Source organism: Pseudoalteromonas sp. 5Ae-yellow (assembly GCF_014077565.1).
GTDB lineage: Bacteria > Pseudomonadota > Gammaproteobacteria > Enterobacterales > Alteromonadaceae > Pseudoalteromonas.
On sequence record NZ_JACGWD010000001.1, the window covers coordinates 1 to 57671 of the forward strand.

The window sequence follows — 57671 nt, forward strand, 5'->3', positions numbered from 1 at the left end:
GATAGCCACGCGGTATGAAAAGCTTGAACGAAATTATCATTCAATGCTCGCTTTAGCATTTACTATGATGTGGCTACCAATGTGGGCTGATTGATATATGTACTACAAAGATCAACAGCCCCTAATAATTTAATCGGTTAGATACACCTACAATCCAAAGATATTGATTATTTCCCTATGGTTTTATAAACGTCACTTAACAAGCTTGAAGCGCCAAACCTAAATGTATTTGCTTGCAAATAATCATCACCCATTATTGCGCGCGTAAGCGCTAAATAATCACTAGCATCGGCCACTGTTTTAACACCGCCAGCCGCTTTAAAGCCCACACGTTTATTTGAGTTTTTAATGGCTGTTAGCATAGTTTTTGTTGATTCAAGCGTGGCATTTACAGCTACTTTACCCGTACTGGTTTTTACAAAATCAGCACCGCCTTCAATTGCAAGCTCCGTGGCTTGAGTAATAAGCGCGTCGGTTTTTAGCTCGCCGCTTTCTATTATTACTTTAAGTTGCGCGCGCGACCCACATGCTTTTTTACTTTCGCTAACATAGTTAACTACAGTTTGAGCATCGCCCGCGATTAACTTTTTATAAGGAATAACCAAATCAATTTCGTCAGCGCCGCGCTCTATTGCAATAAGTGTTTCGTTAATTACATCACTCAGTGGTGCATCACCTGTTGGAAAGTTAGTAACTGTTGCAACTTTAACATGGTTAAGCTCACGCGCTGCGAGTGCTATTTTTGCATCATCAACAAAGTCGCTATAAACACATACAGCGGCAGGCGTGCCTAAGGTAGGATTTATGCTATCAACAAGTGCTTGAATGCTTTTGGTGGTATCGCTGGTGTTTAAGCTTGTTAAATCCATCAGTGCGACTGCTAATGCGGCATCTTTTTGGTGTTGTGTCATTAGAGCTCCGTTGCTTATGTAATACCAATTTTATTAAAAAAATAATCATTTTAGCGTATTAAATAACTCACTAACTACGTTAAAAATTATTTATATAGAACAACTATGTATCATAATTTTAGCCTTGTTATTGAGCTATTTTCTTGTCGCTATAATAGATCACTAATTTAATGCAATTGGTATAAGTACAAAATAGAATATGTCTCCATATTAACAAATTAAACCAAACTCGCTATAGCTCATAACCAAACACTATAAGCTGGTTATTTTACTTGTAACTCGGCGCAATCCCTTGTTAACTAGCTCTTAGGCCTAAAAAGCCCACCTATTATAACTTTTGGTTATATCAACTTGGTTTTAATTATTTTTTACTTATTAATAGCCGCTATATTCTGCATATCAGAATAAAGCGTTTTCTTATATTTGAATTTGTTTAGGGGTCTTATTGACGTGCAGTATTTACCTATCTTTACCAAACTCGACAACAAACCAGTATTGGTTGTTGGCGGTGGAGAGGTCGCTTTACGCAAATGTCGCGCGTTTTTAAAAGCGAGAGCAAGCGTTACTTTAGTAGCACCTTGGTTTTGCGACGAACTAAAAGAGCATGCACATAATAATGAAGTAACGCTTATTGATGCTTATTTTGATGAATCGCACCTTGATGGCAAAATGCTTGTTATTGCAGCAACCGACCGCGATGAAGTAAACAACAACGTATTTGAACTTGCCAATGCTCGCAATGTGTTTGTAAACGTGGTTGATGACCAACCTAAATGTACGTTTATATTCCCATCCATTGTAGACCGTGACCCAATTACGATTGCTATATCAAGTGCTGGCACAGCGCCCGTACTTGCACGTCGCTTACGCGAAAAGCTCGAAACTCTTATTCCACATCATATTGGCCCACTTGCAACACTTGTCGGTGGCTTTAGAGACAAAGTAAAAAAACGCTTTAAGCATTTTTCAGACCGCCGCCAATTTTGGGAAGGCGTGTTCGACTCATCTGTTGTGAGTAAAGTACAAACCGGCGATACCCAAGCCGCACAGCAGCAACTAGAGCAAATGCTAGATGCAAAAGCAGAACCTGAAGGCGAAGTATATGTAGTAGGTGCAGGCCCTGGCGATCCAGAGCTTTTAACACTTAAAGCACTGCAACTTATGCAACAAGCCGACGTCGTCGTTTACGACTTTTTAGTCTCTGACGAAATTATGGAACTAGTGCGCCGCGATGCTGACCTTATTTGTGTAGGTAAACGTTTGGGCGATCATAGTGTTGTTCAAGAAGATACCAACCAAATGCTGGTCGACCTTGCTAAACAAGGCAAAAAAGTATGCCGCATTAAAGGTGGTGACCCGTTTATTTATGGCCGTGGTGGCGAAGAAGTACAAGTACTTGCTGCTAACAACGTAAATTATCAAATTGTACCGGGTATTACAGCCGCTGCAGGTTGTAGTGCTTACGCGGGTATTCCGCTAACGCATCGTGACCATGCACAAGCCATTCAATTTGTAACTGGCCACTGTAAAAAAGACGGTCAAGAACTTGATTGGCAATCGCTGGCAAAAGCAAATCAAACGCTGGCTATTTACATGGGCGTAATTAAATCGCCGCACATACAAAGCGAGCTTTTAAAACATGGCCGCAAAGCCGACACCCCTGTTGCCATTATCGAAAACGGTACACGTAAAAATCAGCGTGTAGTAACAGGCCAATTAGGCGAACTTGCCGACTTAATTGAACGCAACAGCATTATATCGCCTGCGCTACTCATTATTGGCGAAGTAGCCGCCCTGCACTCGCAACTAGCGTGGTTTGGGAAAAACGAGCAAACAAGCAGCTTTGCACAGCCGCTAACAGATGTATCAAATACATAACCGAATTTTAAATTTGTAACTTTTAATCATTTTAGTAGGACGACTAACAATGGCTTTAACTCACCTTCAGCAACTTGAAGCTGAAAGTATCAAAATCATGCGCGAAGTCGCCGCTGAGTTTGAGAACCCAGTAATGCTTTACTCTATTGGTAAAGATTCGTCGGTACTTTTGCACTTAGCGCGTAAAGCATTTTACCCTGCAAAAATTCCGTTTCCGTTATTACACGTAGACACCAACTGGAAGTTTCGTGAAATGATCGAGTTTCGCGACCGTATAGCTAAAGAATACGGCTTTGATCTACTGGTACACAAAAATCCAGAAGGCATTGAAATGGGTGTAGGCCCGTTTACGCATGGCTCGGGTAAACATACCGACATAATGAAAACCCAAGGCTTAAAACAAGCGCTAGATAAATACGGCTTTGATGCTGCATTTGGTGGCGCACGCCGCGACGAAGAAAAGTCACGCGCAAAGGAGCGTGTTTATTCGTTCCGCGACAAACACCACCGTTGGGACCCTAAAAACCAACGCCCAGAGCTTTGGAATACCTACAACAGCCAAGTTAATCCGGGTGAGAGCATTCGTGTTTTCCCATTATCTAACTGGACTGAGCTTGATATTTGGCAATACATTTATCAAGAAAACATCGAAATGGTACCGCTTTACCTAGCAAAAGAGCGCCCTGTTGTTGATCGCGACGGTACTTTGATTATGGTTGACGATGAGCGTATGCCTCTTAATGAAGGTGAAGTACCGCAAATGAAATCTGTACGTTTTCGTACATTAGGCTGCTACCCACTTACCGGTGCAGTTGAATCAACAGCCAGTACTTTAACCGAAATCATTGAAGAAATGCTGCTATCTACGTCATCTGAACGTGAAGGTCGTGTTATTGACCATGATTCAGCCGGCTCAATGGAGAAGAAAAAACGTGAGGGGTATTTTTAATGTCTAGCCAAAATAACGATACATTTAACGAAGTAAAAGAAATAGGCATAGACGCCTACCTAGCACGCCAACAAGACAAAAGCTTATTACGCATGCTTACTTGTGGCAGCGTAGATGACGGTAAATCAACATTGATTGGCCGCCTACTGCACGACAGCCACCAAATTTATGAAGATCAGCTAGCAGCTCTTCATAAAGATAACGAAAAAGTAGGTAACGCAGGTGAAGATCTTGACCTTGCTTTATTAGTTGATGGCCTACAAGCTGAGCGTGAGCAAGGTATTACCATTGACGTAGCGTACCGTTACTTTTCAACGGCTAAGCGTAAATTTATTATTGCCGACACACCTGGGCACGAGCAATACACCCGCAACATGGTAACGGGTGCATCAACAAGCGATGTAGCCATTATTTTGGTTGATGCGCGTTACGGCGTACAAGTACAAACTAAGCGCCATAGCTTTATTTGTGACTCGCTGGGCATTAAGCAGTTTGTTGTTGCCGTTAATAAAATGGATATCGTTGATTTTGACGAAACCGTGTATGAAAAAATTAAGGCCGATTACCTTAAATTTGCTGAGCAACTTAACGTATCAAACATTAAGTTTGTGCCTATGTCAGCGCTTAAAGGCGACAACGTAGTAACACGCTCTGCACATACACCGTATTACACCGACAAGCCGCTACTAGAGTTACTAGAAGATTCGCCAGCAGCCGAAACAGATACAGGCTTTGAAGCGCGCCTACCGGTGCAATATGTCGTGCGTCCTAACTTAAACTTCCGTGGTTTTCAGGGCACACTTACATCGGGCAAGATGCACGTAGGCGATGCTATAAAAGTATTACCGTCGGGTAAAACATCAAGCATTAAAGAAATTGTTACCTTTGATGGCAACTTGGACAGCGCCGAAGCAGGCCAAGCAATTACCGTTACCCTAAATAACGAGATTGATATTAGCCGAGGTGATGTAATCGTGCCTGCAAACTCAACGGCCGCTGTTACTAACCAGCTGCAAGCTAAAATTGTGTGGATGCATGAATCGCCATTAGTGTTAGGTAAAAGCTATAACCTAAAACTAGGTAGCAAAAACACCTCAGCTATTGTTAAAAAGATTGACTACACAATTGATGTAAACACGCTTGAGCACGGTACTAGCGACTCATTACAGCTAAACGAAATTGCGATTGTAACGCTTGAACTAACCGAAACTATTTTGGCAGACGAGTACCACAGCAATCACGAAACAGGCTCGTTTATCCTAATCGATCGCTTATCAAACCTAACTGTTGCTGCCGGTATGATTGAGCAAGTACTGCAAAGCCAAACAAAGCAAAGTAACTTTAGCGAATTTGAAGTTGAATTTAACAGCTTAGTACGCAAGCACTTCCCGCATTGGCAAGCGCTTGATATTTCTAAGTTATAAGTTAACTTTAGCCTGTTAGGAATTTAAAAGCATGGTAGAACAGCTCGTTTTAACAGGCATTATGCTTACCTTAGTCGGGTGCCTTTTTGGCACCCGTATTAATCCAGCATGGTTATTTGTAAGCGCTATTGGCACCAGCTACTTAGCAGGGCTAATCGATCTTGAAAGTATGTTGATTAATTATGCTAACCCGTCGCTTATCACCTTAGTACTATTGGTGTTAGTATCGACCGCAATAGAAAAAACCACCCTAATTCAAAAGTTAGCGCAATCGCTATCTAAAGGTAGTTTAGTAAAATCGGTAACAAAATTGGGGTTATCAACCGCCTTTTTATCGTCGTTTACTAACAATACCGCCGTTGTTGCATCGCTTATTACCGCGATAAAAGACAACCCTAATCACTCCCCTTCAAAGCTATTATTACCGCTGTCGTACACTGCTATTTTGGGCGGCACCATTACGCTTATTGGTACATCAACCAACTTAATCGTTAATGGCTTTGCAGTAGATGCGGGAATGGAACCGCTGGGCTTTTTTGACTTTACCTTAGTGGGTTTAGGCGCGCTAAGCGTAGGCCTAATTACCATTTTAGTAATGCTTAAATACTTACCCGACAACGGTAAAAGCGACCAAGAAGTCGTGCCTTTTTACCTAGAAGGTAAAGTACAAGCAAACTCAAAATTAATAGGCCAAACCGTTGAAGAAAACGGCCTGCGTGATTTAAAAGACTTATTCCTTGCTGAAATTATTCGCGACGAGAGCCGCATTTGCGCAGTCACTCCGCAGCAAATTATTCAAAAAGACGACGTGCTGCTGTTTGTAGGTGACATAAAATCGGTGCCATTACTTACCCGTTTTGACGGTTTAAAAGTAGTGCACGAGAATCATCAAAAAGACATAGAACACTTAGTAGAAGTAGTCGTAAGTCAATCTTCAAAATTTATTGGTAAAACCGTAAAAGAAGCCCGCTTTAGAGAGCAGTTTCATGCTGCTGTTATTGCCATTCGCCGTGGACATGACCGCTTACAAGGCGGCCTTGGGCAAGTGCAATTACAAGCTGGCGACTCACTTATACTCGCACCAGGCAAAAACTTTTACACTTTGCCTAATTTAAAGCGCGAATTTGTGTATATTTCAGGGTTTGACTTACAAGCCCACCTTGCACCTAAGCAATCAAATATTGTGCTACTAAGCTTTGCCGCAGTACTGGGTTTAAGCATTATTGGCATAGTGCCGCTGGTTAAAGGCTTATTAGTATTACTGATTGGCTTAATGCTCAGCGGCACCATAAAACTTAACGAAGTAAAACGCCGTTTCCCTATCGAGTTATTGGTGGTTGTAGGTAGCGCCATTGGCCTTGCTAAATTAATGATAGGCACCGGACTTGCCGGGCAAATATCCGACGCCATGTTTATGGTACTTGGCGACTTTGGCCCGTACGGCGCGTTTATAGCTATATTTTTAATGACCGTATTATTTACCGAGCTTATAACTAACAACGCAGCTGCTGCCTTGTCGTTCCCTGTTGCTTACTCGCTCGCGGTTGGTTTTAATGTAGACCCACTACCGTTTATTATGGCGGTTGTCTTTGGCGCATCAGCTAGCTTTATATCGCCATTTGGGTATCAAACTAACCTAATGGTTTATAGCGCGGGTAACTATCGCTTAAAAGATTACATAGTGATGGGCTTACCCCTTTCTATTATTTATTCAATCACGGTATTAACCTTGATCCCGCTGGTATTTCCGTTTTAATACCTGCGCTCACAGCATAAGAGACTCTCACTATGGATGAAAATATAGTTTGGCATAACTACGCAACTACAAAAGCACAGCGTAGTGAGCAAAAAAAACATAAGCCCGCTATTTTATGGTTTACCGGCTTTTCAGGCTCTGGCAAAAGCACCGTAGCAAACGCACTAGAAGCGGCGCTTAATCAGCAAGGTACGCACACTTACCTGCTCGATGGCGACAACGTACGCCACGGTTTGTGTAAAGATCTAGGCTTTAGCGACGAAGACCGCATTGAAAACATACGCCGCGTAGGCGAAACCGCAAAACTAATGACCGACGCTGGCTTGTTAGTACTTACTGCGTTTATATCGCCTTTTAGAGCAGAACGCGACATGGTGCGTAACTTAGTAGACGAAGGCGAATTTATCGAAGTATTTATCGATACCCCACTGGATGTATGCGAAAGCCGCGATCCAAAAGGCTTATACAAAAAAGCCCGCGCTGGAGAGATAAAACACTTCACTGGTATCGACTCAAGCTACGAAGTGCCAAACAATCCAGAAATAATTTTAGATACAAGTAAAAACACCCTAGACCAATCGGTTACACAACTGATAACGTATCTAAAACAAAAGCACATAATATAGGTTAACCCCATGAATCAAACCGAACTGCTAGAAGAAACCCTCATCCTTGCCCGCAAAGCAGGCCAAGCGATAATGGGAATTTACGAAAAGGATTTTAACGTTGAGTACAAAGCCGATGAAAGCCCCGTAACCGACGCCGATTTAGCAGCTCATAAACTGATTGTGGCAGGGCTTCAACAGCTCACACCTGATATTCCAATACTTAGTGAAGAAAACGCCGACATAAGCTGGGATGTACGCCAAACGTGGAAAAGCTACTGGTTAGTTGACCCAATCGACGGCACTAAAGAATTTATTAAAAAGAACGGTGAATTTACCGTAAACATCGCCCTAATTAAAAACGGCATTCCTATTTTAGCCGTAGTAGATGCACCTGCCCTTGGCGTATCGTACTTAGCCGCCGAAGCCATTGGCGCATTTAAAGATAAAGGCGATGAGCGAATTGAGCTTAAGGTAACTACCAAACCTAACAAAGGGTTAATTCGAGTTGTAGGCAGCCGCTCGCACCCATCACCCGATTTAGCCGAGTTTGTGAAACGCTTTGACGAGGTTGAAATGGTGTCTAAAGGCAGCTCACTAAAACTCTGTTTAGTCGCTGAGGGCAGCGCCGATATTTACCCGCGCTTAGGTCCAACTTGCGAATGGGATACAGGCGCAGGCCATGCAATCGCCGAAATAGCCGGTGCTAAAGTGACTAAGCTTGATGGCAGCCCGCTTATTTATAACACTAAAGATGAGTATTTGAATCCGTACTTTGTAGTGAGTGCGGTGGAAGAGTAAGAGCTTCGAGCTGTTAGCCACGAGCAGCTCGGTGTAAACCTAAACACCTTAGGTTGGGTTGGGTTGAGTGGAACGAAACCCAACTTATATACATTCTCATCATTTTAATACGTAAACATAGACATTTAGCATTACCATAAGCAAAAATAATAGCCCATCTGTTTATAAACTAATCTAAAGTTTGCTACTTAAAATATTTATTGCTTTATCTCTTTTATCCTCATCAAAACCTGTATTTATCAATCCCTTCAACCTACCAATAAATATTAACTTCGTCTCTTTATCTAATGAGCTTACCGCTGTAAATATGTTGGACATATCTACATTCAAATCTGTAGACAATACTTCTATTAATATCTTTAGCGATTTTTCGTCTTTCTTATCTTTTAAAAGATCTAAAATAAACTCATATTTTGGGCCTCGAAAATATCTCTTACCTGGTTCACCTGCAGCTCCATTTTCTATTTGGGATATAATACATAGCATTTCATAAGTGACTTCATATTCTAGCAAGTCCAAAGCGATAGATGAAAAATCTTGTTTCTCTAAAACTTCTATAAACTCAGAAGAATTATTACTCTCTGCTTCTCTTTTTATTTCTATAAATATAGCTGAAAGTAAATAAATATCGTTAATCGTAGCGACATCTTTAATCACGCTCTGAAAGTTATCTATATTCAATATTTTTATCACTAGCCTTGTAAAAATCTCTTTAAAGTTCTCAGCATTTTGATATTTATTTTTTTTTACTTCAGTCGAAACATAGTCAAAAAGTACTTTATTAAGGCTTCTATCTGTAAATGACGATGACCTTTTAAATAAAACATCTTTAAAGCGCAGCAAAACTAATTGATAGCGTTCATCACAACACAACTCTTTAGCTAATGCTTCGAGTTCGCTCCCATCACGAATTCTTGAAAATATAGTTTGTTCATTCACCTCTTTTTTTGAAGGGGACTCTTTTATAATTTTTTGCAGGTAGTTAGCATTAGGATCACTAACACCTAAGCTCTGGGTGGGTATCAAAGCCTTATTAAAGCTTAAATGGAATTTATTTAACTCATCTCTATCTTCAAAATTACTGGCATCTTGACTCAATGCCTCTTTATCATTAGTTGATTCTTTATAATCTCTAGTAATTAGCCCTAACATTGTTGCAAAAAACTTAAAGTAAATTGGATCCTCGATCTTCATTACATCTTTAATTATAGGTGTAACATTGCCTGAACCTACTTTCACAAGATAATCATAGCTATTCTCAAATGCACTAAAATAAGTAGGCTTTACTTCCCTTAAAGAACAAGCCATTAAAAAGGATAAAAAGTTCACTTCACCCATCAAATTACCAGGGACCCACGCTTGATCAACTCGTCTTAATATTTTTTTAAGCTGCCTAATTGAAACAATTACTGCTTTTAGAGCATTAACTTCCTTAATAAATAAGTTATTTCTCTTTATCAAAGCTTCTATAAATTCCGAGCGCTTGCAAAATACATGTACCGAATGGCTATCTTCTATTCTATTAGGGTTCAGTACCACTTTAGGCATGTTATTAGATAAAATAATAACTTTATTATGGTGCAATGCCTCTTTAAGACTTACTTGAATAAAGGAATTTATTACCGCTGACAAATCGGCTCGGAGTATATCCTCTCTATAATCAGTCGCTTTTGAAATCACTTCAGCAGCAACCTCATTTTCATTTCCCATTGCAACGATAAAATTGATATGACTCAAATCTCGATTTTTCAATCTATCCAGCAGCGCGGCTATATCATTTAAACGTTTTTCGTTTTCATCGCCTGTTCCGCGATCAACATCTTGTAAGGTAATAAGTAATTTATGGTTTGTTGTGCCAAGAACATCATTAAGCTTTTGAAAACTTCCCTCAATATCAATTGGGCCAGCAAGTAATGTTGAAGCGATTTGAAATACGCTCCCCCCTGATTTAAGCGCTTCGGTATAATGTCTAGGTAAGGCACGAAAAGCACACATATCAATATGTTGGCTTATATCATCAATAATATTGCTCAGTACAATATGGCCAACACTGCCACTTGCAGCGCCCCACGTTGATATATCGCTATGTATCCACACTCCATTTTTTTTAGAGACTGCTTCTAAGTCATTAGCAACAGCGTTAACAATACTACTTTTACCACAGCCAAATGAGCCACATAAAGCAATATGTTGCGCTAAAGGTTGCTGTTGATATTCATCACCACCTTTAAATAAACGGTTATAAATTCGATCTGCATAAACTTGTAGGTCTGGCTCTAAATCACTTTTATGAACAATAGGCCGATCATCAGCAAACCATTTTTGAAAATCTTTTAAACTATTCAGCTCTGGATTTACCTGAATAGTTACATCTTCTTTTTCAGTAATGATGCTTGGCTGTTTACTTTGTCTATATTCATCAAATAATAAGTAAGCTGCCAATATAAAATAGCCAACAGCTAGATAAATGAAAACGTCAAAAGCAGGGACTATATCAGCTAGGTTGACTGCAAAAATGATAAAGGCTGCACTAAGAGCAACCAATACAACAGTAAATATTGGCTTTTTGGTATAAAGCTTTGTTTGATAGATCACGGTTATTAGCATGGCAATAAACGTAAGTGCCAGGTATTTTAAGCTCATAAAACTTCGTGCGTATAACGTAGCTTCATCAAGTTTTGATACTGTCTTTATTACGTACAAAGCAATCAGCAGTAATGACACTAATACAGCGATTGTCACTGGCGGATATCGCCAGTTAAATCCAATACTGCGCTTGGGGTGAGATATATAAAACTTATCAAGCAGCAGCTTTATGCCAATCCCCGCTAAAAATGCGCTACTGTAATGTAGAATTGGATTCGCATTTAAAATAGCGCCTAAACTTGAGTATGCCTTTTGTACAAAACCAACTTTGCTTAAAAATACAGTAATTGTTGCGGCAGTAATTGCGCACAATAAAAGGGAAAGCCAGCGTGTGGCTGTAATAGGGAGAGTTTTAACTTGCGACAACTTAATATCCTTATCAATACGTTACCTAACCAGTGTATATCAATTGAACATTATTGGATAAGCAAGTTTGAGAAATAAAGTCGCCTCTTGGCTTTACCGCTAGAATGACGCTATGGCTTGTTGGGTTTCGCTTCGCTCTACCCAACCTACGCTTTGATATAAAAATGGAGTTTTATTCCTTTAGGTCTTGTTTTGAGTTTAGGGCGAAAATCCAAAAAGAATGTACCGATCTTATTCCTTCTACAACCCTTAACGATTTTGCTGGGCGATAAAAGCAAGCGAGTGCTGATTGAATAAGTCAGGACGCTCCACATTACAAACATGGCCACAATGGTGAATAGTTTGCAGTACGCTATTTTTATGACGCTTAACCATTTCTTTAACAGGGCCAAGGAACATATGATCTTCTTTGCCCATAATGTAAAGAATGGGAATATCAATGTCTTTTTCTTTGAAGTATTGCATTAAAGGATTTACGTCCATGGCTAATTTAAACCATTTTATAAACTCTTTTTGGCACAAGCGTTTTGCTTCACGAACAAACAAAAGTCGAGATTCTTTATGACGCTTTTTCGGCATCATGATAAAAGCAAATAAGCGATACAGCCACATATAAGGCAAGAAGTGTTTAAAAGTATTACCTAAATAAACCAATGTATTACTGCGAGTATTAAAACGAGTAACCGCTCCACCTAGCACCATGCTAGAAACATATTGCGGCGCAATTTCAGCAATATTTCGAATAATAATTGTGCCCAATGAAATGCCAACAAAGTGTGCGCTGGTGATATTGTTATGATCTAACACATCTATAATGTCTTTAGAGACATTATTAAACGAATAATTATTATCAACAAAGTTTTGTACTAAGTTATTCGATTTACCGTGACCACGAAGATCAAGCAACAATACATTATATTCTTTTTTATAAGCCTTAAGCTGACGAAACCAAATTGCCGAGCTACCACCTGCTCCATGGACAAATACAACCCATGTTTTACTGGTTTCGTGCGCAAAAGTAGTATGGAAGAGAATCTCTTTGCTCATTGCAGTTAGTGGCCTATTTACTTCGTTTGGCATATTCAATTGCAGGAAGTATAACGGAGTTTAATAAAAATCTCTTATGAAGTTCAGATCAATGGCTTCTACTTAACAGCTTTTGGGAGCAGATTCTGATTTTTAAATGAAAACCAATAAAAATGACCTTCCCCTATTTTTACGTTATGAAAACCGCCTTCCTCGGCCTTCCTCGGCCTTCCTCGGCTTTCCTGCTCGCGTGACGCTATAGCGTGTTGGGTTTCGCTCCAACTAACCAACCTACCCCGTACAGTAACTCTATAATGTGGCTTGCCATTTAAGGCTTTTGCTCACTTTTACACCGCTGTTTCGTATTCATGACACTTACCCTTCAATTTGGTCTAATTAATTAGTCTACAAATCCTCTCAAAACATGAAATTTTTAGCTAAAAACTATATTCTTGCGCGCGATTATTATTTAAATAATGGATAAACACACACATGACAACATCTCAAGATGCAACGCTTTCAAATGCATCAACAACAGGTGCACACACACCTTCAAACACACCCACTTCTAAATGGAATCTGCACGATACGCAGTGGACTTTAAGCCTTTTTGGTACCGCCGTTGGTGCGGGTATTTTATTTTTACCTATTAATATTGGCATTGGCGGTTTTTGGCCGTTAATTATTTTGGCATGCTTAGCATTTCCAATGACCTTTTGTGCACACCGTGGATTAGCGCGTTTTGTACTTTCATCAAAAAATAAAGATGCCGATTTTACCGATGTAGTTGAAGAACACTTTGGTGTGACTGCGGGGCGGTTAATTTCTTTATTGTACTTTTTATCTATATTCCCAATTTTGCTTATTTACGGTGTGGGCTTAACCAATACCGTTGATAGCTTTATGGTTAATCAAATGGGGATGGAATCACCTTCTCGCGTGTTGCTTTCGGGTGTATTAGTTGCAGGTATGATTAGCTTAATGATGGGCGGAGAGCGCTTAATGCTGCGTGCCTTTGCTATTTTAGTTTATCCGCTTGTGGGTATATTGTTCTTTTTATCACTTTATTTAATCCCAAGCTGGCAAATGCCAGATATGACACTGCCTGAAATGGGCAGCTTTGGTAAAACGTTGTGGTTATCGATTCCTATTATTGTGTTTTCGTTTAGCCACGCAGCGGCTATCTCAAGCTTTGTAAACGTGCAACGCGGTCACTACGGTGAACAAGCTACACATAAGTCTGAGGCGATTTTAAAGCGCACTAGCTTACTACTTATTACCTTTGTACTGTTATTTGTGTTCTCTTGCGTGCTGTCGCTTACAGGCGAGCAAATGGCCGCTGCTAAAGCCGCTAACGTATCGGTTTTATCCTACCTTGCTAATATTACTGATAACTCGTTTATTGCCACACTTGGGCCGCTTGTTGCATTTATTGCTATTACATCGTCGTTTTTGGGTCACTTTTTAGGAGCGCGTGAAAGCTTTACGGGTTTAGTAACTAAACAAACAAGCTTAAGCGCAAAAGCGGCCGATAAAATTGGCGTACTCATTATGTTTTTAGCTATTTGGTTTTGTGCGGTTAAAAACCCAAGTATTTTAGACATGATGGATCAGTTATCGGGCCCTATCATTGCGATGATTTTATTCATCATGCCAATGATTGCAGTTTATAGAGTACCTGCACTTAATAAATACCGAAATCGCTTTAGCACGCTATTTATATTAGCGATTGGCTCGCTTGCTGTATTTGCACTTTTATACAGTATGCTTAAGTAATCTTTTATTAATTATTTAAAAGCCCAGCTAAGCTAATTAGCTGGGCTTTTTTAGACATAAAAAAATGGCGCTCACTGAGCGCCATTTTTAATTTAATTCGTTACTATTATTCTGTATCTGGCAGGTTACGGCCATAGAATATTTCTTGCATTTCACGGGTCAGCTTTGAGCGAATTTCGTCTTCTTCGCCCTCAGATAAATCTGCCGTAGAAAGGCCGAATAAATACGTGTTTAGATCGGTTTCTTTTAACATCATTTTGGTATGGAACAGGTTTTCTTGATACACGTTCACGTCCATCATTTGGTACGCTTCTTTTGTATCTTCTGTCATGAAGTTTTGAATCGAGCTAATAGCGTGATCAATGTAGTGCTTAACACCGTTTATGTCGCGGGTAAAACCACGAACGCGGTAGTCAATTGTTACTACGTCTGATTCAAGGCTATGAATTAAGAAGTTTAACGCTTTAAGTGGCGAAATAATGCCACAAGTAGACACTTCAATATCAGCACGGAAAGTACAAATACCATCATCAGGGTGAGCTTCTGGGTATGTGTGTACACAAATGTGGCTTTTATCTAGGTGCGCAACAACTGAATCAGGTAATGGGCCTGGTGCTTCGTCAGCATCGTAATTTTGCTGCTCTTCTACTGGTTCTTCTGAAACCAAAATAGTTACACTTGCGCCTTGCGGTTCATAATCTTGGCGCGCTACATTTAAAATGTTAGCACCAATAATATCAACAACTTCACCTAAAATGTCGGTTAGTCTATCTGCACTGTACTGCTCATCGATATATTCAATATATTCTTTACGTTGTTGCTCGGTCTTTGCGTAACAAATATCATAAATACTAAAGCTTAAATTTTTGGTTAAATTGTTAAAACCATGAAGTTTAAGTTTATCGAAGGGTTTGTTCATAATAAACCAACCTATAAATTAGTGGGTTCTGCACCTGCAGAATGAAAAGTTCGCGGATTTTATACGAATTTTCCTCGAGGAAAAAGCGTTATTTTGCTTGTTCTTGCACAACTTCGTGGCTATGCGTAATTTCTACTGTTTTATCAAGCATTAATGCAACTGAGCAATACTTTTCAGCAGAGAGTGAAACGGCGCGTGCAAGGTGCTTTTCAGACACATTATTGCCTTTAACAACAAAGTGTAAGTTGATTTTGGTAAACACACGTGGGGCTGTTTCGGCGCGCTCTGCACTTAGTTGTACTTGTACATCTGAAAAATCTTGTTTGGCTTTTTTTAAAATACTAACCACATCAACTGATGAACAACAGCCAACTGACATTAAAACCATTTCCATTGGGCTTGGTGCTGCACTATCGCTGCCGCCATCAAACACAACATTGTGGTTAGAATTAGAACGACCAATAAACGTATCGCCTTCAACCCATTTTACATTTGCTTGCATTGTTATATCTCAAAAAATATTTTCTTGATTGTAAGCAAGTTAGCCGTAGTTGCAAATGAAAATGCAACGCAGGGCTATAAAATGACTAAGATTGTTGCGTTAAAGCGCTATCAAAGAGGTTTTTTACTAAACCTGCAAATTCATCTATAAAGGCATGCTGTTCAACCGTGACAGGCTGTGAGGTGATGCTGCTGAGGACTTCTTCTAAATCGTAAACTATGCCATCAACTTCACGTACAATTTGACTACGCTGCTCTGTGTTGAGGTCTGTGTGCTGCTCGCAAATAAGCATCACATTTTGTGCAATAACGTCTTCGATTAATTCCATTACTGTTGGAGCGCCTGGTTTTATTTCGCCTGGCTTCTCAAACAATGCTAAATTTTGAGTTAGATACATGATCAAATCATCGTACCCTTGCCTATCTAAAACCATTATGCGAACCACCTAAATATATTTAATTATGCTGATTTAAGCAGAAAGAGTCGATAATTACTAGCCTTGTACGATAGCAATACAAAAAAAGCAGCCGAAGCTGCTTTTATAATGATTAAGTAGTATTACTGCTTAATCTATTTTTAAGCCTGGGCTTAGTGTTGCTGGCATCGCTACTTTTTCAAGCTCTACTGAAGCAACTGGGTATGCACAGTAATCAGCTGCGTAATACGCGCTTGCTCTGTGATTGCCCGATGCGCCAATACCACCAAATGGTGCTGCGCTTGACGCGCCAGTAATTGGGCGGTTCCAGTTAACAATACCAGCGCGAATACGACGTAAAAAATGGTCGTAATCTGCTGCACTATCACTTAATAAACCAGCCGATAAACCAAAGGTTGTATCGTTTGCTTTATCAATGGCTTGGTCAAAGTCGTCAAAGCGGAATACTTTTAAAAGTGGTCCAAAATGCTCTTCATCTGGGAAGTCACTAATATTTGTACACTCAATAATACCTGGTGTTACAAAGCCAGTATTAGCTGTGTGCTCAAGCTCTACTAATACTTGAGCGCCAAGCTCTACAAGCTCGTTTTGCGCTTTAACCATGCCTGCAGCTGCAGCTGATGAGATCATAGAGCCCATAAATGGCTGGTCTGCATCGTCATAGTTACCTACTTTAATCGCTTTAGTTGCAGTGATAAGGCGCTCTAAAATTGCATCGCCTTTGCTACCTTTAGGTAAAAACAATTTACGTGCACATGTACAACGCTGGCCACTTGAGATAAACGCAGATTGAATAATATCGTGAACAACCGCTTTAGTGTCTTCAACGTCGGTAATAATAAGTGGGTTGTTGCCACCCATTTCTAACGCTAAAATTTTACCCGGTTGACCCGCAAACTGCTCATGTAAAATATGACCAGTGCGCGAAGAACCCGTAAAGAACAAGCCATCAATACCTTTGTGAGCAGCAAGGGCTTTACCCGTTTCTACTTCACCTTGTACAAGGTTAATTACACCTGCTGGTAAACCTGCTTTTTCCCACAGCTTAAGCGTAAGCTCAGCAACTTTAGGAGTAAGTTCAGACGGTTTAAACACAACTGTGTTACCCGCTAAAAGCGCTGGCACAATGTGACCATTAGGTAAGTGACCCGGAAAGTTATACGGACCAAATACGGCTACAACACCATGTGGCTTATGGCGAATCATCGCACGGCCAAGTGGCATTGCGTTTTCTACGTCGCCAGTGCGCTCTAAAAATGCTTTTTCAGAAATGGCAATTTTACCAACCATAGCACCCGCTTCTGTGCGAGTTTCCCACAGTGGCTTACCTGTTTCTTGTGCAATAGTAATAGCGAGCTCTTCGCTGTTTTCTTTTAATTGCGCAGCGAAAGCTTTAATTATTTCCAAGCGCTCAGTAAAGCTTTTATCAGCCCATGCATAAAACGCTTCGCGCGCTGCATTTACTGCGGTGTCTACTTGCGCCGCAGTTGCTGATGATGCCTGCCAAATAACGTCGTTATTTGCAGGGTTTACTGAATTAAATTCTGTGCCTTGGCCTTGTGACCATTGACCATTAATAAATTGTGCAGGATGAGTCATATACTTTCTCCTAAATTAAATCGTGGTTGCACTAACAATATCGCCAGTTTGCAAATGCAATGCATCTGCTACTTCTTGCGATAAAATAAGGCTTTTTGCGCGCTCGTCAAATGTCATTGGTGCAACGGTTGCTCTAAAATCTTCAAGCTTTTCGTTAGCTAGTAACACCATGGTGTCGCCAGTCATTTCGCCAATTTCAACGTTAAAGTTATTTGCATTACGAATCGTCGCAATGTTATCTACTTTTGCTTCAACCGTTGGGCCGCCGTCAAAAATGTCTACGTAGCCATTAAACGTAAAGCCTTCGCTTTTTAATAACTCGATTGCTGGGCGTGTGTTGTCGTGTACTTTACCTATTACGGCTTGCGCATCTTTACTTAGCAAATTTACATAAATTGGGTATTTAGGCATTAGTTCAGCAATGAAAACCTTTTGGCCAATACCTGTTAGGTAGTCGGCTGTTGGAAAATCCATTGAGAAAAAGTGCTCTTCAAGCCACTGCCAAAAAGGGCTACTGCCATTTTCGTCAGACACACCGCGCATTTCTGCAATCACTGTTTGTGCAAAACGCTCTTGATGCTGCTTTATAAACATAAAGCGCGCTTTTGAAAGTAGCTTACCGTTACAATTTTTACGATAGCCATCTTTTAAAAACAATGTGCAAAGCTCTGTAGCGCCTGTGTAGTCGTTACATAGCGTTAAAATATCAACCGCTTTGTATACGTCTAATGTGCGCGAAGAGTGAATCACTTTACTTAAGTGATAATGATAAAATGCATCATCAAGCCCTACAGCAGCTTCAATTGCAGACGTACCTACAACATCACCGGTTTCGCTATCTTCAAGAACAAACAGGTAGCCTTCGTCACCGGGTTGTGACGTTTGCTTAGCAAATGAACTTACAGAATGGTCTATTTTCTTTTGCAATAGTTCTTCGTTTAATGGCAAAGACGTAAAACCATGCCCAGATTCGTGGGCAATTTTCAGTAATGCTGAGTAATCATTTTGCTGGATTGGGCGAAGGATCATCATGAGTCCGCTTGCTCCCTTATAAATAACGGTAAATAGGAATTGCAGGGCAAGCGGTGCTTGCCCTTAATTGGTTGGCTTAAGTCGCTTATGCGTTTACTACGCTTGCTACTGCTTTTTCAAAGCGTGCCATACCTTCGCGAATGTCCGCTTCAGGAATTACTAAAGATGGAGTGAAACGTACTACGTCTGCACCGGCAACTAGTGACATAAGGCCTTGCTCAGTACCTGCCACTAAAAACTCTTTTGCACGACCTTTGTATTGCTCGTTCACTACTGCACCAATTAATAAACCTTGGCCACGGATTTCGCTAAATACGTTGTATTTTTCGTTAACCGCGCTAAGTAGTTCATTAAATAATGCGGCTTTTTCTTTTACGCCAGCCAGTACTTCTGGGGTATTTACTGTATCAAATGCCGCTTCTGCAACAGCACACGCAAGCGGGTTACCGCCATAAGTAGAACCATGTGTGCCTACTTTAAGGTGCTGTGCAATTTCAGTTGTTGTGATCATAGCGCCAATAGGAAAACCGCCGCCAAGTGCTTTAGCCGAAGTTAAAATATCAGGTACTACGTTTAAGCCTTGGTATGCATATAAATCGCCAGTACGACCAACACCTGTTTGAACTTCATCAAAAATAAGCAGTGCGTTATGTTTAGTACATAAATCGCGAACACCTTGAGCAAACTCATCAGTTGGTGAAACAATACCGCCTTCACCTTGTAGAGGTTCCATCATTACGGCACATGTTTTATCGCTGATAAGTGCTTCAAAAGCAGCTAGGTCGTTGTAATCGCAATGTATAATGTCGCCAGGCTTAGGGCCAAAACCATCTGAATATGCAGCTTGGCCGCCAACAGTTACGGTAAAGAATGTACGACCGTGGAAACCTTTGTTGAACGCGATGATTTGTGATTTTTCTGCGCCAAACTTATCAAGTGCAAAACGACGCGCTAATTTAAGCGCGGCTTCGTTTGCTTCTGCGCCAGAGTTGGCAAAGTAAACTTTTTCAGCAAATGTCGCATCAACCATTTTTTTAGCTAGGCGAAGTGCCGGCTCATTGGTCATTACGTTAGATAGATGCCAGATTTTTTCGCCTTGCTCTTTTAATGCGCCTACTAATGCAGGGTGGCAATGGCCAAGACAGTTAACTGCAATACCACCAGCAAAGTCGATAAACTCTCGACCTTGTTGATCCCATACGCGAGAGCCTTCGCCTCGAACAGGAATTACGCTTGAAGGTGCGTAGTTAGGAACCATTACGTGATCAAATAATTCGCGATTGACTGTCATTTTATTTCCTCTTAATTGTGAGCAACACAAAACATCAAAATAGGTGTTTGGTTAATATTTGTAACCAACTTTATAGGCAAGATCAGTAACCTGATAATTGCGCAAAATTGCTTTGTGGTTCAATTTTCAGACGCACATTATTTCAGAATTACTTATATCTGTCTCGTTAAAAACTTTCATGTATCCCTTGAAAATAAAGGGCTAAAGATATTATTTCATAGATAGTGAATAACTATTTGCATAGCTATTTATGCTTATTTTTAGGCAACTAACCGCATGAGTACAGAGGCGCACACGCTTTAATCGGCAAATATGCAATATAAAAATAGAGTGAGAATGAATGGTTAGTCGCAAAAAAATTAACAAAAAATTCAGATTTTTAGTCAATTTGAATAGCTAAATTGGTAAAATTACTCGATTGGAGGGTTTTTAGTTCCGTTTTAGTGAACTTAAAGTACGAAAACCAGCTTAGAGTTTCGTCAGGCTCAATAAGTTGATGCTCTTTTAGATTAAGATATTGAGAGTAGCAACGTGCCTTTAGCATTACTTGTGTTAACGGCAGTAATGTATCGCCCTTATCTACCCCATTTACTAGCTGCTGCATTACACCTTTAAACGGTAAATATTTAAAAGCCATTTTGTCTATTACTTTGGCGCTTACCTCTATCGACTTATTGCTAAGTAGAGTGGTTAAAAATAGCGGGTCGGGCTGTAGCTCTAATAATGCGGTGTGTAAATCTTTTTGGTTTTCATTTCGGGCTAACTGCACTTTACGTTGCCATACTTTCTCAAACGTTTTTAAGTACAAACGCACCAATGCAATTCGCCCTACATCTAAAAGCATACCAAGGGTAAATGCATGAACGTCGTTCACATTATTAATTTGTGCAATTTTTTGCGCAGCAATCGCGTTTGCCATCGCGCTGTCGCGTAGCCGGCGTTTTAATAATGAAAATGGCTCGGTGCTATGTGGCATCCAATGACGCGCAGCAAATGTAGGTATAACTAGCTGTAAGTTATCAAGACCAATATAGCGAAGAGCAAGCGATGGCTTATCTACTTTTACAGACGTGTTTTTACTACGTTGATTACGATAGTAAGGTAAATTAACGAGCGTTACTAACTCCCTACCCAACCAGCTTAAATCATTAACCAATGGCTCTAAACGCCCTACCGATGCCGACTTTACCGCTAATATATCGAGTATATTGGCAATGCCATCTTCAATACCTATGGTGCTATGAATTACACCATCTATATCTTCGAGCTGCTTATATATAGCTGTTTCAATTGTTTTGTGTAGTTGCTCACTTGCTTGCGCGCGATATTTATGATGTGCAGTACTGCTTTGCTGGCGTTTATTCTGTGCGGCCACTTCAACCTGAAGCAAGGTACGCTGCTTCATGGGTTCGCCGTAATCTATATCTAATGTATGAATGAAACCAATTTGCTGATGCGCAAAGCTATGCCCAAGCAATAAGTCATGAGCTCGTTGGCTTAGTATTTTGGCAGTACGCTGCTGGGCTACAAGTTCAGTCATGACATCCATTAATAAAGTATAAAATGCTATGTGTATTATAACATTAGAAGCGAGTTAAAAAGTTATCAAGCAGTTCTAAGCCTTGAGCAGTTAAAATAGCTTCGGGATGAAACTGCACACCTTCGATTGCTAATTCTTTATGAAGTAATCCCATAATTTCGTCAAACTCGCCTTGCTCAGTCTGAGTCCATGCTGTTACTTCAAGCTCTTTAGGTAGAGTTTGCGCTTTAACCACTAAAGAATGATAACGACATACTGTTAACGGGTTAGCTAAACCTTTAAACACACCTTTATTAGTGTGAACTATGGGTGATGTTTTACCGTGCATAACTTTTTTAGCACGAATTACATCTCCCCCCAAAGCTTGCGCGATAGTTTGATGCCCCAAGCAAATCCCTAGAATAGGATATTGTCCTTTTAGTTGCTCAACAACATTTAATGAAATACCCGCTTCGTTAGGCGTGCATGGTCCCGGCGATAACACGATGTGCTGCGGGTTTAACTGTTTTATTTGTGCAATGTTTAGCTCGTCATTACGTTTTACTAAAACGTCTTGATCTAAACGCTGAAAATATTGCACTAAGTTGTAAGTAAACGAATCGTAGTTATCGATCATTAACAGCATTACACAACAAACCTTATAAATTATTGACCACTTACTTCACGCAAGCGGTACTAAGCGTTGCATTCTACCACTATTAACTAGCCAACATAAATTAGCAAAAAGCGTTAAAAATTAACTGTTTTTGCTAAAAGTTCTTTAAAGTCTTTAGTGGGTACTGGTTCACTTAACCCGAACTCTGGTTAAGAGATTTATTAACGTATTAAATCATGGTGATATTTAAATTTATTCTCTCAAGCCAGAGATTCCTTGCACCTTGAGCAATAATATCGAGTTTTAAGCTTTTCGCGAGTAGTTAACACACCTACGTAGGCTGTATACCCCAACAATAAATTATTGACCTCTAAAGTACGTGCATTTATTGATCGCACTATTAAATACTTTGGTGAAATGCCTTACTGAGCAAAATAAACAGATTGCTTGTGCTACATCAAATTAGCGGCTCGATGGTTGAATTATATCTATGTAAGCCCCAGTGTATTATATGAAAGGCAGTAATTCACTTATACAACTCACTTACTTGTGAGCTCATTTATATCCTACTAAGGAGCGAATATGTTAGGCGAAGACCACTCATTAACAAATGACTTTCCAGAGTACTTAAAGACCATTGCCGAGTTAAATGAAAGCGATACTGAATTTGCAAAAAAAGCAGATAAGTACGACAAGCTAGATAAAGAGATTAGAGTGTTAGAGCTCAAAGATGCGCCCATAAGCGATGAACAAATGCATCTATTAAAACACGAACGTACAGAATTAAAAGATTGGCTATACGAGCGCTTGCAGCAAGAGCAGTAATGCCACTAAAAAAAGAGCTCACTGATGAGGTGAGCTCTTTAGATCAACAATGGGTATTTTCTCTAAAACTTTACAAAGCCACCCACAGGTTTCATAAATACACTGCTTGGGCCTGCAAAGGCTTGTGCAAACTCTTCTGATAATTGACTAAATACCGTTACTTTATCCATATCAACTACGCTTAAAAATAGTGGGCCACTTTCGCCCCAACCAGCAAGATGCGCTTTAGCAGCATCTTCATCTTGGTAACGCTCGTAAATATGTACATTGCGCTTGTCTTCACTTACTGTCCACTCATACATTAAAGTGCCCGCTTCACTTTTAGCCAAAGTAACTAATTGTGCCATTACCAGTAAAAACTCATCGTATTTACCTTCTTTAATTTGGCCTTGTACTGTCCAGGTAACATGATTTTTCATTATGCTTTACCTAATTTAAGCTGTGCTAAAATACTGTCTAACGTATCTACGAGTTGTTGATTTTTAGCATTATCAAGTGCATCAACATGAGGAGGCGCAAAGCGTCCTGTATCGTTATCAAAATACAGGCCTGCGGCATCTTTAAATTCATCACTAAGCGCTGCGCGACAAAAAATATTTGCGCCAATTTTTAAATCCCCACCATCTATACCGTAAGCGTCTTTTACCATTTTGCTTCCCAGTAACGATTTAGGGTTTACCGATACAACTAATGGCCCAGTATCTTTAAGCTCAAGCCCTAAATGACGCGACCACATAGTAATAGCCAATTTACTTTGTGCATAAGCCGCACTATCAGAAAGTTCAGTGTTACCTATAAGTGCATTTAAGTTAACGCTTGATTGCGCAGCTGATGACACATTAACCACTCGCGAATCATGACCAAGAACAGGTAACAATAGTTTTGTAAGAAGATATGGCGCAATCGTGTTTACAACAAAGCGAGCATCAAGGCCGTCAATTGTTGTAGCATCAACTAATTGATAAACGCCTGCATTATTAATAAGTACGTCAAGCTGGTTATTATTTTCGGCCAAATCGGCTAATACATTTTTTGCCAAAGTTTGAACTTGGCTCATATCGCTTAAATCAGCAATATAAGTATGTGTACTTGCATTTGGGTATTGCTCGGTTAAAGCTACTTGTAGCGCATTTAGCTTTGCTTGGCTGCGGCCATGTAATAATACGGTGTGACCTTGTGCTAATAACATCTTTGCCGTTTCTAGCCCAATGCCATCGGTTGCGCCGGTAAGTAAAATTGTTTTGTTCATGTTGATCTCTCCTTACTTTATTTTCGCTATATTAGCACCCCGACTTACTGCTGATAATTAGGCCAATAGTTGAATCAGTTTATAGAATTAATTGATAAAGCTAAGCCTATGTTAGTTAATATAAAAGCATTCCTTTAAAAGGCAGGTAAGTGTTTAAGCTGAATGTTTTTTATGCTTTTATTTGAATTACCCAGCAATCATAACTATTGTTTTTAAACCCCCTTAATAGTAGTATTTATCATATAAATACACTTTTCGAGAAATAATATGAGAGTTTTAGTTACTGGCGGCATGGGTTACATAGGTAGCCACACATGTATTGCATTGCATGAAGCAGGTATTACACCTGTTATTTATGATAACTTGTCTAATGCAAGTGCGCGGGTACTTGACCAACTCGAAAAGATTACAGGTACTCGGTTTGAGTTTATTTTAGGTGACATTCAAGACGAGCAACAATTTAAGCTCGCCCTAAAACAGACTAAAGCCGAAGCTGTTTTTCACTTTGCGGCTTTAAAAGCCGTTGGCGAATCAACTGAGCAACCACTGCGTTATTATCAAAATAATGTGTCGGGCACATTAAGCATGCTACAAAACATGCAAGATGAAGGCGTTAACCATATTATATTTAGCTCATCGGCTACGGTGTACGGCGAGCCAGACTACCTCCCTATTGACGAAAAGCATCCTATACGCGCAACTAACCCTTATGGTTGGACTAAAGTCATGGTTGAACAAGCCATGCAAGACGTATGTAATGCCAACAGTCAATTTATGGGTATTGCGCTTCGTTATTTTAACCCAGTAGGTGCACACCCAAGTGGTTTATTAGGTGAAAGCCCTAATGGTATTCCTAATAACTTAATGCCTTTTATTGCTCAAACTGCAGTAGGCAAACGCGACGTGGTTAATATTTTTGGTGACGACTACGACACCGAAGATGGCACAGGCGTGCGCGACTATATTCATGTTTTAGATTTAGCGAAAGGTCATGTTGCGGCATTTATGCAGCATAAAACAGATACCGCCTTTCATGCTTACAACTTAGGCACAGGGCAAGGTTATTCTGTGCTTGATATGATTAAAGCATTTAGCGCATCAGCCAATAAAGATATTCTGTATAAGATTGCACCGCGCCGTGCAGGTGATATTGCCTGTAACTACGCCGATGCCACAAAAGCGCAAAACACACTTAACTGGCACGCAGAACTAACACTTAGCGACATGACAAACGACACATGGCGCTGGCAAACTAATTACCCAAGTGGGTTGGAGAGTTAATATGGCTTTATTAGAAAGTACTCACAGACGTAAAAATCCGCTAACGGGTCGTTGGGTATTAGTGTCACCACATCGTAATAACCGCCCATGGTTAGGCGCAACAGAAGCCGTTAACGAAAACGTACTACCAAAACACGATGAAAGCTGCCCACTTTGCCCAAGTAATACCCGTGCAAATGGTGACAGTAACCCTGATTATAAATACACACACGTATTTATAAATGATTTTGGCGCATTAACGCCTAATGCCAGCGAGCAATTACAAAGCTTAGAATCAGACAGCGATTTATTTATTGCCGACGAAGCCAGCGGCGAATGCCGCGTAATTTGTTTTTCTCCAGAGCATAATAAAACACTACCAGAGCTTAGCCAAAACGCATTGCACGAAGTAGTAAAAACCTGGAAACAAAATTACACAGAGCTTGCACAGCAGTACGAATGCGTACAAGTTTTTGAAAATAAAGGCGAGATCATGGGTTGTTCGCAACCTCATCCTCACGGCCAAGTATGGGCTCACTCGCATTTATCAACCGAAATAGAAGCCGAAGATAACCAGCAGCTTGCCTATTATAAAAAGCATGGCACAGCCATGCTTGCCGATTACGCGCAAAAAGAGCAAGCAGATCAAACACGTGTTGTATTTGAAAACGAACATTGGCTTGTTGTTGTGCCATTTTGGGCAGCGTGGCCGTTTGAAACAATGCTAGTAACTAAAGATAACATTCAAAACTTTAGCCAGCTAAACGATGCGCAAACCGACTCTTTGGCTCAGGCACTTAAAGTATTAACCACTAAGTACGACAACGTATTTAATTGCAGCTTCCCATACTCAATGGGATGGCACAATGCACCTGCTGATAGAAGCTCTGATGAGCAACATTGGCGTTTGCATGCACACTTTTATCCGCCGCTACTTCGCTCTGCTACTGTTAAAAAACACATGGTAGGCTACGAAATGCTAGGCGAAAGCCAACGCGATTTAAGCGCAGAAACCGCTGCTTCTATTTTAAAAGCAGCCAGTACAACACACTATAAAGATACAGCAGGACACACAGATGAAGCTTAACGAATTCCAACAACAATTTTTGTCACTGTATGGCGCGCCTGCTCAAGGTATTGCAGCAGCACCGGGGCGTGTAAACCTTATTGGCGAATTTACCGACTACAACGATGGTTTTGTTTTACCGTGTTCGTTAGAGTTTCGTACCCAAGTAATGTTTAAAGAGCGCGACGACAATATTATTACTGTGCATTCTTTAAATTACCCTGGCGAAAAAGACAGCTTTAGCGTTGATGAAGAAATCACTGAAGGCCAGTCGCAATGGGGTAACTACATTCGTGCTGTTACTTATGTTCTTAAAAGAGCGGGCTACACACTGCGTGGCGCCGACCTACTTATTGACAGCAACTTACCGCAAGGTAGTGGCTTGTCGTCATCGGCCGCACTAGAAGTTGCTGTAGGCGGTATGTTTAACCATATTGCACAGCTTGGTTTACCGCCAGAGCAAATTGCGCTATTTGGTCAAGAAGCCGAAAACGACTTTATGCATTGCCAATGCGGCATTATGGATCAGCTTATTTCAGCTAAAGGCGAGAATGGTCATGCACTATTAATCGACTGTGAAAACCTCGCAACCAAATCAGTTAAAGTTCCTGATGATTTAAATATTGTTATTGTTAATTCAAACTACCCGCGTAAGTTGGTTGATAGCGAATACAACCAGCGCCGTATTGACTGCGAACAAGCTGCTGTAAAAATGGGTGTAGAAACACTTCGCCAAGCCACCATGGCTGGCCTGCAAGCAGTAAAAGCGACATTAAGCGAAAACGAATATAAACGTGCACACCACGTAATTAGCGAAAACGACCGTGTAATTGCAGCAACTACTGCACTACAAAATAACGATATGGATGCACTTCGCACGCTAATGGCAGCATCGCATCAATCACTTAAACACGACTTTGAAGTAACCGTACCTGCAACCGATGGCTTAGTAGAAATTTGTAAAGAAGCGATGGGCGAGCGTGGCGCAGTTCGTATGACAGGGGGTGGTTTTGGTGGCGCAATTGTATGTTTATGTCGTGATGCGGAAGTACCACTAATTAAAGCAGCGGTAGAAAAGCATTACTTTGAACGCTTTAACTTAAATGCTGATATTTACGTATGTTCAGCGGGTTCAGGATTACAAATAACGTCTTTTTAAATAAACTTAAGGAATAAGCATGGCAAAGGTTAATTGGGGAATTATTGGGTGTGGCAATATAGCTCACACCTTTGCTAAAAGCATTGCGCATTGCAGTGATGCACAGCTTATTGGCGCTGCATCAACGAGTGAGCAGCGCGCTAAAGAATTTGCCACACCGTACAATATTCAAGGCTATGAAAGCTATCAAGCTCTTATGCAATGCCCAAATATAGATGCTATTTATATTGCCAATACCCACGATCAACACTTTAAAACGATAGCCCAATGCTTAAAACACAATAAGCACGTGCTAAGCGAAAAACCAATTACCGTTAATGCTAAGCAGTTGCAAAGTCTCACTGAGCTTGCAAAACAACAAAACTGCTTTTTAATGGAAGGCGTTTGGATGCGATTTTTACCTGCCATAGTAAAATTACAACAGCTCCTAAGTGAAGGTGTTATTGGTAATGTACACAGTGTTAATGCTAACTTTAGTTTACCTGGCAGCTTTGCAGATACTCATCGATTAATGAACCCTGTAACAGCGGGTGGCGCCCTGCTCGATTTAGGTATTTATCCTATTTCGATTGCTGATGTGGTATTTAATAAAGCCCCTGAACACATCAACTCCTTTGTACATAAAAGCACAACCGGCGTTGATGAGCGAAGCACTGCTATAGTTGATTACGGTAACGGGCAATTTGCATCTCTTGCCAGCGCACTGCAGCAAAATGGCCCAACAGAAGCATGTATTAATGGTGAGCTTGGCTATATTCGAATACCTCAGTTTGTAGGTGCACAAACGCTAGAGCTACACATAAAAGACCAAGACCCTCAGTACTTTGAATACAACTTTAGTGACGATGAAAACTTTAAGTTTGAAATTGCACATGTCACGCAGTGTATATTACAAAAACAAACCCAAAGCAGCGTATTACCACTGGGTACTAGCTTACGGGTTATGAACATAATGGATACCTTGCGAGCACAATGGCAGCTGCAATATAGCAATGCTATTGAGTCGGCTGAACTGACAAATTAAGAAATAAAAATACACAACAAGGACACACAATGACACACACACTCAAGGCGCTTTCAAAAGCTATATTACTTGCTACGTGCAGTTTATCTGCCAGTGTAGCTGTTGCTGAATCTAATAAACCAGAGCAGCTATACCCGCCAATCACTAGCGAAGTACTGCCAGAGCTTGCAGCTAAAGGTAGCTACAATGTAGGTGTGCAAACACTTGATTTAGTTAACCCTGCGCAATTTGACCCCGCTACACAAGGCCAAAAAGATCGTCCTTTAAAAGTAGAGGTGTGGTATCCGGCTGCAAATACAGCAAAAGCGCCACTTACCAGCTACACCGATCAAACTCGCTCAGGTAAAGAGTTTATTCTGCAAGCCGATGCAATGCGTGATGTCGCCATTAATAATAAAGAGCACTACCCTGTGATAGTGCTTTCGCACGGTTATACCGGTTACCGTACAATTATGTACTACCTTGGCGAGCATTTAGCGTCGCACGGTTACATTGTGGTAGCTATTGATCATACTGACTCAACCAATGCCGATGTTGATTTTAAAAATGCACCGTTCTCTGGCTTTTTTAGCACGCTTATAAATCGCTCACGCGATCAGCAGTTTGTTATTAATTACTTTAATGAGCAAAACAACTTTGCAAGCAAGCAGGTAGATAACAAAAGCGCAGGCGTAATTGGTTACTCAATGGGTGGCTATGGCGCTGTAAATACGATAGGTGGTTGTTACGCTTTTAATGAGCAAACTACAGCTATGTTTACGGGTATGAAAGACCCTGCTCAAATTAAACAAGTACAGCAATTACTAAACAGCTGCGCTGGTGGACAATACCAAAACCCAAAAGTAGACCCACGTATAAAAGCGATGGTGGCCTTTGCGCCATGGGGCGGACAGCACACTATATTTGATGCCAAAGCAATGGAAAATATTAAAGTACCTTCGCTTTATATAGCCGGTAACTTAGATGACATTTCAGGCTATGAAAGCATTAAAAGTCTTTATGAACAAACAGGCAGCAAAGATAAGTACATGCTTACTTACAAAAATGCACGCCATAATATTGCACCACACCCAGCCCCTGCTATTGCACAAAGTAGCAGTGAGCTAGATATAGGCCATTACTACGAGCCTTCGTGGTCTATGCGTACACTAAACGAAATTAACAAACACTTTGTACTTGCCATGATGGATTGCCACGTAAAAGGCATAGCCAGCGAGTGTAAATACTTAGATTTACCACAAAACGGCGACCAAGCTGTTGTTGATGGTAAACCGCTGCCACAGTGGCGCGGGTTTGATAATCGCTTTTCTACCGGTATGGATTGGCAACAAGCTAAACCTCACACCAAGTAATAATAAGCTTTAAGCGGCTGTTTTAATCAATAGCCGCGTACGCCCTTAAAATAATGCAAAAATAAAACGCCTTTTATATAAAAGAGTTACCAGAAAATATTAGCGTGTTTATTTTTTAATCTGCTATTTTAAGAAAAAACCATTGCCATAACTTCGGTTAAAGGCAATCTAGTCATATATAAGATAAGATAAATAACACAAATATCATGTCCAAATACATACTCTCAATTGATCAAGGAACCACAAGCTCTCGGGCCATCTTGTTTACAAAAGATGCAGACGTTTTTGGTACAGCACAACAAGAATTTTCGCAGCATTTTCCACAAAATGGTTGGGTAGAACACGACCCTAACGATATTTGGCAAACAGTGCTTAGCACTAGTCGCGAAGTGTTAACTAAAAACGATGTAAAGCCTGAAGAAATTATTGCCATTGGTATCACCAACCAGCGCGAAACCACTTTAGTGTGGAACAAAAAAACAGGCAAAACAATTTATAACGCTATTGTATGGCAAGACCGTCGCACCAATGACTATTGCGAAAGCCTAACAACTGATGAGCTTTGCCAAACGATAAGCGAAAAAACAGGCTTATTGCTCGACCCTTATTTTTCGGCCACTAAAATTCGTTGGATTTTAGATAACGTTGAAGGCGCACGCGAACAAGCCCTTGCAGGTGAGCTCGCCTTCGGTACGGTTGACACTTACCTACTTTGGCAGCTAACAGGCGGCAAAGAGCACCGCACCGATGCAACCAATGCATCGCGCACCATGTTATTTAATATTCATACCCAGCAGTGGGATCAAGAGCTTTTAGAGTTATTCGATATCCCAGAATCTATGCTGCCGGAAGTAATGGATTCTGCTGACGAGTTTGGTTCAACCAGCGCTGATATTTTTGGCGCGCCAATTCGTGTTTGTGGTATTGCAGGCGATCAACAAGCTGCGCTTGTAGGACACGCATGTTTTGAACAAGGCATGGCTAAAAGTACTTACGGTACTGGCTGTTTTTTAATGCTTAACACTGGCGAAAAAGCACTGACCTCAGAAAACCGCTTATTGACCACTGTTGCCTACAGATTAAACGGCAAGCCAACTTACGCCATTGAAGGCAGTATATTCATGGCTGGCGCAACTATGCAGTCGATTGTTGAAGGCTTAAAGCTACTTAGCCATGCTGGCGAAAGTGAGTCGATGGTTAAAGATGTACCGCTCGATCATGGTGTATTTTTAGTGCCTTCGTTTACGGGTTTAGGCGCTCCCTACTGGGACCCTAATGCGCGTGGCGCTATTTTAGGGCTAACACGCGACTCTGGTATTAGCACTATTGTTGCGGCTGCTTTGCAATCAGTTGGTTACCAGACCAAAGATTTACAAAAAGCGATGGAGCGTGATGGCCTTCGCCCAAGTGTGCTTCGTGTAGATGGCGGTATGGTAAAAAATAATTGGGTTATGACCTTTTTATCAAACATTTTAGGTGCAACAGTTGAGCGACCAACAGTGACCGAAACCACTTCTTTAGGGGTCGCTTATTTAGCGGGCTTGCAAGCAGGTGTGTACGAGTCGACTGAACAGTTATCTAAAATGTGGACATGCGACCGTCGCTTTGAGCCCACCATGAGTGCCGACGAGCGTAACGATCTATACGCAAAATGGCAGCACTGCGTAGCCCAAGTCTGCTTAACGAATAAAAACTGCCCGCAGTAAATACTAAGTGGCTAAGGCTAATACTTTAGCCACTTTGCTTTTTTAACTTAGCTAAATGCTAGATTTAAAAGGCATGCTTTACTGCTTAAAATTGAAAATGGATTGGCGTCAAAATTAACGAATGAAAATCTGGGTTTTCTATTGTCAAATGAAAACAGCAGCTTTATGATGTTTATGTCTTATTTATATTACAAATAAAAAGGTTAGCTCGGTGGAATTAGCAGATAACGAATATGACTTACTAGTCATCGGTGGCGTTGTAAACGGCACTGGAATAGCAGCTGATGCAGCTGGCAGAGGGTTAAAAGTTCTATTGTGCGAACAATCAGACCTTGCCTGTGCAACATCTTCAAACAGTTCTAAGCTGATCCACGGCGGTCTGCGCTACCTTGAGCATTACGAATTTAGATTAGTAAAAGAAGCGCTAGCAGAGCGAGAAGTGCTACTTAAAAACGCACCTCATATTATGTGGCCGCTAACCTTTAGATTGCCGCATCAAAAACACCTGCGCCCTGCGTGGATGATTCGTATTGGCTTGTTTATGTATGACAACCTAGCAAAACGCGAAACACTAGCGGGTTCTCGAAGCATTAAATTTGGTGAAAATAGCGTTTTAGAACCCTCTATTACTAAAGGTTTTGAGTACTCAGATGGCTGGGTTGATGACTCTCGCCTAGTCGTTTTAAACGCCCTAGCAGCGCAACAAAAAGGTGCTGTTATTACCACGCAAACTAAGTGTGTAAATGCTAAACGTGAGCAAGGTAAATGGCAGGTAACGCTTGAGCAGCAAAAGAGCAAAGCTAAATACACCATTTCTGCCAAAGGGATTGTTAATGCTGCGGGTCCTTGGGTTGCTAAATTATTTGACGAAGCCCTAACAGAAAAATCACCACAAAATATTCGCCTTGTAAAAGGTAGCCACATTGTAGTGCCTCGCATTCACGATGAAAAACAAGCTTATATTTTACAAAATAAAGATCAGCGTATTGTGTTTGTTATTCCGTTTGAAGATGACTTCTCACTTATTGGCACAACCGATGTAGAGCACAAAGGTGAAGCACAAGACGTTAAAATTAGTGATGAAGAAATTGATTACTTAATTGATATTACTAATACCTACTTTAAACAACCGATTAAACGCGAAGACATAGTACATACCTTTTCTGGTGTACGCCCATTACTTGATGACGAATCAGTTAATGCACAAGCCGTTACTCGCGATTATAAATTAGAGCTTTCGAGTGATGCTAAACAAACACCTCTACTGAGTGTGTTTGGCGGAAAAATTACAACTTATCGCAAACTTGCCGAAGCTGCGGTTAATAAGCTTGAAGATTTTTATCCGCAAATGAGCAATGCGTGGACCAAACATAGTTCACTCCCTGGTGGTGATTTTAGCTCTGTAAAAGCACTTAAATCAGAGCTAAAAGCAAAATACGAATGGCTACCTGAAATAACACTTAAACGCTTTGTACGCACTTATGGTACTCGTGCTAAACATATTTTAGGTAGTGCAACTGGGCTGAGTGATTTAGGCCAAGATTTTGGCCATGGTTTATTTGCAGTAGAAGTAGATTACTTGCTAAATGAAGAGTGGGCAGAAAACGCATACAATATTTTATGGCGCCGCAGCAAATTAGGACTACGTTTTAATGAGGCGCAAGTTGCTGCGCTTAATGATTACATTGAGCATAACCAAGCAGCTAAAAGCGCTTAACTATCAAGTTATAATAGCTTCCTGTTAACCCCTTTATAATTTAACCGTTATAAAGGGGTTTATTTTTTTGACTCTAAATTAAATAAATAATTAAAGCCGCTAAGCGTCGCTGTTTTAATATCAAACTCAACACACTTCACACCTATTTGGTTAAGCGCCGTAGTAAAACACTTATTCAGCTGCTTTGTGCCAATCACCACAACTTGCGTATCACTTAATAATTGCCATTCGCTAGCGTGGCGAGCTGCTCGTACATCGCTGCCAATTAATACACCCGACAAATAGGCTTTAGCTTGTACTGGCGTTAACTCCTTTGAAAGCTGGCGGGTACGCACACTAAAAATACCATGTGCCAAGTTACCGCTATCACTACCTAAAGTTAGCTCACAGCCTTGCTCAAATGCTTTAAAGTCAAACTCACCTTCTGCGCAGTCGTTAGGAATTAAAACACTTTGATGACATAACAAATCATATAACTCACCGGTCATGGCTGTTTTAAAGCAAATGATTTCGCCATTGTTTATAAGCACCCATTTGGTATGTGTGCCAGGCAAACAGAGTAATATTTTACCTTGTTGATACTGTGGATTTTGCTTTAAAAACCCTAAAATTTGCAGCTCTTCGCCGCGCATTACATCAAACAAGCCATTTTGCAGCGTACACTTTGTGCCAGGTAACGCTTTAATAATATGTCCATCGCAATCAAAGCTAACAGCAGCATCAAGTAACCCTTCGGGATTAATCGGGCATTCTAAATAAGGCGTTTCGTGCCAGCCGATGCTTGAGGTAATTTGTCCTGCAATATATATAGGTAAGCTGCCATATTCTTGCTTCCACACCGCAATGGTGTCGATTAGGGTTTGCTCAAAATTTTGATTTGCCTTAACAACACCAGGGCCATCACGTTGTGCTAATAGTTTAAGTGTTGATTGCGCTCGTACTTCGCACAAATAAGCGCGTAAATGGCTCGTGCCCCAGTCAACAGCAATAAAAAGAGATGAAGTAGCCAAGCTTTAAAGCCTCCCACCGTCAATTTTAATACTTTGCCCGGTGATCATACTGCTTTCATCGGCGGCTAAAAAGAGTGCCAAATTAGCAACATCTTCAGGAGTTACTAATTTTTTAAGTGCCATGGCTTCCATCCACTTAACTTGCTCTTCTTCGGTAAACCAGCTTGCTAGTTGACGGTCGGTAGCCACCCACCCTGGTAAAATAGCGTTAACGCGAATACCAAACTCGCCGTAATCGCGAGCCAGTGCCTTAGTCATACCAATAAGGCCTGCTTTTGCGGTTACATAGCCTGCCATTTGAGGTTGCCCCATAATAGCGTTAATAGAGCTAAAATTAATGATACTGCCGGCTCCATCGCCTTTCATAAAAGACATAGCAACTTGAGAGGCAAAAAATGCAGGGTTTAAGTTTATTTGTAAGCACTGATCCCAGTCTTGCACTGTAACGTCTTCGCTCGCTTGGCGGCGGTCGTTCGCTACATTATTAACTAGTACATTAATGGCATCAAAAGCGGCGCATGCATCCACAAGTGATTGCTGAAGTGCATGAGAGTCAGTTACATCAACTTGCCTATACCATAGTTTTGCATTGGGTAAATCACGAATAAGCGATTGCGCGGCCTTATCATCAATATCTATAAATGCTACTTTTGCATTTTGGTTTACAAAGGATTTAACCATTGCTCTACCAATGCCTGATGCACCGCCTGTAATAAAAATAACTTTACCAGAAAGACTATGATATTGAGCTAGGGTGTTCAAATTCAACTCTCCATACAGCGCATTTTCAATTTTAATTAAACCCTTTATAAACTTACATTTACATTATAAAGAGCCAAACTAAGTTGTTATTGCTGTGCTAAAATATTTAACTAATTAAAAGTTTATATCATATCCTTAAGTACATTAATATGATATATGATATATAATAAAGCAATATATCAACTCGGAATCCTGCGCAATGAAAAGCCAACCCCGTCAAAATTTAACACAACAATTAACCCACGATTTGGGTTTTGCTATTGTGCGTGGTGTTTACCCTGTAAGCGAAGGCCTGCCTTCTGAAGCCGATTTATGTATAAAGTATGATGTAAGTCGCAGCGCTACCCGCGAAGCGGTAAAAATGCTTTCTGCTAAAGGGTTAATTTCATCGCGTCCTAAGCAAGGTATTCGTGTATTACCTGAAAGTAGCTGGAACATGTTTGATACCGACGTACTACGTTGGATTTTAAGCAGCAAACCGTCACTGTCATTATTAAAAGAGTTTACTCAAGTACGCGTAGCCCTTGAACCACAAGCGGCCGCTCTTGCAGCACTAAATGCAACTGCTGAACAACTTGCCGATATAGATAGTGCCTTAGCCCGTATGGCTGAAGCAGACGAAGGCTTAGACGACCCATTAGAAGCCGACATTGCTTTTCATACCAGCATATTAGTGGCCAGTAACAATCGCTTTTTTGTGCAGTTAACTGAGTTTATTAGTACAGCTCTTAGAGTAAGTATTCGTTATACAAACCACATTAAAGGTGTACCGGGCGCAGATGTTGCTAAGCACGCTGATATTTTAGAGACTATAAAGTCACGCGATCCTGAGCGCGCTAAAAAAGCAGTAGAAACAATTTTAGAAGAAGCACTACAGTTAATTGAATCTAAATTAGTGTAATGTTAGTTCAACATATTATATAAATATTGAGTCCATCGAATTTACTCTTTGTAGTATATTTTATGGACTTTTTTATTGCTTATAAAACTTAAATTACAGGCATTAAAAAATCCGATATCAGTCTCCTGATATCGGATTTTTAATTATTTAAATCAGCTTAATAACTCGGGTTATTAACTAAGATAAAACGCCTTTTTACAGGCTAGAATTACAATCCTAATTTCTTCTCAAGATAGTGGATGTTAGTACCACCATTTTGGAAGTTTTCATCTGCAAGAATTCTCTTATGCAAAGGAGTATTAGTTTTAATTCCGTCAATTACTAGCTCGTTAAGTGCATTGCGCGCGCGGGCAATAGCTACGTCACGGTTTTCACCGTAAGTGATTAACTTACCTATCATTGAATCATAATGTGGTGGAACCGTATAGTCAGCGTAAATATGGCTGTCCCAACGAATACCTAAGCCACCAGCAGGATGAAAACGTGTAATTTTACCCGGTGAAGGGATAAACGTTTCAGGGTCTTCAGCATTAATACGACACTCAATAGCATGACCACGAATAACAACGTCGTCTTGCGTGAATGATAATGGTTGACCCGCAGCAATTTTTAACTGCTCTTTGATTAAATCAATACCAGTAACCATTTCAGTTACAGGGTGTTCAACCTGAATACGTGTATTCATTTCGATGAAGTAAAACTCGCCGTTTTCGTATAAAAACTCAAACGTACCTGCACCGCGGTAACCGATTTCGATACATGCACGTGTACAGCGTTCACCAATAAATTTACGTGTTTCTGCAGTAATACCTGGCGCTGGTGCTTCTTCAACTACTTTTTGGTGACGACGTTGCATAGAACAATCACGTTCACCTAAATGTACTGCATTACCTTGGCCATCTGCTAATACTTGAACTTCGATATGGCGTGGGTTTTCAAGGAATTTCTCCATGTAAACCATGCTATTACCAAAGAACTGCTTAGCTTCTTGCTGTGTTAATGCAATTGAATCAATAAGTTCAGATTCGCTACGAACAACACGCATACCACGACCACCACCGCCACCAGCGGCTTTGATGATTACCGGGTAACCGATTCGTTTAGCGATTTGCATGTTACGTTCTTTATCATCAGATACCGGACCATCAGACCCTGGTACACATGGAACGCCTGCTTTACGCATTGCTGAAATAGCAGAAACTTTATCACCCATAAGGCGAATAGTGTCACCTTTTGGACCAATAAATACAAAACCACTTTGCTCAACTTGGTCGGCAAAATCAGCGTTTTCTGCAAGGAAACCGTAACCTGGATGAATCGCTACAGCGTCAGTTATTTCAGCCGCAGCAATAATGCGCGGGATATCTAAATAACTTTCAGTTGCTGATGGTCTACCAATACAGATGGTTTCATCTGCAAGCAATACATGCTTAAGATCGCGATCCGCCGTTGAATGCACAGCAACCGTTTTGATCCCAAGCTCTTTGCAGGCGCGCAATATACGAAGTGCAATTTCACCTCGGTTTGCAATGACTACTTTATCTAACATTAGAGTTGGCCTTTTAGGTTACGCTATTATTCAATGATGAATAGAGGTTGATCAAATTCTATTGGCTCGCCATTTTCAGCTAAGATAGCTCTTACTGTACCGGCTTTATCTGACTCAATTTGGTTCATCATTTTCATAGCTTCGATAATACAAAGCGTATCGCCAACTTTAACTTGCTGACCAACTTCTACATACGCTGGAGCTTCAGGAGACGCTGCTGCATAGAAAGATCCAACCATTGGTGATTTAACTTGATGGCCAGTAGGTTCTGCTGGAGCTGATGCTTCAACTGCTACAGGAGCTGCTGCAACTGGAGCAGGGGCTGCTGGCGCTGGTGCATATTGCTGTGGAGCAAATTGCGGGTAACCGGGGCCTGCGCTCATGTTGTTACGGTTAATACGTACTGATTCTTCACCTTCAGTGATTTCTAGCTCAGCAATACCTGATTCTTCTACTAATTCGATAAGCTTCTTTATCTTGCGAATATCCATTACACGACCCGCCTGTTTGTTTGTGTGTTAATTTAAAATTAAATCGAGTTTTTCAACCGGCTCACAGCGGCATTTAATGCTGCGTGGTAACCCATTGCACCTAATCCACATATCACGCCTTGTGCCACATCAGAAAAATACGAATGATGACGAAAGGCTTCACGTGCGTGCACATTACTTAAGTGCACTTCAAAAAACGGAATATCAACACTTAGCAATGCATCACGTAATGCAACGCTTGTATGCGTAAATGCAGCAGGGTTAATTATTATGTAATCAACCGCTTGCCAAGCACTGTGTATTCGCTCAATGAGGGCTTGCTCACTATTACTTTGAAAATGTGCTAACTCAACATCTAGACTATCAGCGGCACTGGTTAGTTCGCTCATAATTTCACTTAGCGTTTGAAAACCGTATTTATCCGGTTCACGTTTGCCAAGCATGTTCAAATTTGGACCATTTATAACTAAAAGGTTAAATTTTGTAGCCATAATACGCGATATATCCTATAAGTAATGAGTTAAGCGGTTGCTAAGTAGTTTTCCGCTTTTAAGTAAGCAGAAAAAAGTAATGTAGCAACAAATTCTCACGTTAACCAACTATTATAGTGATTTCGATGTAAATAGCAGCAAAATACTGGTCCAATCTCTGTTTTGGGAACGAATAACTAGGAGGGAGTCGTAAGCCACTTGGTATATCCAAGTGGCTCTATTGCACTATTATTGTGCGCTGGCGCGCACTGTAGCAAGGTGTTTAGCAAAATCTTCTGCGTTTAAAAAGCCGGTTACACGTTGTGTAGTTAGCTCTTTACCTTGGGTGTTAAAAAACAAAATACTAGGTAAACCAAACACGGTGTACTCTTCCATTAACTCAATTGTTTTATTGTCACTGTTTGTTAAATCAACTTGAATTAGCTGATAATGGCTAAATTCACTTTGCACTTTGGCATCTGGAAACGTGTAATGCTCAAACTCTTTACACGCCACACACCAGTCAGCATATAAGTCGACCATAACCATTCGACCTTCATTACTCGCTTGCGCTACGGCTTCTTTTAGCTCAGCTAAATCCGCCACCTTTTTAAACTCATTACTTTGTGAGCTAACTTGCACAGCTTGTACTGGCCAAAAGTAGTTTTTAGTTAACGTAAACCCTGTCATAACTAATAGCGTTGCAGCAAACCATAATGCAGTTTTTAACTTGCTTTGTGTTTGGCTACTTTGCCAGTGATGTAGGTAAAGTGCCGTTGCTAATGCAAGCACACCTGCCATTAATAATATAATGTCGGCGCTTACTAGTCGCTCAAGTAATATAAGCGGCACAACGAGCATCACAAAACCAAACAAGGTTTTAACTTGCTCCATCCAACCACCTGCTTTAGGCAGCAATTTACCGCCAGATGTACCAAGTAATAAAAGTGGTAACCCCATACCTAAACTAAGCACGTATAGTGTTAAACCACCTACTAAGTAATCACCACTTTGCGCAACAAATAAGAGCGCCGCCGACAGTGGCGCTGTAGTACACGGTGATGCAATTAGCCCCGACAGTACGCCCATTAAAAATACGCCAACGTAGTTGCCGCCTTTTTGATTGTTACTTACTTGAGTTAGCTTGCTCATCATACTGCTTGGCAGTTTTATTTCGTACCAACCAAACATCGACATAGCCAATAATACAAATAGTAAACTAAAGCTAACTAATACAAATGGATGCTGTAAATACCCCTGCACTTGCCCACCAAGCGCCGCAACAACTAAACCAAGCGCTGCATAGGTAACTGCCATGCCTTGTATATATACAAACGACAACGCAAACGCTTTTTTAGTTGAAAGGTTTTGCTGACCCGCAATTAAGCTCGACAAAATAGGAAACATTGGAAATACGCAAGGCGTAAAAGCAAGGCCTACACCAACAACAAAAAATATAAGTAAATTAGTTATTAAGCCCTGACTTGCTAACTGTTCAGTAAAAGTAAGTTCTTTTTCGGTATCATCCGAATTTGTTGTAGGTTCAGTAGCTGGCTCGTTGAGTGCTGCAAATGTGCTTTGCGCAGTTGCTGCTTCATCTGTAGTGTTATTTTGGTCTACATTTTTAACCTGTGCACCACTAATAACACTAAGTGGGATGCTGATTACTTCTGGTGGATAGCAAAGCCCTGCTTTTGCACAGCCTTGGTAACGAACTTTAACCACAGCGCCTTCGGTTACATTACTTAGCTTACTAATAACACTCGCGGAATTAAAAAAAACCTCTGTTTTACCAAAAAATTCATCTTCAATAATTTCGCCACGGCCAGAATCGCCTACTTGAATGTTTGCACCTTTGGCGATAATTTCTATTTTCTTTTTATATAAATAATAGTCTGGCGCTATATCCCAACCTACAAACAAGGTACTGCCTTGCTGGTCAAAATCAAAAACAAACGCTTGGTCTACAGGTAAAAAAGTCTGTTGCGGAGGCCCAAGTAGATCACCAAGCACATTATTAGTCGCAGCCTTTACGGGTACAGTTAATAATGTAACCAACAATAAAAAGAAAAAACGCATTAATTCAGTACCTCGTCCATCCAATTAAAATACGCCAAATTACCGGTTGAAACTTCTACAACCTGAATCTCCGGCACTTCGTAGCTATGTAGCTCTTTTATTGTTAAAAACACATCGTTCATTTTATCTGCTTTTGTTTTTATAAGTAGCTTGGCTTCAGTTGCTTCTGCTACTTCGCCCTCCCACATATAAATAGAGCCCATGTTAGGTAAAATATTTACACAAGCTGCTAGCTTTTTTTCTACCAACGCCCTTGCTAGGCTGCGTGCTTCTGCTTCGTCTTTGCAAGTCGTAAAAATCATTTTAAAATGCGTAGTCATTATGAACCTATTCTTATTGGACAGTGTCTAGCTTCATAGTATCTGATAGCCGATACAATGTGTAGACGCTTAAATATCAGTAAAATGACTATACCTATGCCCTAACCTTGAAAAGAGACCTAGTCACCCTCATTTATATTTCATCAACTCTTTTGAGTGTCATTATTTAGAGAGCGCTATGTTTAGATTTTTATTTGTGTTGTTTATCATCATCCCTATTATCGAAATCGCTTTGCTGATTCAAGTAAGCGATGTGATTGGCGGATTTGCAACAATTGCACTTGTTGTTATTACCGCGATTTTAGGTGCCAAAATGGTTAAAACACAAGGTATGGGTGCGCTGCAAAACGTACAAGCGCAAATGGCGCAAGGGCAAATGCCAGCCAAAGAATTATTTACCGGAATATGCGTTGTAATTGCAGGGGTATTATTACTTACCCCTGGCATTATGACCGACGTGTTTGGGTTACTATTATTAACGCCTGCAATTCGTAACAAACTGGCCGCAGGTCTTGCTAGCCAAGCAACTGTTAGAATGAGCGCAGGTAGGCAACAAGGGCCATCGCCGTTTGCTGGGCAGCAACATGCTGAACGAGAGCAAGGGCAAATGGAACGACCAACGACTATTGATGGCGAATATGAGCGAAAAGATTAAAAATTTATCATTTTTTCTCTTGGAATTTTACACTCTACCCCCATTAATGAATGCAAATTAGAAAAGCTTTTTTCTGTACTGTTCAGAAACTGTTAGGAGAACTAAAAAACATGAACATTCGTCCTTTACAAGATCGCGTAATCGTTAAACGTCTAGAAGAAGAAACAAAATCTGCTGGCGGTATTGTATTAACTGGCTCTGCAGCTGAAAAATCAACTCGCGGAGAAGTTGTAGCCGTAGGTAATGGTCGCGTTTTAGATAACGGTGACGTGAGAGCGTTAGAAGTTAAAGCCGGTGACACTGTGTTATTTGGCTCATATGTTGAAAAAGTTGAAAAGATCGAAGGTCAAGAGTACCTGATCATGCGTGAAGATAATATTTTAGGCATTGTAGGCTAAACCTACTTTTCGTTTATAAACATTTAAGAATTTAGAGGAATTTAAAACATGGCAGCAAAAGAAGTACTTTTTGCAGGTGACGCACGCGCTAAAATGCTAACTGGCGTAAACATCCTGGCAAACGCAGTAAAAGTTACATTAGGTCCTAAAGGCCGTAACGTTGTACTAGACAAATCATTTGGCTCTCCAGTTATCACTAAAGATGGTGTATCTGTAGCAAAAGAAATCGAACTTGAAGACAAGTTTGAAAACATGGGCGCACAAATGGTTAAAGAAGTTGCATCTAAAGCAAATGATGCAGCCGGCGATGGTACAACTACCGCTACAGTACTTGCACAGTCTATTGTTAATGAAGGCCTTAAAGCTGTTGCAGCAGGCATGAATCCAATGGATCTTAAGCGCGGCATCGACAAAGCAGTTATTGCTGCTGTTGCAGAGCTTAAAGCGTTATCTGTTCCTTGTTCTGATACTAAAGCAATTGCACAAGTAGGTACTATTTCTGCTAACTCTGATCAAGAGATTGGTAATATCATTGCTCAAGCAATGGAAAAAGTAGGCCGCAACAGTGGTGTTATTACTGTAGAAGAAGGTCAATCACTTGAAAACGAACTAGATGTTGTTGAAGGCATGCAGTTTGACCGTGGTTACTTATCTCCTTACTTTATCAACAGCCCAGAAAAAGGCACTGTTGAGCTAGATAACCCATTTATTCTACTTGTAGATAAAAAAATATCTAACATCCGTGAATTATTACCAACATTAGAAGCGGTTGCTAAAGCAAGTAAACCACTACTAATCATTGCAGAAGACCTTGAAGGCGAAGCACTAGCTACATTAGTAGTTAATAACATGCGCGGTATTGTTAAAGTATCAGCTGTTAAAGCACCTGGCTTTGGCGATCGTCGTAAAGCAATGCTACAAGATATCGCTGTATTAACTGGCGGTACTGTTATTTCTGAAGAAATCGGCTTAGAGCTTGAAAAAGCAACAGTTGAAGACCTAGGTACAGCTAAACGCGTAATTATCACTAAAGATGATACAACTATCATTGACGGTGCTGGCGAAGAAGCGAGTATTACTGGTCGTGTTTCTCAAATTAAAGCACAAATTGAAGAAGCTACATCTGACTACGATAAAGAAAAACTTCAAGAGCGCATGGCTAAATTAGCTGGCGGTGTTGCAGTAATCAAAGTAGGTGCTGCTACTGAAATCGAAATGAAAGAGAAAAAAGACCGCGTTGAAGATGCATTAAATGCAACTCGTGCAGCGGTTGAAGAAGGCGTAGTACCTGGCGGCGGTGTTGCACTTGTACGTGCTGCTAGCAAGCTAGTTGATTTAGTTGGCGACAACGAAGATCAAAACCACGGTATTAAAGTTGCACTTCGTGCGATGGAAGCACCACTTCGTCAAATCGTAACTAACGCAGGCGACGAAGCATCAGTTGTAATTAACGCAGTTAAAGGCGGCGATGGTAACTACGGTTACAACGCAGCAACTGGCGAATACAACGACATGATTGAAATGGGTATCCTAGATCCTACTAAAGTAACACGCTCTGCGCTACAGTTTGCAGGGTCTATTGCGGGTCTAATGATCACTACTGAAGCAATGGTAGCTGAAATCCCTAAAGACGAATCTGCTGGTGCACCTGATATGGGCGGCATGGGTGGAATGGGTGGTATGGGCGGCATGATGTAATCATCCCCTAAACACCTAGCTCAAATAAAAACCCAGCTTCGGCTGGGTTTTTAGCTATTGGGCACAAATAAAGTAAAAGCCACAGGTGTGGCTAATTAATAAAATGACTTCGCGTATCCCTTTGCTTCTTAAATGCATGCCAAGCCATACTCAGAGTTAATTTTATTTATTAAAAATTATTAAGGATATTAAGATGAATAAAAAACCTGAACTAATCATCTCATCACTCGATGCAGATAGATTGTATGACTTAATGGAATCATTGCCTGCAGGTAGCTTTGCTAATAAAGAAGAATTGGAAGCTGAACTGGCACGAGCGGCAATAGTCGAACCTAAAGATATGCCATCGTCAGTTGTAACAATGAACTCAACTGTAAACTTTATTGTTGAGTCTTCTAAAGAAGAATTTACGTTAACCTTAGTGTACCCAAAAAACAGTGACTCTAGCGGCGATAAAATATCGATATTATCCCCCGTTGGTAGCGCATTACTTGGGCTAAACCAAGGCGATGAAATTGAGTGGCCTAAACCGAGTGGCGGCTTAATAAAGGTAAAAATAAAAGAAGTAACCTATCAACCAGAACGTACTGGCGAATTACACAGATAAACATTTTATGCATTTAACGCTAAAACTCGACTTAAAGTAAACCCAGCCTCGGCTGGGTTTTGCTTTTTATTATAAACCAGATTGTTACTGTTTAATTTATACCTATAAATAAGCTACATACTGCGAGCATATACCCTACTTGATCGTTTACTAAATATGATAAAAAGTACATTTATTTAATAGTACGGAGTAAACCAAACATGACTAACGTTCAACAGCATATAAGCGGCATTGCATTAGTTGTTAAGGACTACGACGATGCCATTGAGTTTTATACTCAAAAGCTCAACTTTGAGTTAGTCGAGGATACTGATTTAGGAGATGGTAAACGCTGGGTATTAATTTCACCTCCAAATTCAAACGGGGCTTGTTCAAACAGAGCTAATTCGAGCAGGACTAATCTACTGCTTGCTAAAGCCACAACGCCCAAACAAATTAGCGCTATTGGTAATCAAACGGGTGGTCGCGTGTTTTTATTTTTGCATACTAATGATTTCTGGCGAGATTATAATTTAATGCTTTCTAAAGGTGTTACATTTAACGAAGAGCCTAGAGTAGAACCCTATGGCACCGTAGTGGTTTTTGAAGACCTATATGGTACAAAATGGGATTTACTGCAGCTTAATAATTAGTTATGTAAAGTGACGCTTAAACTCACGTCACTTTATTAACTAACTCTCTTACAATTGCGAATAAATCACTGGGTAGCATTCCTCTTTGCCCATCTTGCTCACTTGCGGTATCACCAGCTTTAGCGTGCAGTGTTACACCATAACGTGCTGCTTCATCAATAGTTAAACCTTGAGCAAGTAATGCCCCAATAATACCAGTGAGTACGTCGCCACTGCCGCCAACTGCCAGTGCTGGGTTGCCATCTTCACATACCCACGTGTGCTGGGCATTATCTATTAATGTTCCAGCGCCTTTTAATACACAAGTCGCGTTATAGCGCTTGGCGCAAAGGCGGGCATAATTAAAGCGGTCTGATTCTATGTCGCTGGTACTAACACTTAGCAGTCGCGAAGCTTCGCCTGGATGTGGCGTAAGTACGCATTGCTCTAACATATACGATGAGGCTTGCTTAGCGAGTAAATTAAGGGCGTCTGCATCTATAACCAATGGCATTTTATTGTTTTGGCAATATTGCATTACTTCATCGAATGTTTGTTGTGCCCACTCGTCTTGCCCAAGCCCTGGGCCAATAACAACACAGCTTGCCCACTCTAGCGCTTGATGTAGGTTATTACTGCTTACCATAAGCTCTGGTCTGCCAATACTAATAGGTGTTATTGAGCTTTCGTGTGTATACACCCTTACCATGCCAGCACCCGTTCTAAGAGCTGCTTCACTACTTAACCTAATTGCACCTGCAGTACCTTGATTACCACCAACACATAAAAGCTTGCCATGGCTGCCTTTGTGACTATTGATTGCCCGCGTGGCTATTCCTTTAAAGCTATTAATATTTATCAAGGTTCCTGATGACTGAGCTATACAAGTAAACGCATCACCAATTGCTAAATCATCAAAAACTAACTTACCGCTATGTTGTTTACCTGCCGTCGTTGTGAGCCCTTGCTTTATACCTACAAAAGTAACGGTTGAAGTAGCTTGTACTGCGCACCCTAAAGGCTGTCCTGTATTTGCTTCAATGCCTGATGGAATATCAATGCTTATTACGGGCTTACCACTGTTATTTACAGCGTTAATTATATTCGCAAAATTATCGCGCACGGCGCTATTAAGCCCAGTACCAAGGAGCGCATCAATAACGATATCGCACTCATTAAGAGCATCTTTTGTAAAATGAGAAACCACCCCACCCGCTTCTATCCATAGCTGCTGCGCTTTTGCAGCATCACCGTTTAATGCTTTATCAGGTTCAGCAGCGCATACTGTTACCTTTTTACCTGCTTGCATAATAAGCCTAGCTACAACGTAACCGTCTCCAGCGTTGTTACCATGGCCAACAATGACTAATGTATGCTGTACATCAAATAACTGCCATTGCTTATATACAGCCTCGCCTGCTCGCTGCATTAGGGTAAATAAATCGCAATGACTATTTTTAGCCGCTAAAGCTTCATTATCTCTTACTTGTTGTGCGGTAAATAAGGTTTTATTAAGCATAAAGGCTCCTTTAATAGGTGATACTTCACCTTATCAAATACTTATATCTAGCGGCTAGTTCTGTTGGCAATTTTAAATTGCAATTTTATTTAAAGTCTAACACTCCCACTTCAATTTGGGCATGGCTCACTTGAGCACGTCTAACTTGAGCAAGGTGAGCTAATTAAAGTACAATGCAGTTAATTAAAGGCTTGGTTTACTTGTAATCCAAGCCTGTTTATTTTTAGGTAGAGAAAAGCATGGCACAAACTCGCGGTAACTTATTTATTTTATCAGCCCCTTCAGGTGCTGGTAAATCAAGCTTAATCAATGCGTTATTAAAAAAACACGCTGATATGAAAGTATCTGTATCACATACAACTCGCGCCCCTCGCCCAGGCGAAGAAAATGGTGTGCATTATCACTTTGCATCTACAGATGAGTTTAAAGCGCTTATTGCCAAAGATGACTTTTTTGAATGGGCCCAAGTGTTTGACAATTACTACGGCACATCAAAGCAGGCTATTGAGTCGCAACTTGATGCGGGTATTGATGTGTTTTTAGATATTGATTGGCAAGGCGCGCAACAAGTGCGCGAAATAATGCCAAGCGTAAAAACTATTTTTATACTACCTCCTTCAAAAGAAGAGTTAGAGCAACGCTTAAATAATCGTGGCCAAGATTCGGCTGAGGTTATTGCCTCTCGTATGGCAAAAGCACAATCTGAAACATCACATTATAACGAATACGACTATGTAATTGTTAATGATGACTTTGAGAGCGCGCTTGGCGACATAGAAATGATTGTAATGGCTCAGCGCTTAACCCTAAAAGCGCAAGAAGAACGCCATCAAGTTTTACTAAATAGCCTGCTTAAATAATTTAAGTCTATTTAAATCAGGCTTAGACAAGTAAAACTGATAAAAATTGAACACTGGCTATTGGCGAAAGTGGCTGCTTGCAGTAAACTACGTCTTTGATTTAAATTATTTTTGGAGTGCTGTGATGGCCCGCGTAACAGTTGAAGATGCAGTAGATGCAGTTGGTAATCGTTTTGACTTAATTTTAGTTGCGGCTCGTCGTGCCCGCCAAATTGCTGTTGGTGGTAAAACTCCACTAGTAGACCCTGAAAACGATAAGCCAACGGTAGTTGCTTTACGTGAAATTGAACTAGGTTTAGTTGATAGCTCTTCAATGGACTTAATTGACCGTGAAGAACAACAACACCAAGAAGCAGCTGAATTAGCTGCTGTTGCTGCTATTGTTGGTGGCAACCAATAATCGACCTCCCGGTCTGATTTAGCCAACGGCGCAGTATTTCTACTATAGCCGTTGGCAATCCTCTCTTTTCATCGTATATTCGTAACTTACCTAATTTGCTTCACTAGAACATTGGAGTGTGAATGTATCTTTTTGAAGGTCTTAAAAAGAAAATCTCAGAATACTTGCCCGCTGCTGATGTAGAGCTGGTTCAAAAATCTTACGTGGTAGCCCGAGAGGCCCATGAAGGACAAACTCGCTCGAGTGGCGAACCTTACATAACGCACCCAGTAGAAGTAACCCAAATTCTTGCAGGCATGCATCTTGACCATGAAACGCTCATGGCCGCGCTAATGCATGATGTAATTGAAGATACTGATTTTAGTCAGCAAGATTTAGCCGAGATATTTGGCGAAACTGTTGCAGAGCTAGTTGAAGGTGTGAGTAAGCTCGATAAGCTTAGCTTTAAAGATAAAAAAGAATTCCAAGCTGAGAACTACCGCAAAATGATTATGGCAATGACTCAGGATATTCGAGTCATTTTAATCAAGCTTGCTGATAGAACACACAATATGCGTACTTTAGGCGCATTGCGCCCAGATAAGCGCCGCAGAATAGCACGTGAAACACTAGAAATTTACGCACCAATTGCAAACCGTTTAGGTATTCACGATATTAAAAATGAGCTTGAAGACTTAGGTTTTCAAGCGTTATATCCTATGCGTCATCGCGCACTTAAATCGGAAGTTGCTAAAGCACGCGGTAATCGCAAAGAAGTTATTACTAATATCCAGCATGAAATAGAAGCACGTCTTGAAGAATCAGGCATTAAAGCAACTGTGTCTGGCCGTGAAAAACATTTATATAGTATTTATAAAAAAATGCTTAATAAAGAACTGCTATTTAACGAAGTTATGGATATTTACGCGTTTAGAATTGCAGTTGACTCTATGGATACGTGTTATCGTGTATTAGGTGTAGCTCATAGTCTTTATAAACCTATTGAAACACGCTTTAAAGATTATATTGCAGTACCAAAAACAAACGGTTACCAATCGCTTCATACTTCATTAGTTGGTCCACACGGTATACCTGTTGAAATTCAAATTCGTACTCACGATATGGATCATATGGCCGACAAAGGTGTAGCGGCGCATTGGATGTATAAAAAAGCAGGTGATGGTGCAGGTAATACTTCGCAGCAACGTGCTCGCCAGTGGATGCAGAGCTTATTAGAGCTTCAGCAAAGTGCGGGTTCATCATTTGAATTTATTGAAAATGTAAAAACTGAGCTATTCCCAGAAGAAATTTACGTATTTACACCAGATGGGCGTATTGTTGAGCTACCGATGGGTGCTACCGCAGTCGATTTTGCCTATGCCGTGCATACAGATGTAGGCAACACCTGTGTAGGCGCGCGCGTTAATCGCAAGCCGCACCCTTTAAGTAGGCCCTTAGATACAGGGCAAACTATAGAGATAATAACAAGCTCAGGTGCCCACCCTAATGCAACATGGCTAAACTTTATTGTTACTGGTAAAGCGCGTTTGGGCGTTCGTAATTACCTTAGAAGCCAGCATCATGAAGAAGCTATGCTTTTAGGGCGCCGCTTACTTGATTCAGCGTTAGGTGAAAACAAACTAGATAGCATTGCTGATGAAAATATAGCGAGAGTACTTGAGGAGCACGAACTAACAACGCTCCTTGAATTACTTGTAGAAATTGGCTCTGGTAACCTAATGAGCATGTTAATTGCCAAACGCCTATTACAAAATGACAGTGACGACTTAACTGATATTACCAGCCAAGCCAAAGCGACCATTATTGGTACTGAGGGCATGCTAGTTAATTACTCTAAGTGTTGCCGACCTGTACCTGGCGACGCTATTACAGCTCATGTAAGCCAAGGTAAGGGCCTGACCGTTCACCGCCAAGAATGTAAAAACATCCGTGGCTGGGAAAATGAGCGCTCTAAATACTTAGTTGTAAAATGGGACGACAACCCAGAGAAAGAATATATTGCAGCTCTGAGAGTTGAAATTATTAATCATCAGGGGGCTCTGGCTAAATTAACCAATGTTGTTACTACAACCCAAGCCAATATTGTAGAAATTACCACCGATGAAAAAGAAAGTAATTTATACGTGATAGATTTAGGGGTTACCGTTAAAAACCGTATCCACGTTGCTAACATCATGCGCCGCATTCGCGTTATGCCTGATGTACAAAAAGTCTATCGTAAAAAGTAAAATAGGAAACACATGAATAAAGCATTTATCTCTACCGACAAAGCACCTGCTGCCATTGGCACTTACAGCCAAGCAGTTAAAGTAGGTACCGCTGTTTATTTATCTGGTCAAATTCCATTAGTGCCAGAAACGATGGAAATGATTTCAGAAGACTTTAGTGAGCAAACGCATCAGGTATTTAAAAATATCACTGCGGTATGTGAAGAAGCAGGCGGGCAAATTCAAGATTTAGTGAAAATAAATATTTATCTAACTGATTTATCTAACTTTGCTACTGTAAATGAAGTGATGAGCCAATACTTTAAGCAACCTTACCCAGCGAGAGCTGCATTAGGTGTTCGTGCACTTCCAAAAGGTGCACAAGTTGAAATAGATGGAATAATGGAACTTCCTTCTACCAATTAAGTATTACAGGCTATAGAGCCTCTCTATAGCCTTTCTTTCCCTCTTAGCACTTCGTTCTCTGTGACCTCTTGACTCAAATGTAAATTTCTAGCAATCTGTAGTTGTGTTTTAAAAAACAAACTTAACTTAAGTAGTAAAAAAGGATTAACTCGTGTTTAAGCTTGCCAACAATGGAAATGTTTTACTTGATGTAAAAGAACATATTCCTCCCAGCGCTGCATTTATTTTAGAGGCTCTCGAAAAGTCAGCTTTTTACGACTGCAAAATAGATCATGACGCTATTAATGATTTTTTTAAAAACGAAAACACACAACACACTCTGGTTGTAGCAACAAAACACAATGCCACTTTAAATGTAACAATTAGCGACGATAAAATGTTGGCCATTGGCGAGCTAACCCTTGCCCAAGGCGGAAAATTATTAAGTTTAGAAGATGCAAAAAAACAACTCGTTAAAGCAGGAATTGTGCGTGGCTATAAGCAAGCATTTTTAGAGTTGCTACTGCAAAAACAGTTTGAGCATACAGCGGGTTCTGTCGTTAAGGGAGTATTAGCTAAAGGCAGACTCCCAAGTGATGGTTTGGCCACTAAACTAATAACAACCGTAGAGACTTTAAAAGACCGTTTAAAAACCCCCAAGCTCAAAGAAGATGGCAGCGTGGATATGCGCGACTTTGGCAAGCTTGCAAGCGTAGAGCCAGGCTCTGTGCTTATTCGCCAACAACCAGCAACCCCTGGTAAAGAAGGCTTCACCGTAATAGGTGACATACTGCCCGCAAAACCCGGAGAAAATAAACAATTAGTGGCAGGCGAAGGCACCGAAATATCAAAGCTGAATCCGCTTGAACTAGTCTCTACTATTGCTGGTGTTCCGGTTGAAATTAATAATGGCATGCGTGTCGACGATATTTTTACCATTTCAGATGTAAATGTAAAAAGCGGCCATATTGACTTTCAAGGCAGTGTTATTGTTACTCGCAATATAGACCCAGGGATGAAAGTAACTGCCAAAGGCGATATTACTATATTTGGCACGGTTGAATCTGGCGAGCTTACCGCAGGCGGAAACCTCACTGTTAAACAAGGTATTATTGGCCATCAAAAAGTGGATAGTAAATCACTTTCTTGCAAACTAATTGCGCTGGGTGATATTCATGTATCTCACTCACAGTATTGCTATCTAGAAGCAAATAATATTTTTATTGAGCGTCAAACAAGCCATTGTGTAATGAAAGCTAAACGCTTACTGCAAGTTGGTCAATCAGACTTACCTAAGGGTAAAATATTTGGTGGAGAAATACTTGATGCAACGACCCTCATTGCTGGCGAAATAGGGAATGAGTCAGGTGCTAAAATGATTATTAACTTAGCCGCTTCTGGCGCCGAAATAACAGCAGATACTGATAATTGCTTTAAAGACTTAGCTAAAACAGATGCACAGCTAGACACGTTGCAAGCAGCGCTAGAGAAAACAAGTTTAGTAGCTGATGTAGAAAAGAGGAATCTACTCATAACTAAAATTGGCGCTACTCAAAAACATTATTGTGAGCAAGCAGAGCTATTAGAAAAACGTCTTTCAAACTTAGATCACGACTTGCACGATTTACTTAGCGACGCTAATTTAGCGGTAAATTCTGTTTTGCATTCAGGTGTAGAAATTCATATTTTTGATAAAGTGCTAAAAACAATCCGTAATTACCCTCCGTGCAACGTTAAACTTTTGAATAACAAAATTGAAATAGAGTTTAAAACAAGCTAAGAACAGAGTGCTCTATTGAGCACTCAAATTAATTCATATTTTAAAGTAAACCACTTACCTCAACATGTGTTTGCTGCGGCCATACACCCACTTGTACTTGACCAATATGCTGCTTTTGTAGCAATAGCATCGCTAAGCGCGACTGTCCTATTCCACCGCCAATTGTTTGCGGGAATTTACTTTGTAGTAGCGCTTTATGCCAATCAAACTCTAAGCGATCTTCATCTCCAGTTGTACTTAACTGTGCTTTTAAAACTTCAGGGCTTACACGTATACCCATTGATGATATTTCAAATGCATCTTCAAGCACTGGGTTCCATACTAAAATATCGCCATTTAAACCCATGTATTGATCGCATGTTGGTGTAGACCAATCATCGTAATCTGGGGCTCTTACATCATGGATTTTACCATCACCAAGCGCGCCACCAATACCAATTAAAAATACAGCACCATATTCTTGTGCAATGGCTTTTTCGCGTTGCTTAGCACTAAATTCAGGATACATTTTACGTAGCTCTTCACTGTGTACAAACTTAATATCATCCGGTAAAAAAGGCGTCAAACCATAAGACTCTCTTACAAAAGCTTCCGTCTCTTTTATCCCTTTATAAATAGACTGAACAGTTTGCTTTAGTGTTGCCAGCGAACGCTCTGTCGTTTCGCTAATTACTTTTTCCCAATCCCACTGATCAACATATACAGAATGAATAGGACTTAATGAATCTTCGTCTGGGCGCAAAGCTTTCATTTGAGTGTAAATACCCTCACCAACACCAAAGCCATAAGTAGCCAGTGTTTTACGTTTCCACTTAGCCAGTGAATGCACCACTTCGTAGCGGCTATCTGTAATCGCTTTCACATTTACAGCAACTGCGTTTTCATGGCCGCTTAAGTTATCTTGCGTGCCGTCGCCAACCTTAGCCAAAATTGGGGCTTGAACCTCAACCAGCCCAAGTTGGGTTTCTAGTTGTTGTGAAAAAAATTGCTTAACTTTACTTATTTGCTGCTGTTGCTGCACATAGTGTGAACTCATAATAATTGGCCTCATTCCCAGTTATTGTTACTTGCTTAATTGATAAAAAGCGCTCTAACTAGCGCCCTTAATGAAGTTAATGTAACGATTTGAAGGATTAATTCAACATCCCACAACAAAAATAGCTTTAATATATAAAAAGCATTAATTAAGTGATATAAAAACCAGATATTCGATAATTTTATGAGAAAAATATAATGGAAAATTATTTAATCGATAATCTCGATAAACAGATACTTCATGCGTTAATGGCAAATGCCCGTACTGCATACGCCGAATTAGCAAAAAGATTTAATGTAAGCGCGGGGACAATTCACGTAAGAATTGAAAAAATGAAGCAGGCAGGGATCATTACAGGCACCCAATTAACGATTAATACTAAACAGCTAGGCTACGATGTGTGTTGCTTTATAGGCATTAATTTAAATAACGCACGTGATTACCCGCAAACGCTTATAAAGCTAGAAGCATTGGAGGAAGTGGTAGAGGCTTATTACACAACAGGTAACTACAGTATATTTATAAAAGTAATGACAAAATCCATTGATCACTTACAAGATGTACTGATTAATAAAATACAGGCAATAGAGGCCATTCAATCAACAGAAACACTTATTTCTCTACAAAACCCAATTAGCCGTACGGTAATGCCTTAACTGTAAAAATCTCGTATAATTGCCGAAAAAAGAGGATAACCATGCAGCAAACTCGCTATCAAAGAATCGAAGACGTACTTTCGCGCCGTCAAACAGACTTAACCGTGTGCTTAGAAGACGTGCATAAACACCATAACTTATCGGCAATAGTACGAAGTGCTGATGCGGTTGGTTGCCATCACGTACATGCTGTATGGCCTGAAAAACAAAAATGGCTAACAAACAATACCTCGGGTGGCAGTAAAAACTGGCTAGAGACGCACCTGCATAGAAATATTGATGATGCTGTAGTGGCAATGCGTGAACGCAATCCAGAAATACAGATATTAGCGACTCACCTGTCAGAAGATGCCGTTGATTTTAGAGAAGTAGATTACACCAAGCCAACGGCTATTATTGTTGGACAAGAAAAAACAGGGATATCAGAAAAAGCCCTAGAATATGCCGATCAAAATATTATTATTCCAATGCAAGGCATGGTGCAATCGCTAAATGTTTCGGTTGCTGCTGCGCTAATATTGTTTGAAGCACAGCGCCAACGAGAGCTGGCTGGTTTATATAATAGAGATATGCTGAGCGCCGAAGTTAAGCACCCACTTTACTTTGAAGGCTGCCATCCTATTATTGCAAGGCAGTGTAAACAAAAAAAATTACCCTACCCAGCACTTGATGAAAACGGCGAAATCGTCGCTGATGAGCAATTTTGGCAAGCTTTAAAACATACTTGATGGACTAAAGCTCTGTAAGTACACTTAACTTACTCACAAATAATAAGATTGATACAATTTGTCTAAACCTAGCTTAAATCAATACCCAATTACAGAGCTCAAAGGGGTCGGCCCAAAAATGGCTGAGCGTTTGCTAAAGCTAGGTATTTTAACTGTGCAAGATATGCTTTTTCATTTGCCACTTCGCTACGAAGATCGTACTCGCTTATACGCGATTAGCGAGTTGTCACTGCATAGCCACGTAAGTGTTGAAGCCACAATTGAAACAAGCCAAATAACGTTTGGTAAAAGGCGCATGCTTGTTTGCCAAATCAATGATGGTACTGGCAGGCTAACACTACGATTTTTTAATTTTACCGCCGCACAAAAGAACGCATTTAGTGCAGGTAAAATAATACGTTGTTTTGGTGAGATACGCCGAGGCCGTGTTGGCTTTGAAATGAGTCATCCTGAATACAGCATCAGCGATACCTCTAACGAGCAGCCGGTAGCGACGACATTAACACCCGTTTATTCAACAACCGAAGGTTTAAAGCAGCTATCGATTAGAGCTTTAAGCGAACAGGCTATTGATTTACTACACAAATATTCAGTAGAAGAACTACTGCCTTCAAAATGGCAGCTATCAAGTATGGCGTTAAGCGACGCCTTATTATTGCTGCATCGCCCACCTAATGATGTTGATGTAACTGCATTAGAACAAGGTACTCACCCTGCTCAACAGCGCCTTGTATTTGAAGAATTACTTGCACAAAATCTCAGCTTATTAAAAGTAAGAGAGCAAGGGCAACAAGTTAAAGCCGTGGCATTAAATCCGGTAAACACATTAGAAAGCCAATTTTTAGAGCAACTTCCTTTTGCACCCACAAATGCGCAAAGCCGCGTAGTTGCTGAGATTAAAGGTGACATGAAACACGCGTATCCCATGATGCGTTTAGTACAAGGCGATGTAGGCTCAGGTAAAACCCTAGTAGCAGCACTTAGTGCACTAACAGCCATTGCGCAGGGCTTTCAAGTCGCTTTAATGGCTCCTACTGAAATTTTATCAGAGCAACATGGTGTTAATTTTACAACGTGGTTTAATCAACTAGGCATAACAGTTGCGTGGCTTGGCGGTAAAACAAAGGGCAAAGAGCGCGTAGCAACACTTGAAAAAATTGCCTCTGGTGAGGCGCAAATGATTGTAGGTACTCACGCTTTATTCCAAGATGAAGTTAAGTTTAATAACTTAGTGCTTATTGTTATTGACGAGCAACATCGCTTTGGTGTCCACCAGCGTTTATCACTACGCGAAAAGGGTAAGTTTGGTGATTGCTACCCCCATCAACTAGTTATGACCGCAACACCTATCCCACGTACACTCGCTATGACCGCCTACGCCGACTTAGAAACTTCTGTGATTGACGAGCTGCCACCAGGGCGTACGCCAATCACAACAGTGGCACTTCCTGATACTCGCAGAGACGATATTATTGCTCGCGTTAAATTAGCGTGTAACGAGCAAGGCCGCCAAGTTTATTGGGTGTGTACACTTATTGATGAATCTGAAGTACTGCAGTGCCAGGCAGCGGAGGACAGCGCACTGCAGTTAAAAGAAGCGCTACCAGAGCTAAACGTAGGCTTAGTACATGGCCGAATGAAATCAGCTGAAAAACAAGCCATTATGAGTGAGTTTAAAGCAGGTAATATACATGTTTTAGTTGCCACTACGGTTATTGAAGTTGGTGTAGATGTCCCCAATGCGAGCTTAATCATTATAGAAAACCCCGAGCGCTTAGGCTTAGCACAATTACATCAATTACGTGGGCGAGTTGGCCGTGGCGCTACGGCATCGCATTGCGTACTTTTATACCACGCACCGTTGTCTCACACCGCTCAAAAGCGATTAGGAGTACTACGCGATAGTAACGATGGTTTTGTGATAGCTGAGCGCGATTTAGAAATTCGTGGCCCTGGTGAAGTACTTGGTACAAAACAAACAGGGTTAGCCGAGTTTAAAATTGCAGATCTTACCCGTGATAAGCACATACTTAATCAAGTTAGGCCGATTGCACAGCAAATGCTTAAGCAACACCCTGAAGCTGTTGACCCACTAATTCAACGTTGGTTGGGTAATAAGCAAAATTACGCGCAAGCGTAACCACTCTATTTTCGATACTTTGAGTTTACTAAGTTAATTTACTAAATTAGCTTACTAAGTTAGGGATGCTAAATTTATTTGTTAGCATTTACAAAGGATATAAAAAAGTCAGCTCTAAACAATATAGAGCTGACTACTGATATCTAAGCTAAGCAGCATAAAAGCGATTAGCGCCTTTTACTGCTCTTAGTTAAATTTAAGCTTTGTTAAGCTCAAATATAAGCGATGTTTGCGGGAATGATATTGGCATTTGTAAACCAAACTGCATTAGCGCTTCACCTGTAAATGTTTGACCATTTACCGCAGCAATAGAAGATGGGCGATACTCTTCAAATTTTACCGGCCACACTAAATTAAGTGTGTACTGCGCATCGCCATCTAGGCCAACAAAACGTAATTTATTAGGCGCTGTACGCGGTGTTTCACGAACGCTGTTATACGCAAATAACGCTTTTGTTTTTTGCTCATCGATTAAACCAAAGTTAATTGATAAATCGTCGCTATCTAAGCGGTATAAATCGGCGCTATGAATAAACTCACGATGCTCTTTATGAAGTGCTATTGCCGCTTTAAGTGCATTGTATTCGTGATCGTTCAGTTCACGTGGGTCCATTTCAATGCCCATGTGGCCAAACATTGATACCGCAGCACGCATTTCAATACTTACATTACGCCCTGTGATATGACAATCGCGTGGGCCTACGTGTGCACCCATAACCGACGATGGGAAAAAGAACGAACATCCACGCTGTATTTCAAGGCGGTCAAGCGCATCGTTTGAATCTGACGTCCATACACGGTCTGTGTGTGCAAGTACGCCGTAATCTACACGTGCACCACCTGACGAACAGCTTTCTATTTCAAGCCCTGGGTGCGCCGCTTTAATACGGTCAATTAAACGATAGAGTGCTAATGTTTGCTGGTGCACTGCTGGCTTACCATCAAAATTACCCGCATGGTTAATATCGCGGTTCATGTC

General features: G+C 40.6%; 52 protein-coding genes and 1 pseudogene (1 of these 53 running past the window's edge). 30 read left to right on the forward strand and 23 right to left on the reverse strand.

The window, feature by feature from the left end; all coding sequences use genetic code 11:
* Positions 1 to 94 (forward strand): annotated as a pseudogene (locus H4J63_RS00005) (IS5/IS1182 family transposase); the annotation flags it as partial.
* Between the two features lie 73 nt (positions 95 to 167).
* Here the strand turns inward: H4J63_RS00005 and deoC are convergent.
* Complete coding sequence (deoC, locus tag H4J63_RS00010) at positions 168 to 911, reverse strand: deoxyribose-phosphate aldolase (RefSeq protein WP_182193682.1); 744 nt, start codon at positions 909 to 911, stop codon at positions 168 to 170.
* Between the two features lie 450 nt (positions 912 to 1361).
* On the opposite strand from deoC, the gene cysG reads away from it, so the two are divergent.
* From cysG to cysQ, 6 genes are read left to right on the forward strand one after another with little or no spacing between them, the layout of a single operon-like run.
* Positions 1362 to 2789 (forward strand): siroheme synthase CysG, encoded by a 1428-nt coding sequence (gene cysG / locus H4J63_RS00015; RefSeq protein ID WP_024603341.1) that lies wholly within the window; start codon positions 1362 to 1364, stop codon positions 2787 to 2789.
* Positions 2790 to 2838: 49 nt separating this feature from the next.
* On the forward strand, positions 2839 to 3738 hold the full coding sequence (cysD, locus tag H4J63_RS00020) for a sulfate adenylyltransferase subunit CysD (protein ID WP_182193684.1): 900 nt from the start codon (positions 2839 to 2841) through the stop codon (positions 3736 to 3738).
* Positions 3738 to 5162 (forward strand): sulfate adenylyltransferase subunit CysN, encoded by a 1425-nt coding sequence (cysN, locus tag H4J63_RS00025; protein WP_024603862.1) that lies wholly within the window; start codon positions 3738 to 3740, stop codon positions 5160 to 5162. The genes cysD and cysN overlap by 1 nt, the downstream gene beginning before the upstream one ends.
* Positions 5163 to 5193: 31 nt before the next feature.
* Positions 5194 to 6918: an SLC13 family permease gene (locus H4J63_RS00030; RefSeq protein WP_182193686.1), complete on the forward strand. Its 1725-nt coding sequence runs from the start codon at positions 5194 to 5196 to the stop codon at positions 6916 to 6918.
* Between the two features lie 32 nt (positions 6919 to 6950).
* Complete coding sequence (gene cysC / locus H4J63_RS00035; RefSeq protein WP_002958870.1) at positions 6951 to 7544, forward strand: adenylyl-sulfate kinase; 594 nt, start codon at positions 6951 to 6953, stop codon at positions 7542 to 7544.
* A gap of 9 nt (positions 7545 to 7553) precedes the next feature.
* Entirely contained in the window at positions 7554 to 8324 is a 771-nt protein-coding gene (gene cysQ / locus H4J63_RS00040; protein WP_182193688.1) for a 3'(2'),5'-bisphosphate nucleotidase CysQ, read from the forward strand.
* Between the two features lie 174 nt (positions 8325 to 8498).
* On the opposite strand, the gene H4J63_RS00045 is transcribed toward cysQ, so the two are convergent.
* Together H4J63_RS00045 and H4J63_RS00050 are read right to left on the reverse strand one after the other, a co-directional pair.
* A complete protein-coding gene (locus H4J63_RS00045) occupies positions 8499 to 11336 on the reverse strand; it encodes a hypothetical protein (RefSeq protein ID WP_182193690.1) in 2838 nt (945 codons plus the stop codon).
* A gap of 249 nt (positions 11337 to 11585) precedes the next feature.
* Positions 11586 to 12383, reverse strand: a complete 798-nt coding sequence (locus tag H4J63_RS00050) for an alpha/beta fold hydrolase (protein WP_007580097.1) — start codon at positions 12381 to 12383, stop codon at positions 11586 to 11588.
* A gap of 471 nt (positions 12384 to 12854) precedes the next feature.
* Here H4J63_RS00050 and H4J63_RS00055 point away from each other — a divergent pair, with 471 nt between their 5' ends.
* On the forward strand, positions 12855 to 14138 hold the full coding sequence (locus H4J63_RS00055) for an aromatic amino acid transport family protein (protein ID WP_182193692.1): 1284 nt from the start codon (positions 12855 to 12857) through the stop codon (positions 14136 to 14138).
* A gap of 106 nt (positions 14139 to 14244) precedes the next feature.
* Here the strand turns inward: H4J63_RS00055 and speD are convergent, their stop codons facing one another.
* From speD to H4J63_RS00095, 8 genes are all read right to left on the reverse strand, one after another.
* Positions 14245 to 15057 carry an adenosylmethionine decarboxylase gene (gene speD / locus H4J63_RS00060; RefSeq protein WP_182193694.1) on the reverse strand — a complete coding sequence of 271 codons (813 nt, stop codon included), beginning with the start codon at positions 15055 to 15057 and terminating at the stop codon, positions 14245 to 14247.
* Between the two features lie 88 nt (positions 15058 to 15145).
* Positions 15146 to 15559, reverse strand: a complete 414-nt coding sequence (locus H4J63_RS00065; RefSeq protein WP_024600073.1) for an OsmC family protein — start codon at positions 15557 to 15559, stop codon at positions 15146 to 15148.
* 85 nt (positions 15560 to 15644) lie between these two features.
* Entirely contained in the window at positions 15645 to 15992 is a 348-nt protein-coding gene (locus H4J63_RS00070) for a DUF3802 family protein (protein ID WP_182193696.1), read from the reverse strand.
* 132 nt (positions 15993 to 16124) lie between these two features.
* Positions 16125 to 17594 carry a succinylglutamate-semialdehyde dehydrogenase gene (astD, locus tag H4J63_RS00075; RefSeq protein WP_024603338.1) on the reverse strand — a complete coding sequence of 490 codons (1470 nt, stop codon included), beginning with the start codon at positions 17592 to 17594 and terminating at the stop codon, positions 16125 to 16127.
* 15 nt (positions 17595 to 17609) lie between these two features.
* Positions 17610 to 18626 carry an arginine N-succinyltransferase gene (astA, locus tag H4J63_RS00080; RefSeq protein WP_002958860.1) on the reverse strand — a complete coding sequence of 339 codons (1017 nt, stop codon included), beginning with the start codon at positions 18624 to 18626 and terminating at the stop codon, positions 17610 to 17612.
* Positions 18627 to 18711: 85 nt separating this feature from the next.
* Positions 18712 to 19917, reverse strand: a complete 1206-nt coding sequence (locus H4J63_RS00085; RefSeq protein WP_024606490.1) for an aspartate aminotransferase family protein — start codon at positions 19915 to 19917, stop codon at positions 18712 to 18714.
* 379 nt (positions 19918 to 20296) lie between these two features.
* Positions 20297 to 21457, reverse strand: coding sequence for an HDOD domain-containing protein (locus H4J63_RS00090; RefSeq protein WP_024606491.1), 1161 nt, complete (start codon positions 21455 to 21457; stop codon positions 20297 to 20299).
* Positions 21458 to 21500: 43 nt separating this feature from the next.
* Positions 21501 to 22082 (reverse strand): aminodeoxychorismate/anthranilate synthase component II, encoded by a 582-nt coding sequence (locus tag H4J63_RS00095; protein ID WP_024606492.1) that lies wholly within the window; start codon positions 22080 to 22082, stop codon positions 21501 to 21503.
* A gap of 552 nt (positions 22083 to 22634) precedes the next feature.
* Between H4J63_RS00095 and H4J63_RS00100 the strand changes: the two genes are divergently transcribed.
* Positions 22635 to 22877 (forward strand): YdcH family protein, encoded by a 243-nt coding sequence (locus H4J63_RS00100; RefSeq protein ID WP_002958856.1) that lies wholly within the window; start codon positions 22635 to 22637, stop codon positions 22875 to 22877.
* 62 nt (positions 22878 to 22939) lie between these two features.
* On the opposite strand, the gene H4J63_RS00105 is transcribed toward H4J63_RS00100, so the two are convergent.
* Complete coding sequence (locus tag H4J63_RS00105) at positions 22940 to 23296, reverse strand: putative quinol monooxygenase (protein WP_002958855.1); 357 nt, start codon at positions 23294 to 23296, stop codon at positions 22940 to 22942.
* Positions 23296 to 24126 (reverse strand): SDR family NAD(P)-dependent oxidoreductase, encoded by an 831-nt coding sequence (locus tag H4J63_RS00110; RefSeq protein WP_002958854.1) that lies wholly within the window; start codon positions 24124 to 24126, stop codon positions 23296 to 23298. The genes H4J63_RS00105 and H4J63_RS00110 overlap by 1 nt, the downstream gene beginning before the upstream one ends.
* A gap of 267 nt (positions 24127 to 24393) precedes the next feature.
* Between H4J63_RS00110 and galE the strand changes: the two genes are divergently transcribed.
* The 7 genes from galE (at position 24394) to glpD (ending at position 33410) form a co-directional block, all read left to right on the forward strand.
* A complete protein-coding gene (gene galE, locus H4J63_RS00115) occupies positions 24394 to 25407 on the forward strand; it encodes a UDP-glucose 4-epimerase GalE (protein WP_182193697.1) in 1014 nt (337 codons plus the stop codon).
* Position 25408: 1 nt separating this feature from the next.
* On the forward strand, positions 25409 to 26473 hold the full coding sequence (locus H4J63_RS00120; protein WP_182193699.1) for a UDP-glucose--hexose-1-phosphate uridylyltransferase: 1065 nt from the start codon (positions 25409 to 25411) through the stop codon (positions 26471 to 26473).
* Complete coding sequence (gene galK, locus H4J63_RS00125; RefSeq protein WP_024606495.1) at positions 26463 to 27611, forward strand: galactokinase; 1149 nt, start codon at positions 26463 to 26465, stop codon at positions 27609 to 27611. Before H4J63_RS00120 ends, galK begins: the two co-directional genes overlap by 11 nt.
* Positions 27612 to 27630: 19 nt before the next feature.
* Positions 27631 to 28635: a Gfo/Idh/MocA family protein gene (locus tag H4J63_RS00130; protein ID WP_182193701.1), complete on the forward strand. Its 1005-nt coding sequence runs from the start codon at positions 27631 to 27633 to the stop codon at positions 28633 to 28635.
* A gap of 29 nt (positions 28636 to 28664) precedes the next feature.
* Complete coding sequence (locus tag H4J63_RS00135; RefSeq protein WP_182193703.1) at positions 28665 to 29987, forward strand: dienelactone hydrolase family protein; 1323 nt, start codon at positions 28665 to 28667, stop codon at positions 29985 to 29987.
* A 206-nt stretch (positions 29988 to 30193) separates the two neighbouring features.
* Entirely contained in the window at positions 30194 to 31693 is a 1500-nt protein-coding gene (glpK, locus tag H4J63_RS00140; RefSeq protein ID WP_182193705.1) for a glycerol kinase GlpK, read from the forward strand.
* Between the two features lie 211 nt (positions 31694 to 31904).
* Complete coding sequence (gene glpD / locus H4J63_RS00145) at positions 31905 to 33410, forward strand: glycerol-3-phosphate dehydrogenase (protein ID WP_182193707.1); 1506 nt, start codon at positions 31905 to 31907, stop codon at positions 33408 to 33410.
* A 59-nt stretch (positions 33411 to 33469) separates the two neighbouring features.
* Here glpD and H4J63_RS00150 read toward each other — a convergent pair whose 3' ends face one another.
* Together H4J63_RS00150 and H4J63_RS00155 are read right to left on the reverse strand one after the other, a co-directional pair.
* The gene (locus H4J63_RS00150; protein ID WP_182193709.1) at positions 33470 to 34420 is read right to left on the reverse strand and encodes a 2-dehydro-3-deoxygalactonokinase; all 951 of its coding nucleotides are present in this window, start codon (positions 34418 to 34420) and stop codon (positions 33470 to 33472) included.
* Positions 34421 to 34423: 3 nt separating this feature from the next.
* Positions 34424 to 35182 (reverse strand): SDR family NAD(P)-dependent oxidoreductase, encoded by a 759-nt coding sequence (locus tag H4J63_RS00155; RefSeq protein ID WP_182193711.1) that lies wholly within the window; start codon positions 35180 to 35182, stop codon positions 34424 to 34426.
* 199 nt (positions 35183 to 35381) lie between these two features.
* Between H4J63_RS00155 and H4J63_RS00160 the strand changes: the two genes are divergently transcribed.
* Complete coding sequence (locus H4J63_RS00160; RefSeq protein ID WP_024596672.1) at positions 35382 to 36083, forward strand: FadR/GntR family transcriptional regulator; 702 nt, start codon at positions 35382 to 35384, stop codon at positions 36081 to 36083.
* 208 nt (positions 36084 to 36291) lie between these two features.
* On the opposite strand, the gene accC is transcribed toward H4J63_RS00160, so the two are convergent.
* The 5 genes from accC to cutA form a co-directional block, all read right to left on the reverse strand.
* Positions 36292 to 37632 carry an acetyl-CoA carboxylase biotin carboxylase subunit gene (accC, locus tag H4J63_RS00165; protein WP_002958843.1) on the reverse strand — a complete coding sequence of 447 codons (1341 nt, stop codon included), beginning with the start codon at positions 37630 to 37632 and terminating at the stop codon, positions 36292 to 36294.
* A gap of 26 nt (positions 37633 to 37658) precedes the next feature.
* Entirely contained in the window at positions 37659 to 38123 is a 465-nt protein-coding gene (accB, locus tag H4J63_RS00170; protein WP_024606502.1) for an acetyl-CoA carboxylase biotin carboxyl carrier protein, read from the reverse strand.
* A 38-nt stretch (positions 38124 to 38161) separates the two neighbouring features.
* The gene (gene aroQ / locus H4J63_RS00175; RefSeq protein ID WP_024606503.1) at positions 38162 to 38614 is read right to left on the reverse strand and encodes a type II 3-dehydroquinate dehydratase; all 453 of its coding nucleotides are present in this window, start codon (positions 38612 to 38614) and stop codon (positions 38162 to 38164) included.
* A gap of 228 nt (positions 38615 to 38842) precedes the next feature.
* The gene (locus H4J63_RS00180) at positions 38843 to 40672 is read right to left on the reverse strand and encodes a protein-disulfide reductase DsbD (protein ID WP_024606504.1); all 1830 of its coding nucleotides are present in this window, start codon (positions 40670 to 40672) and stop codon (positions 38843 to 38845) included.
* A complete protein-coding gene (cutA, locus tag H4J63_RS00185; protein ID WP_002958839.1) occupies positions 40672 to 40992 on the reverse strand; it encodes a divalent-cation tolerance protein CutA in 321 nt (106 codons plus the stop codon). The genes H4J63_RS00180 and cutA overlap by 1 nt, the downstream gene beginning before the upstream one ends.
* A 178-nt stretch (positions 40993 to 41170) precedes the next feature.
* Between cutA and H4J63_RS00190 the strand changes: the two genes are divergently transcribed.
* The 5 genes from H4J63_RS00190 to H4J63_RS00210 all read left to right on the forward strand — a co-directional run bounded on the left by H4J63_RS00190 (position 41171) and on the right by H4J63_RS00210 (position 44982).
* The gene (locus H4J63_RS00190; RefSeq protein WP_002958838.1) at positions 41171 to 41647 is read left to right on the forward strand and encodes an FxsA family protein; all 477 of its coding nucleotides are present in this window, start codon (positions 41171 to 41173) and stop codon (positions 41645 to 41647) included.
* A 110-nt stretch (positions 41648 to 41757) separates the two neighbouring features.
* Positions 41758 to 42045 carry a co-chaperone GroES gene (locus H4J63_RS00195; RefSeq protein ID WP_002958836.1) on the forward strand — a complete coding sequence of 96 codons (288 nt, stop codon included), beginning with the start codon at positions 41758 to 41760 and terminating at the stop codon, positions 42043 to 42045.
* Between the two features lie 48 nt (positions 42046 to 42093).
* Positions 42094 to 43743, forward strand: a complete 1650-nt coding sequence (groL, locus tag H4J63_RS00200) for a chaperonin GroEL (protein WP_024606505.1) — start codon at positions 42094 to 42096, stop codon at positions 43741 to 43743.
* 193 nt (positions 43744 to 43936) lie between these two features.
* The gene (rnk, locus tag H4J63_RS00205) at positions 43937 to 44350 is read left to right on the forward strand and encodes a nucleoside diphosphate kinase regulator (protein ID WP_024606506.1); all 414 of its coding nucleotides are present in this window, start codon (positions 43937 to 43939) and stop codon (positions 44348 to 44350) included.
* 200 nt (positions 44351 to 44550) lie between these two features.
* The gene (locus tag H4J63_RS00210) at positions 44551 to 44982 is read left to right on the forward strand and encodes a VOC family protein (RefSeq protein WP_024606507.1); all 432 of its coding nucleotides are present in this window, start codon (positions 44551 to 44553) and stop codon (positions 44980 to 44982) included.
* 22 nt (positions 44983 to 45004) lie between these two features.
* Here H4J63_RS00210 and H4J63_RS00215 read toward each other — a convergent pair whose 3' ends face one another.
* Positions 45005 to 46480, reverse strand: coding sequence for a bifunctional ADP-dependent NAD(P)H-hydrate dehydratase/NAD(P)H-hydrate epimerase (locus H4J63_RS00215; protein ID WP_024606508.1), 1476 nt, complete (start codon positions 46478 to 46480; stop codon positions 45005 to 45007).
* Positions 46481 to 46719: 239 nt separating this feature from the next.
* Between H4J63_RS00215 and gmk the strand changes: the two genes are divergently transcribed.
* The 5 genes from gmk to H4J63_RS00240 all read left to right on the forward strand — a co-directional run bounded on the left by gmk (position 46720) and on the right by H4J63_RS00240 (position 52132).
* Positions 46720 to 47340, forward strand: a complete 621-nt coding sequence (gmk, locus tag H4J63_RS00220; protein ID WP_024596677.1) for a guanylate kinase — start codon at positions 46720 to 46722, stop codon at positions 47338 to 47340.
* A 124-nt stretch (positions 47341 to 47464) separates the two neighbouring features.
* The gene (gene rpoZ / locus H4J63_RS00225) at positions 47465 to 47740 is read left to right on the forward strand and encodes a DNA-directed RNA polymerase subunit omega (protein ID WP_002958829.1); all 276 of its coding nucleotides are present in this window, start codon (positions 47465 to 47467) and stop codon (positions 47738 to 47740) included.
* 122 nt (positions 47741 to 47862) lie between these two features.
* Positions 47863 to 49968 (forward strand): bifunctional GTP diphosphokinase/guanosine-3',5'-bis pyrophosphate 3'-pyrophosphohydrolase, encoded by a 2106-nt coding sequence (spoT, locus tag H4J63_RS00230; protein WP_002958827.1) that lies wholly within the window; start codon positions 47863 to 47865, stop codon positions 49966 to 49968.
* 12 nt (positions 49969 to 49980) lie between these two features.
* Entirely contained in the window at positions 49981 to 50373 is a 393-nt protein-coding gene (locus tag H4J63_RS00235; RefSeq protein WP_002958826.1) for a RidA family protein, read from the forward strand.
* 151 nt (positions 50374 to 50524) lie between these two features.
* Positions 50525 to 52132, forward strand: a complete 1608-nt coding sequence (locus tag H4J63_RS00240; RefSeq protein ID WP_182193713.1) for a DUF342 domain-containing protein — start codon at positions 50525 to 50527, stop codon at positions 52130 to 52132.
* A 40-nt stretch (positions 52133 to 52172) separates the two neighbouring features.
* On the opposite strand, the gene asnA is transcribed toward H4J63_RS00240, so the two are convergent.
* A complete protein-coding gene (asnA, locus tag H4J63_RS00245) occupies positions 52173 to 53168 on the reverse strand; it encodes an aspartate--ammonia ligase (RefSeq protein ID WP_182193715.1) in 996 nt (331 codons plus the stop codon).
* A 197-nt stretch (positions 53169 to 53365) separates the two neighbouring features.
* Here asnA and asnC point away from each other — a divergent pair, with 197 nt between their 5' ends.
* The 3 genes from asnC to recG are packed head-to-tail and all read left to right on the forward strand — an operon-like array spanning position 53366 to position 56692.
* Positions 53366 to 53824 carry a transcriptional regulator AsnC gene (gene asnC / locus H4J63_RS00250; RefSeq protein WP_002958822.1) on the forward strand — a complete coding sequence of 153 codons (459 nt, stop codon included), beginning with the start codon at positions 53366 to 53368 and terminating at the stop codon, positions 53822 to 53824.
* Between the two features lie 41 nt (positions 53825 to 53865).
* Entirely contained in the window at positions 53866 to 54552 is a 687-nt protein-coding gene (gene trmH, locus H4J63_RS00255) for a tRNA (guanosine(18)-2'-O)-methyltransferase TrmH (protein ID WP_076925783.1), read from the forward strand.
* A 58-nt stretch (positions 54553 to 54610) separates the two neighbouring features.
* Positions 54611 to 56692, forward strand: coding sequence for an ATP-dependent DNA helicase RecG (gene recG / locus H4J63_RS00260; protein WP_182193717.1), 2082 nt, complete (start codon positions 54611 to 54613; stop codon positions 56690 to 56692).
* Between the two features lie 196 nt (positions 56693 to 56888).
* Here the strand turns inward: recG and H4J63_RS00265 are convergent, their stop codons facing one another.
* Positions 56889 to 57671, reverse strand: the 3' portion of a protein-coding gene (locus H4J63_RS00265) for an alpha-galactosidase (RefSeq protein ID WP_182193719.1). 1350 nt of this gene lie beyond the right edge of the window; only the last 783 of its 2133 coding nucleotides appear in the window; its start codon lies beyond the right edge, outside the window; it ends in the stop codon at positions 56889 to 56891.

Bases quoted from the DNA above. Each gene is read 5' to 3' on its own strand.
- gmk (WP_024596677.1), top strand. From the start codon at position 46,720: ATGGCACAAACTCGCGGTAACTTATTTATTTTATCAGCCCCTTCAGGT.
- H4J63_RS00110 (WP_002958854.1), bottom strand. From the start codon at position 24,126: ATGAACAAAACAATTTTACTTACCGGCGCAACCGATGGCATTGGGCTA.
- asnA (WP_182193715.1), bottom strand. From the start codon at position 53,168: ATGAGTTCACACTATGTGCAGCAACAGCAGCAAATAAGTAAAGTTAAG.
- deoC (WP_182193682.1), bottom strand. From the start codon at position 911: ATGACACAACACCAAAAAGATGCCGCATTAGCAGTCGCACTGATGGAT.
- astA (WP_002958860.1), bottom strand. From the start codon at position 18,626: ATGATGATCCTTCGCCCAATCCAGCAAAATGATTACTCAGCATTACTG.
- cysN (WP_024603862.1), top strand. From the start codon at position 3,738: ATGTCTAGCCAAAATAACGATACATTTAACGAAGTAAAAGAAATAGGC.
- H4J63_RS00055 (WP_182193692.1), top strand. From the start codon at position 12,855: ATGACAACATCTCAAGATGCAACGCTTTCAAATGCATCAACAACAGGT.
- rnk (WP_024606506.1), top strand. From the start codon at position 43,937: ATGAATAAAAAACCTGAACTAATCATCTCATCACTCGATGCAGATAGA.
- H4J63_RS00160 (WP_024596672.1), top strand. From the start codon at position 35,382: ATGAAAAGCCAACCCCGTCAAAATTTAACACAACAATTAACCCACGAT.
- H4J63_RS00100 (WP_002958856.1), top strand. From the start codon at position 22,635: ATGTTAGGCGAAGACCACTCATTAACAAATGACTTTCCAGAGTACTTA.
- galK (WP_024606495.1), top strand. From the start codon at position 26,463: ATGAAGCTTAACGAATTCCAACAACAATTTTTGTCACTGTATGGCGCG.
- H4J63_RS00130 (WP_182193701.1), top strand. From the start codon at position 27,631: ATGGCAAAGGTTAATTGGGGAATTATTGGGTGTGGCAATATAGCTCAC.
- speD (WP_182193694.1), bottom strand. From the start codon at position 15,057: ATGAACAAACCCTTCGATAAACTTAAACTTCATGGTTTTAACAATTTA.
- H4J63_RS00135 (WP_182193703.1), top strand. From the start codon at position 28,665: ATGACACACACACTCAAGGCGCTTTCAAAAGCTATATTACTTGCTACG.
- galE (WP_182193697.1), top strand. From the start codon at position 24,394: ATGAGAGTTTTAGTTACTGGCGGCATGGGTTACATAGGTAGCCACACA.
- H4J63_RS00050 (WP_007580097.1), bottom strand. From the start codon at position 12,383: ATGAGCAAAGAGATTCTCTTCCATACTACTTTTGCGCACGAAACCAGT.
- trmH (WP_076925783.1), top strand. From the start codon at position 53,866: ATGCAGCAAACTCGCTATCAAAGAATCGAAGACGTACTTTCGCGCCGT.
- rpoZ (WP_002958829.1), top strand. From the start codon at position 47,465: ATGGCCCGCGTAACAGTTGAAGATGCAGTAGATGCAGTTGGTAATCGT.
- H4J63_RS00070 (WP_182193696.1), bottom strand. From the start codon at position 15,992: ATGGTTTTAGATAGGCAAGGGTACGATGATTTGATCATGTATCTAACT.
- groL (WP_024606505.1), top strand. From the start codon at position 42,094: ATGGCAGCAAAAGAAGTACTTTTTGCAGGTGACGCACGCGCTAAAATG.
- H4J63_RS00065 (WP_024600073.1), bottom strand. From the start codon at position 15,559: ATGCAAGCAAATGTAAAATGGGTTGAAGGCGATACGTTTATTGGTCGT.
- H4J63_RS00090 (WP_024606491.1), bottom strand. From the start codon at position 21,457: ATGACTGAACTTGTAGCCCAGCAGCGTACTGCCAAAATACTAAGCCAA.
- H4J63_RS00085 (WP_024606490.1), bottom strand. From the start codon at position 19,917: ATGACAGTCAATCGCGAATTATTTGATCACGTAATGGTTCCTAACTAC.
- H4J63_RS00180 (WP_024606504.1), bottom strand. From the start codon at position 40,672: ATGCGTTTTTTCTTTTTATTGTTGGTTACATTATTAACTGTACCCGTA.
- H4J63_RS00210 (WP_024606507.1), top strand. From the start codon at position 44,551: ATGACTAACGTTCAACAGCATATAAGCGGCATTGCATTAGTTGTTAAG.
- accC (WP_002958843.1), bottom strand. From the start codon at position 37,632: ATGTTAGATAAAGTAGTCATTGCAAACCGAGGTGAAATTGCACTTCGT.
- accB (WP_024606502.1), bottom strand. From the start codon at position 38,123: ATGGATATTCGCAAGATAAAGAAGCTTATCGAATTAGTAGAAGAATCA.
- asnC (WP_002958822.1), top strand. From the start codon at position 53,366: ATGGAAAATTATTTAATCGATAATCTCGATAAACAGATACTTCATGCG.
- H4J63_RS00195 (WP_002958836.1), top strand. From the start codon at position 41,758: ATGAACATTCGTCCTTTACAAGATCGCGTAATCGTTAAACGTCTAGAA.
- cutA (WP_002958839.1), bottom strand. From the start codon at position 40,992: ATGACTACGCATTTTAAAATGATTTTTACGACTTGCAAAGACGAAGCA.
- glpK (WP_182193705.1), top strand. From the start codon at position 30,194: ATGTCCAAATACATACTCTCAATTGATCAAGGAACCACAAGCTCTCGG.
- H4J63_RS00095 (WP_024606492.1), bottom strand. From the start codon at position 22,082: ATGCTGTTAATGATCGATAACTACGATTCGTTTACTTACAACTTAGTG.
- astD (WP_024603338.1), bottom strand. From the start codon at position 17,594: ATGACTCATCCTGCACAATTTATTAATGGTCAATGGTCACAAGGCCAA.
- cysD (WP_182193684.1), top strand. From the start codon at position 2,839: ATGGCTTTAACTCACCTTCAGCAACTTGAAGCTGAAAGTATCAAAATC.
- cysQ (WP_182193688.1), top strand. From the start codon at position 7,554: ATGAATCAAACCGAACTGCTAGAAGAAACCCTCATCCTTGCCCGCAAA.
- H4J63_RS00120 (WP_182193699.1), top strand. From the start codon at position 25,409: ATGGCTTTATTAGAAAGTACTCACAGACGTAAAAATCCGCTAACGGGT.
- H4J63_RS00030 (WP_182193686.1), top strand. From the start codon at position 5,194: ATGGTAGAACAGCTCGTTTTAACAGGCATTATGCTTACCTTAGTCGGG.
- aroQ (WP_024606503.1), bottom strand. From the start codon at position 38,614: ATGGCTACAAAATTTAACCTTTTAGTTATAAATGGTCCAAATTTGAAC.
- H4J63_RS00105 (WP_002958855.1), bottom strand. From the start codon at position 23,296: ATGAAAAATCATGTTACCTGGACAGTACAAGGCCAAATTAAAGAAGGT.
- H4J63_RS00190 (WP_002958838.1), top strand. From the start codon at position 41,171: ATGTTTAGATTTTTATTTGTGTTGTTTATCATCATCCCTATTATCGAA.
- H4J63_RS00235 (WP_002958826.1), top strand. From the start codon at position 49,981: ATGAATAAAGCATTTATCTCTACCGACAAAGCACCTGCTGCCATTGGC.
- spoT (WP_002958827.1), top strand. From the start codon at position 47,863: ATGTATCTTTTTGAAGGTCTTAAAAAGAAAATCTCAGAATACTTGCCC.
- H4J63_RS00215 (WP_024606508.1), bottom strand. From the start codon at position 46,480: ATGCTTAATAAAACCTTATTTACCGCACAACAAGTAAGAGATAATGAA.
- cysC (WP_002958870.1), top strand. From the start codon at position 6,951: ATGGATGAAAATATAGTTTGGCATAACTACGCAACTACAAAAGCACAG.